Source organism: Phytopseudomonas argentinensis (genome assembly GCF_900113905.1).
GTDB classification, from domain to species: domain Bacteria; phylum Pseudomonadota; class Gammaproteobacteria; order Pseudomonadales; family Pseudomonadaceae; genus Aquipseudomonas; species Aquipseudomonas argentinensis.
This window is the reverse complement of sequence record NZ_FORC01000001.1, coordinates 731,473-786,270: the sequence shown is the minus strand read 5'-3', so window position 1 is coordinate 786,270 and position 54,798 is coordinate 731,473. Positions and strand designations below refer to the sequence as shown.

General features: G+C 62.7%; 56 protein-coding genes (2 of these 56 cut by a window edge). 26 read left to right on the top strand and 30 right to left on the bottom strand.

The features are described 5' to 3' along the window. The 5 genes from BM154_RS03620 to BM154_RS03600 all read right to left on the bottom strand — a co-directional run. Positions 1-967: the 5' portion of an AbrB family transcriptional regulator gene (locus BM154_RS03620; protein WP_074881024.1), read on the bottom strand. The gene continues 89 nt to the left of window position 1, outside the view; only the first 967 of its 1,056 coding nucleotides appear in the window; it begins with the start codon at positions 965-967; the stop codon falls past the left edge of the window. Further along, entirely contained in the window at positions 960-2,474 is a 1,515-nt protein-coding gene (locus BM154_RS03615; protein ID WP_074881023.1) for a tripartite tricarboxylate transporter permease, read from the bottom strand. The genes BM154_RS03620 and BM154_RS03615 overlap by 8 nt, the downstream gene beginning before the upstream one ends. Before the next feature lie 3 nt (positions 2,475-2,477). Then, positions 2,478-2,936 (bottom strand): tripartite tricarboxylate transporter TctB family protein, encoded by a 459-nt coding sequence (locus BM154_RS03610; protein ID WP_074881022.1) that lies wholly within the window; start codon positions 2,934-2,936, stop codon positions 2,478-2,480. Between the two features lie 90 nt (positions 2,937-3,026). Next, complete coding sequence (locus BM154_RS03605) at positions 3,027-4,010, bottom strand: Bug family tripartite tricarboxylate transporter substrate binding protein (protein ID WP_074881021.1); 984 nt, start codon at positions 4,008-4,010, stop codon at positions 3,027-3,029. 30 nt (positions 4,011-4,040) lie between these two features. Then, positions 4,041-5,324, bottom strand: a complete 1,284-nt coding sequence (locus BM154_RS03600; protein WP_074881020.1) for an OprD family porin — start codon at positions 5,322-5,324, stop codon at positions 4,041-4,043. A gap of 239 nt (positions 5,325-5,563) precedes the next feature. On the opposite strand from BM154_RS03600, the gene BM154_RS03595 reads away from it, so the two are divergent. Both BM154_RS03595 and BM154_RS03590 read left to right on the top strand, forming a co-directional pair. Further along, positions 5,564-6,235, top strand: coding sequence for a response regulator (locus tag BM154_RS03595; protein ID WP_074881019.1), 672 nt, complete (start codon positions 5,564-5,566; stop codon positions 6,233-6,235). Then, positions 6,228-7,619: a sensor histidine kinase gene (locus tag BM154_RS03590; protein ID WP_074881018.1), complete on the top strand. Its 1,392-nt coding sequence runs from the start codon at positions 6,228-6,230 to the stop codon at positions 7,617-7,619. The genes BM154_RS03595 and BM154_RS03590 overlap by 8 nt, the downstream gene beginning before the upstream one ends. Positions 7,620-7,652: 33 nt before the next feature. Here the strand turns inward: BM154_RS03590 and BM154_RS03585 are convergent, their stop codons facing one another. After that, complete coding sequence (locus BM154_RS03585; RefSeq protein WP_074881017.1) at positions 7,653-8,489, bottom strand: HDOD domain-containing protein; 837 nt, start codon at positions 8,487-8,489, stop codon at positions 7,653-7,655. Positions 8,490-8,538: 49 nt separating this feature from the next. Next, the gene (ygfZ, locus tag BM154_RS03580; RefSeq protein ID WP_074881016.1) at positions 8,539-9,480 is read right to left on the bottom strand and encodes a CAF17-like 4Fe-4S cluster assembly/insertion protein YgfZ; all 942 of its coding nucleotides are present in this window, start codon (positions 9,478-9,480) and stop codon (positions 8,539-8,541) included. 158 nt (positions 9,481-9,638) lie between these two features. On the opposite strand from ygfZ, the gene BM154_RS03575 reads away from it, so the two are divergent. Both BM154_RS03575 and BM154_RS03570 read left to right on the top strand, forming a co-directional pair. After that, positions 9,639-9,893, top strand: coding sequence for an FAD assembly factor SdhE (locus BM154_RS03575; protein WP_074881015.1), 255 nt, complete (start codon positions 9,639-9,641; stop codon positions 9,891-9,893). Then, entirely contained in the window at positions 9,877-10,329 is a 453-nt protein-coding gene (locus BM154_RS03570; RefSeq protein ID WP_074881014.1) for a protein YgfX, read from the top strand. Before BM154_RS03575 ends, BM154_RS03570 begins: the two co-directional genes overlap by 17 nt. On the opposite strand, the gene nadB is transcribed toward BM154_RS03570, so the two are convergent. Beyond that, complete coding sequence (gene nadB / locus BM154_RS03565) at positions 10,298-11,914, bottom strand: L-aspartate oxidase (RefSeq protein ID WP_074881013.1); 1,617 nt, start codon at positions 11,912-11,914, stop codon at positions 10,298-10,300. The genes BM154_RS03570 and nadB overlap by 32 nt on opposite strands. 606 nt (positions 11,915-12,520) lie before the next feature. Here nadB and rpoE point away from each other — a divergent pair. From rpoE to pdxJ, 11 genes are all read left to right on the top strand, one after another. Next, positions 12,521-13,102, top strand: coding sequence for an RNA polymerase sigma factor RpoE/AlgU (gene rpoE, locus BM154_RS03560; RefSeq protein ID WP_013792331.1), 582 nt, complete (start codon positions 12,521-12,523; stop codon positions 13,100-13,102). A gap of 31 nt (positions 13,103-13,133) precedes the next feature. Further along, complete coding sequence (locus BM154_RS03555; RefSeq protein WP_074881012.1) at positions 13,134-13,721, top strand: sigma-E factor negative regulatory protein; 588 nt, start codon at positions 13,134-13,136, stop codon at positions 13,719-13,721. 11 nt (positions 13,722-13,732) lie between these two features. Continuing rightward, on the top strand, positions 13,733-14,686 hold the full coding sequence (locus tag BM154_RS03550) for a MucB/RseB C-terminal domain-containing protein (protein WP_074881011.1): 954 nt from the start codon (positions 13,733-13,735) through the stop codon (positions 14,684-14,686). Between the two features lie 105 nt (positions 14,687-14,791). Continuing rightward, complete coding sequence (locus BM154_RS03545; RefSeq protein ID WP_074881010.1) at positions 14,792-16,231, top strand: DegQ family serine endoprotease; 1,440 nt, start codon at positions 14,792-14,794, stop codon at positions 16,229-16,231. 279 nt (positions 16,232-16,510) lie between these two features. Next, positions 16,511-18,310 (top strand): translation elongation factor 4, encoded by a 1,800-nt coding sequence (gene lepA / locus BM154_RS03540; RefSeq protein ID WP_074881009.1) that lies wholly within the window; start codon positions 16,511-16,513, stop codon positions 18,308-18,310. Between the two features lie 5 nt (positions 18,311-18,315). Beyond that, positions 18,316-19,170 (top strand): signal peptidase I, encoded by an 855-nt coding sequence (lepB, locus tag BM154_RS03535; protein WP_074881008.1) that lies wholly within the window; start codon positions 18,316-18,318, stop codon positions 19,168-19,170. Between the two features lie 104 nt (positions 19,171-19,274). Beyond that, a complete protein-coding gene (locus tag BM154_RS03530; protein WP_074882342.1) occupies positions 19,275-19,652 on the top strand; it encodes a DUF4845 domain-containing protein in 378 nt (125 codons plus the stop codon). Beyond that, the gene (gene rnc, locus BM154_RS03525; RefSeq protein ID WP_073263990.1) at positions 19,649-20,338 is read left to right on the top strand and encodes a ribonuclease III; all 690 of its coding nucleotides are present in this window, start codon (positions 19,649-19,651) and stop codon (positions 20,336-20,338) included. Before BM154_RS03530 ends, rnc begins: the two co-directional genes overlap by 4 nt. After that, positions 20,331-21,233, top strand: coding sequence for a GTPase Era (era, locus tag BM154_RS03520; RefSeq protein ID WP_074881007.1), 903 nt, complete (start codon positions 20,331-20,333; stop codon positions 21,231-21,233). Before rnc ends, era begins: the two co-directional genes overlap by 8 nt. Before the next feature lie 49 nt (positions 21,234-21,282). Continuing rightward, a complete protein-coding gene (recO, locus tag BM154_RS03515; protein ID WP_074881006.1) occupies positions 21,283-21,981 on the top strand; it encodes a DNA repair protein RecO in 699 nt (232 codons plus the stop codon). Further along, positions 21,974-22,717 (top strand): pyridoxine 5'-phosphate synthase, encoded by a 744-nt coding sequence (gene pdxJ, locus BM154_RS03510; protein ID WP_074881005.1) that lies wholly within the window; start codon positions 21,974-21,976, stop codon positions 22,715-22,717. Before recO ends, pdxJ begins: the two co-directional genes overlap by 8 nt. Here the strand turns inward: pdxJ and BM154_RS03505 are convergent. Then, positions 22,714-23,613, bottom strand: coding sequence for a LysR substrate-binding domain-containing protein (locus BM154_RS03505; protein WP_074881004.1), 900 nt, complete (start codon positions 23,611-23,613; stop codon positions 22,714-22,716). The two genes, pdxJ and BM154_RS03505, sit on opposite strands and share 4 nt — an antisense overlap. A 253-nt stretch (positions 23,614-23,866) precedes the next feature. On the opposite strand from BM154_RS03505, the gene BM154_RS24110 reads away from it, so the two are divergent. Further along, positions 23,867-24,013 (top strand): hypothetical protein, encoded by a 147-nt coding sequence (locus BM154_RS24110; RefSeq protein WP_167364647.1) that lies wholly within the window; start codon positions 23,867-23,869, stop codon positions 24,011-24,013. 7 nt (positions 24,014-24,020) lie between these two features. Here the strand turns inward: BM154_RS24110 and cmoB are convergent, their stop codons facing one another. From cmoB to metR, 5 genes are all read right to left on the bottom strand, one after another. Then, on the bottom strand, positions 24,021-24,989 hold the full coding sequence (cmoB, locus tag BM154_RS03495; protein ID WP_074881002.1) for a tRNA 5-methoxyuridine(34)/uridine 5-oxyacetic acid(34) synthase CmoB: 969 nt from the start codon (positions 24,987-24,989) through the stop codon (positions 24,021-24,023). Next, positions 24,986-25,762 carry a carboxy-S-adenosyl-L-methionine synthase CmoA gene (gene cmoA, locus BM154_RS03490; RefSeq protein WP_074881001.1) on the bottom strand — a complete coding sequence of 259 codons (777 nt, stop codon included), beginning with the start codon at positions 25,760-25,762 and terminating at the stop codon, positions 24,986-24,988. The genes cmoB and cmoA overlap by 4 nt, the downstream gene beginning before the upstream one ends. Positions 25,763-25,845: 83 nt before the next feature. After that, positions 25,846-26,238 carry a protease inhibitor I42 family protein gene (locus BM154_RS03485; protein WP_074881000.1) on the bottom strand — a complete coding sequence of 131 codons (393 nt, stop codon included), beginning with the start codon at positions 26,236-26,238 and terminating at the stop codon, positions 25,846-25,848. Positions 26,239-26,314: 76 nt separating this feature from the next. Then, the gene (locus BM154_RS03480) at positions 26,315-26,644 is read right to left on the bottom strand and encodes a DHCW motif cupin fold protein (RefSeq protein WP_074880999.1); all 330 of its coding nucleotides are present in this window, start codon (positions 26,642-26,644) and stop codon (positions 26,315-26,317) included. A gap of 30 nt (positions 26,645-26,674) precedes the next feature. Continuing rightward, positions 26,675-27,595 (bottom strand): transcriptional regulator MetR, encoded by a 921-nt coding sequence (gene metR, locus BM154_RS03475; RefSeq protein ID WP_074880998.1) that lies wholly within the window; start codon positions 27,593-27,595, stop codon positions 26,675-26,677. 190 nt (positions 27,596-27,785) lie between these two features. Between metR and BM154_RS03470 the strand changes: the two genes are divergently transcribed. Next, complete coding sequence (locus BM154_RS03470) at positions 27,786-28,775, top strand: alpha/beta fold hydrolase (protein WP_074880997.1); 990 nt, start codon at positions 27,786-27,788, stop codon at positions 28,773-28,775. Here BM154_RS03470 and glpD read toward each other — a convergent pair. The 4 genes from glpD to BM154_RS03450 all read right to left on the bottom strand — a co-directional run bounded on the left by glpD (position 28,699) and on the right by BM154_RS03450 (position 33,808). Beyond that, positions 28,699-30,285, bottom strand: coding sequence for a glycerol-3-phosphate dehydrogenase (gene glpD, locus BM154_RS03465; RefSeq protein WP_074880996.1), 1,587 nt, complete (start codon positions 30,283-30,285; stop codon positions 28,699-28,701). The two genes, BM154_RS03470 and glpD, sit on opposite strands and share 77 nt — an antisense overlap. A 262-nt stretch (positions 30,286-30,547) precedes the next feature. Continuing rightward, positions 30,548-31,303: a DeoR/GlpR family transcriptional regulator gene (locus BM154_RS03460; RefSeq protein ID WP_074880995.1), complete on the bottom strand. Its 756-nt coding sequence runs from the start codon at positions 31,301-31,303 to the stop codon at positions 30,548-30,550. 95 nt (positions 31,304-31,398) lie between these two features. Then, positions 31,399-32,895: a glycerol kinase GlpK gene (gene glpK, locus BM154_RS03455; protein ID WP_074880993.1), complete on the bottom strand. Its 1,497-nt coding sequence runs from the start codon at positions 32,893-32,895 to the stop codon at positions 31,399-31,401. Positions 32,896-32,959: 64 nt separating this feature from the next. Beyond that, positions 32,960-33,808 carry an MIP/aquaporin family protein gene (locus tag BM154_RS03450; RefSeq protein WP_074880990.1) on the bottom strand — a complete coding sequence of 283 codons (849 nt, stop codon included), beginning with the start codon at positions 33,806-33,808 and terminating at the stop codon, positions 32,960-32,962. Positions 33,809-34,150: 342 nt separating this feature from the next. Between BM154_RS03450 and ybaK the strand changes: the two genes are divergently transcribed. From ybaK to BM154_RS03435, 3 genes are all read left to right on the top strand, one after another. Further along, complete coding sequence (gene ybaK, locus BM154_RS03445) at positions 34,151-34,618, top strand: Cys-tRNA(Pro) deacylase (RefSeq protein ID WP_074880989.1); 468 nt, start codon at positions 34,151-34,153, stop codon at positions 34,616-34,618. A gap of 164 nt (positions 34,619-34,782) precedes the next feature. Continuing rightward, a complete protein-coding gene (locus tag BM154_RS03440; RefSeq protein ID WP_244157050.1) occupies positions 34,783-35,568 on the top strand; it encodes a substrate-binding periplasmic protein in 786 nt (261 codons plus the stop codon). Between the two features lie 97 nt (positions 35,569-35,665). Then, on the top strand, positions 35,666-36,445 hold the full coding sequence (locus BM154_RS03435) for a PhzF family phenazine biosynthesis protein (protein ID WP_074880985.1): 780 nt from the start codon (positions 35,666-35,668) through the stop codon (positions 36,443-36,445). Here the strand turns inward: BM154_RS03435 and BM154_RS03430 are convergent. Next, positions 36,442-37,527 carry an ABC transporter ATP-binding protein gene (locus BM154_RS03430; RefSeq protein ID WP_074880983.1) on the bottom strand — a complete coding sequence of 362 codons (1,086 nt, stop codon included), beginning with the start codon at positions 37,525-37,527 and terminating at the stop codon, positions 36,442-36,444. The genes BM154_RS03435 and BM154_RS03430 overlap by 4 nt on opposite strands. Then, positions 37,524-38,444: an ornithine carbamoyltransferase gene (gene argF / locus BM154_RS03425; RefSeq protein ID WP_074880982.1), complete on the bottom strand. Its 921-nt coding sequence runs from the start codon at positions 38,442-38,444 to the stop codon at positions 37,524-37,526. The genes BM154_RS03430 and argF overlap by 4 nt, the downstream gene beginning before the upstream one ends. 287 nt (positions 38,445-38,731) lie before the next feature. Here argF and BM154_RS03420 point away from each other — a divergent pair, with 287 nt between their 5' ends. Next, the gene (locus BM154_RS03420) at positions 38,732-40,840 is read left to right on the top strand and encodes a molybdopterin oxidoreductase family protein (protein ID WP_074880980.1); all 2,109 of its coding nucleotides are present in this window, start codon (positions 38,732-38,734) and stop codon (positions 40,838-40,840) included. A gap of 107 nt (positions 40,841-40,947) precedes the next feature. Then, entirely contained in the window at positions 40,948-41,274 is a 327-nt protein-coding gene (gene grxD, locus BM154_RS03415; protein ID WP_070886621.1) for a Grx4 family monothiol glutaredoxin, read from the top strand. 253 nt (positions 41,275-41,527) lie between these two features. Here the strand turns inward: grxD and tsaA are convergent, their stop codons facing one another. The 3 genes from tsaA to BM154_RS03400 all read right to left on the bottom strand — a co-directional run bounded on the left by tsaA (position 41,528) and on the right by BM154_RS03400 (position 43,487). After that, positions 41,528-42,220 carry a tRNA (N6-threonylcarbamoyladenosine(37)-N6)-methyltransferase TrmO gene (tsaA, locus tag BM154_RS03410; protein WP_074880979.1) on the bottom strand — a complete coding sequence of 231 codons (693 nt, stop codon included), beginning with the start codon at positions 42,218-42,220 and terminating at the stop codon, positions 41,528-41,530. A 7-nt stretch (positions 42,221-42,227) separates the two neighbouring features. Further along, positions 42,228-42,689: a YehS family protein gene (locus tag BM154_RS03405; RefSeq protein WP_074880977.1), complete on the bottom strand. Its 462-nt coding sequence runs from the start codon at positions 42,687-42,689 to the stop codon at positions 42,228-42,230. Positions 42,690-42,776: 87 nt separating this feature from the next. Then, the gene (locus BM154_RS03400) at positions 42,777-43,487 is read right to left on the bottom strand and encodes an rRNA pseudouridine synthase (RefSeq protein ID WP_074880975.1); all 711 of its coding nucleotides are present in this window, start codon (positions 43,485-43,487) and stop codon (positions 42,777-42,779) included. A gap of 63 nt (positions 43,488-43,550) precedes the next feature. Between BM154_RS03400 and BM154_RS24105 the strand changes: the two genes are divergently transcribed. Beyond that, a complete protein-coding gene (locus tag BM154_RS24105) occupies positions 43,551-43,766 on the top strand; it encodes a hypothetical protein (RefSeq protein WP_167364646.1) in 216 nt (71 codons plus the stop codon). 189 nt (positions 43,767-43,955) lie between these two features. Here BM154_RS24105 and BM154_RS03395 read toward each other — a convergent pair whose 3' ends face one another. The 5 genes from BM154_RS03395 to BM154_RS03375 all read right to left on the bottom strand — a co-directional run bounded on the left by BM154_RS03395 (position 43,956) and on the right by BM154_RS03375 (position 48,980). Next, positions 43,956-44,657 (bottom strand): ABC transporter ATP-binding protein, encoded by a 702-nt coding sequence (locus BM154_RS03395; RefSeq protein WP_042556484.1) that lies wholly within the window; start codon positions 44,655-44,657, stop codon positions 43,956-43,958. Further along, positions 44,657-45,424 carry a high-affinity branched-chain amino acid ABC transporter ATP-binding protein LivG gene (livG, locus tag BM154_RS03390; protein ID WP_074880972.1) on the bottom strand — a complete coding sequence of 256 codons (768 nt, stop codon included), beginning with the start codon at positions 45,422-45,424 and terminating at the stop codon, positions 44,657-44,659. Before livG ends, BM154_RS03395 begins: the two co-directional genes overlap by 1 nt. After that, positions 45,421-46,680 carry a high-affinity branched-chain amino acid ABC transporter permease LivM gene (locus BM154_RS03385; protein ID WP_074880971.1) on the bottom strand — a complete coding sequence of 420 codons (1,260 nt, stop codon included), beginning with the start codon at positions 46,678-46,680 and terminating at the stop codon, positions 45,421-45,423. Before BM154_RS03385 ends, livG begins: the two co-directional genes overlap by 4 nt. Then, positions 46,677-47,600 (bottom strand): high-affinity branched-chain amino acid ABC transporter permease LivH, encoded by a 924-nt coding sequence (gene livH / locus BM154_RS03380; RefSeq protein ID WP_070886628.1) that lies wholly within the window; start codon positions 47,598-47,600, stop codon positions 46,677-46,679. Before livH ends, BM154_RS03385 begins: the two co-directional genes overlap by 4 nt. A gap of 258 nt (positions 47,601-47,858) precedes the next feature. Beyond that, positions 47,859-48,980 (bottom strand): branched-chain amino acid ABC transporter substrate-binding protein, encoded by a 1,122-nt coding sequence (locus BM154_RS03375; RefSeq protein ID WP_074880969.1) that lies wholly within the window; start codon positions 48,978-48,980, stop codon positions 47,859-47,861. 290 nt (positions 48,981-49,270) lie between these two features. Between BM154_RS03375 and BM154_RS03370 the strand changes: the two genes are divergently transcribed. The 3 genes from BM154_RS03370 (at position 49,271) to BM154_RS03360 (ending at position 51,127) form a co-directional block, all read left to right on the top strand. Further along, positions 49,271-49,582, top strand: coding sequence for a DUF2288 domain-containing protein (locus BM154_RS03370; protein ID WP_074880968.1), 312 nt, complete (start codon positions 49,271-49,273; stop codon positions 49,580-49,582). A 199-nt stretch (positions 49,583-49,781) separates the two neighbouring features. Then, entirely contained in the window at positions 49,782-50,150 is a 369-nt protein-coding gene (locus tag BM154_RS03365) for a DUF5064 family protein (protein ID WP_074880966.1), read from the top strand. 185 nt (positions 50,151-50,335) lie between these two features. Continuing rightward, positions 50,336-51,127 (top strand): hydroxypyruvate isomerase family protein, encoded by a 792-nt coding sequence (locus tag BM154_RS03360; protein WP_074880965.1) that lies wholly within the window; start codon positions 50,336-50,338, stop codon positions 51,125-51,127. Here the strand turns inward: BM154_RS03360 and mdoH are convergent. Both mdoH and BM154_RS03350 read right to left on the bottom strand, forming a co-directional pair. After that, positions 51,110-53,683, bottom strand: a complete 2,574-nt coding sequence (gene mdoH, locus BM154_RS03355; RefSeq protein ID WP_074880963.1) for a glucans biosynthesis glucosyltransferase MdoH — start codon at positions 53,681-53,683, stop codon at positions 51,110-51,112. The two genes, BM154_RS03360 and mdoH, sit on opposite strands and share 18 nt — an antisense overlap. After that, on the bottom strand, positions 53,680-54,798 hold the 3' portion of the coding sequence (locus BM154_RS03350) for a glucan biosynthesis protein G (RefSeq protein WP_074882340.1). The gene runs 426 nt beyond the window's last position; the window shows 1,119 of its 1,545 coding nt (coding positions 427-1,545); its start codon lies off the right edge, out of view; it ends in the stop codon at positions 53,680-53,682. Before BM154_RS03350 ends, mdoH begins: the two co-directional genes overlap by 4 nt.

Sequence of the window (54,798 nt, the reverse complement as noted above, 5' to 3'; positions counted from 1 at the left end):
TGACCAACGCTACTGACAATTGCAGCGCTTCTGCGGTCAGGCACAGTTCGGTAATGCCGCCGGGCATCATGCCGAGCATCAGCGATACGGATTCGATACCGCTCATCCAGCCGATGGCAGAGCCAAGCAGTGCGGTGACGATCATCGCCAGCAGGGTGAACAGTATTACGCGCAGCAGAAAGCCCGGCGCACTGCGAAAGAACGCCCGGTCGAAATGACAGCCCAGGGCGCAGCCGATCAACCATTGGCCGAGCTGGCCCAGCCAGGTGGGCATGCCGATATGCAGATCGAAGGTCACGCTGGCCGCGGCGCACAGCGTCAGCGGGCCGAGCATCCACGGGTTGGGTTGCCCGAGCCTCCGCCACAGCAGAGCCAGCAGGGCACCTGCAGGTAGCAGGATGGCCAGCCAGAACCAGTCCACCGGCATGGGCGGCGCCGATTCGACGGGCGGCAGCCCCCAGGTGAACAGTGCTGGAATCAGCAGGATGACCATCAGCAGACGCACGCTGTGTGCGGCGGCGATGCGTGCCGGCTGTGCGCCGTGGCGACGGGACAGATTGACCATCTCGCTGGCCCCGCCCGGCATGCTGGCGAAGAACGCCGTGGCGCGGTCCACACCGAAGCGGCGCAAACCGGCAATGCCAATGGCGCTGAGGGCGAGGGTAGCGAATGCGCCGAGCAGAATGATTGTCAGGTTGCCAAGCACCTGCTCGAGCACCTCACTGGTGAAGTGCAGGCCGATACCGGCGGCGACCAGCCATTGGCCAACCTGCCGCCCGCCTGGCATTTCCTGGCTGAGCACGCCGGCGCAGCGCAGCACAATGACCGCCAGCAGTGAGCCGATGACCCAAGGCAAAGGCCAGCCGATAAGGCTGGCCAGGTAACCACCCCCTGCGCCAACCAGTGGCGTGAGCCACCAGCTGCGCAGGTGCCTGGGATTATCGTGCGGGTTGTCGCTATCAGGCATTGGCCGCTTCGGCCCTGCGCTGACTACGCTTGCGCCAGGTGCGGTAGAACGGCAGGGCGATCATTGCCACGATCAGCGTCCACACGCCCCAGGTAATCGGGCTGGCAAACAGGATGCCCAGCTCACCGTTGGAGATCGACAACGCGCGACGCAGGTTCTGCTCCATCAAACCGCCGAGAATGAAGCCCAGCAGAATCGCCGACAGCGGGAAGTCCATCTTGCGCAGGATGTACCCGGCGACACCGATACCAATCATCAGGTACAGGTCGAACGCGGTGGCGTGCACGGCGTAGACGCCGATGGAGGTGATGATGGCGATGGCCGGTACCAGGGCCCAGTAGGGCACGGCAAGGATCTTGGTGAAGATCTTGATCATCGGCACGTTCATCACGATGAGCATGATGTTGGCCACGAACAGCGAGGCGATCAGGCCCCAGACGATGTCCGGCTGGTTCTGAAACAGCAGTGGGCCCGGGGTGATGTTGTACAGCGTCAGGGCGCCAAGCATCACCGCGGTAGTGCCGGAACCGGGCACGCCGAGGGTCAGCATCGGCACCATGGAACCGCAGGCCGAGGCGCTGTTGGCGGTTTCCGGGGCGGCCAGGCCACGCAGATCGCCTTCACCGAACTTGTTGTCCTTGGTAGCCAGGCGCTTTTCGCTCATATACGCCACGGCGCTGGCCAGGGTTGCACCGGCGCCCGGCAGGATGCCCAGGCCGAAGCCGACCGCGCCGCTGCGCAGGTTGGTGGCCAGCACCGAGAGGCCTTCCTTGAGGTTGAACAGCATGCGGCCCTTGGCTTCGATGGCCTTCTGGCCATGGTGGGTGCGCTCGAGCAGCACGAGGATCTCGCTGACCGAGAACAGGCCCAGTACCAGCACCACGAACTGGATGCCGTCGGCCAGGCCCAGGCTGCCGAAGGTGAAGCGGTACACGCCGCTGTTGGAATCGATGCCGACGCAGGACAGGAACAGGCCTATACAGGCGGCAATCGCGGTTTTCATCGGTTTGTTGCCAGCCATGCCGGCCAGGCAGACGATGGCGAACACCATCAGCACGAAGTATTCGGCCGGGCCGAAGGCGACTGCCCAACTGGCCAGTAGCGGGGCAAAGATCACCACCCCGCAGGTGGCCATAAGGCCGCCGACGAACGAGCTCCAGGCAGAGATCGACAGGGCCACGCCCGCCTTGCCCTGACGCGCCAGCGGGTAGCCGTCCAGGGTGGTCATCACCGCCGAAGCTTCGCCGGGGATGTTCAGCAGAATCGAGGAAATACGCCCGCCATATTCGCAGCCCAGGTATACGGCGGCGAGCAGGATCAGCGCGGTTTCCGGCGGCAGGCCGAGGGCGAACGCGATCGGGATCAGCAGCGCCACGCCGTTGATCGGGCCGAGGCCCGGCAGCAGGCCGACGATGGTGCCGATCAGGGTGCCGCACAGCGCAGTGAACAGGTTATAAGGGCTCAGGGCAACGCCGAAGCCCTGGCCCAGGTAGCTAAAAGTATCCATGGATCAGATCTCCAGGCCAGAAAGGATGCCGAGCGGCAGTGGTACGTCGAGGATCTTGTCGAAAAGCAGATACAGCCCAATGGCCAACACCACGCCGGACACCACACTGGCAAGCCAGGTACCTTCGTAAAGGCGGGCCATGGCGACACCGAAGATCAGGCTGGCCGGCACGAAGCCCAGCGGCTCGAAGAGGGCGGCGTAGATGGTGAGAATCGCCACACAACCGACCACCTTGCCGATCACGTGCTTGTCCAGTGGTGGCTCGTCGCTGTGCGAGGTACTGCTGGACGGCTTCTTGACCAGCAGGTAGATGGCGCCCAGGCCCATGAGCGTCAGCAGCAGCATCGGATAGGCGCGCGGGCCGACCGGTTCGTAGGAGAAGGGCGCGTGATAGCCCCAGGCGACGATGCCCAGCCCGACACAGGCGAGTAGCAGCACCACGCCGAAAATGCGTTGTGACATGAGGGAGTCCTCGTTTTTGACAATGGCAAACGCACCCTCTGGGCCAGGCCCAGAGGATGACAGTGAGTCGCAGGTGTGTAGGCGCCGGCGTTACTGCTGGATCAGGCCGAATTCCTGGGCCAGTTCCTTGTACTGGGCGACCTGCTTCTTCACGTAGCCGTCCAGTTCCTCGCCGGTCATGGCGAACGGATAGAGTTCGCGGTCTTCACGCAGCTTGGCGAAGTCGTCGGAGGCCAGCAGCTGGTCGAAGGAGTTCTTCCACCAGGCGTAGGCTTCGTCGCTGACCTTCGGGCCGAGGTAGAAGCCGCGGATTACCGGCCATACCACATCAAAGCCCTGTTCCTTGGCGGTCGGGATGTTGGCCACCACGCTGCCTGGCAGACGCTCTTCGGAGAACACGGCGAGGATGCGCATGTCACCGCTTTCGATGTGCGGTACGGAGTCGGAGATATCGGTACTGGCAACCTGAATGTGGCCACCGAGCAGGGCGGTGGCCAGCTCGCCGCCGCCTTCCATTGCCACGTAGCGCAGTTCGCGCGGGTCGATGCCGGCAGCACGGGCAATCAGTGCGGTCTGCATCCAGTCCTGGCTGCCAACGGTGCCGCCGGAACCGATGACCACCTTGCCCGGGTTTTCCTTGAGGGCCTTGACCAGGTCTTCGAGGGTCTTGAACGGCGAGTCCTTGCGTACCGCCAGGGCACCGTAGCTGGTGCCGACGCCGGCCAGCCACTTCACGGCGTTCTCATCGAAACGACCGAACTTGCCTTGGGCCAGGTTGAGCAGCGAGCCACTGGAAAACGCGGTGATGGTGCCCGCGTCGGCAGGGCGCTGAGCAACCACTGCGTTGTAAGCCACCGCACCGACGCCGCCTGGCATGTAGGTGACGCGCATCGGCGACTTCAGCAGTTTGCTTTCCACCAGCGCGCTTTGCGCCAGTTTGCAGGTCAGGTCGAAACCACCACCAGGGGCCGCCGGGGCAATGCACTCCGGGCGGCGCGGCTCATCGGCCAGCAACGGGCCCGCAAACGCCATGCAGGCAGCGGTCAGGGCAATACGGCTAAAGGTTGTTTTCATAAAAAGATCCCTCTGGATTTTTATTTTGATTTACCAAATTGGCAGTGTGTAACCTACGATGATTCGGTTCTCATCGGCATCGCGAGCGAAATCGGAGCGGAAGCTGGCGTTGCGCAGGCGTACGTAGACGTCTTTCAGGGCGCCGCTTTGCACCACGTACTTGATTTCCACGTCGCGCTCCCACTCACCACCGGTCTGGTCGGTACCTGCAACCCTGGCGTCGTCGCCGCGGATGTAGCGAGTCATGAAACTCAGGCCAGGAACACCTACCTTGGCGAAGTCGAAGTCGTAGCGGGCCTGCCAGGAGCGCTCGTCGGCGTTGGCGAAGTCATTGATCTGCACGAAGTTGACCAGAAATGGATCGCTGCCATCGATGTAAGCGAAGCCGGTGTCGCCGCTCATGTCCTGGTAGCCAAGGCCGAACTTGTGGCCGCTGATGGCGTAACTGACCATACCGTTGAGGGCGCGGTTATCGACCTTGCCAGCCTTGGAGGCGCCGCTGTCCTTGCTGATGCTCAGGCGCAGGTCGCTGGAGAGCACGCCGGCGCCCAGGGCGTGTTTGGTCTGCAGCCCGAAGAAGTGCTGGCGGTAGATATCGTCGAGGTCGGCGAAGTAATAACGGCCCGTCACGTTCTTGCTGAAAGCGTAATCGAGGCCCGCCAGGTCGAGATGGTCGGCAGTGATGCCGCCGGCATAACGGCCGTTCTTGCTGTTGAGCACGATGTCTTCGGAGTTGGTGGAGGCACGGTCGATGACCTTGTCCAGGCGACCACCAGTGAAGGTCAGGCCGTCCAGTTCGGACGAGGTCAGCAGGCCGCCTTCGAATACCTGCGGCAGCAGACGGCTGTCGCTGGCTTTGACCACCGGCAATTCGGGAATGTGCGAGCCGTAGCGCAGTTCGGTTTCGGAAACCCTGAGTTTGGCGGTCAGGCCCAGGCGGGAGAATTCATCCGGCGTACCGCCATCATCCTGAACCGGCAGCAGGTCGGTGCCGGTGCGGCCGCCGCCCGAATCCAGCTTGACCCCCAGCATGCCCAAAGCGTCGAGGCCGACCCCGACGGTGCCTTCGGTGAAGCCGGAACGCAGGTCGAGCAGGAAGCCCTGACCCCATTCTTCACGCTTGTTCTGTACCCTGCGTGATCCCTGGCTGTTGCCTTCGCGGAAATCACGATTCAGGTAGATATTGGTGGTGGTCAGGCTGGCAGAGCTGTCTTCGACGAAAGCAGCGTGAGCCATTGGGGTGAGCAGCGCGGCTGGCAGTGCGAGGCTGAACAAGCTCAACGGCGAGATGGCCTGGCGCAAGGCTGTTGGCATGTGGGGTAACTCCATTGTTGTTATTGTTTTCACGACCGCGCGGCACTGCACAGATCGTTTTGTGAGCGGATCGAGCCGCCCTGGAGCGATCCTAGAAGTGCAACCTTTCATCAACCTTTCAATGGGACAAGTTGTTGCATATGTGCCGTCGTTGCACGCCGTAACTGCCAACTCCTCGCGCTAGCGGTAAACTCTCGCCACACATGGCGGTCAAGTCCATGGTTCGGTTGGAGGTTGCAGTGCGAATTCTGCTGGTCGAGGATCATCCGCAGTTGGCGGCAAGCGTCACCCAGGCGCTCAAGAGCGCTGGTTGGACGGTGGATGTTCTGCATGATGGCGTGGCGGCGGATCTTGCCCTCGGCAGCGAGGAGTACGCCCTGGCGATTCTCGATGTCGGCCTGCCACGCATGGACGGCTTCGAGGTCCTGGCCCGTTTGCGCGCCCGCGGCAAGACCGTGCCGGTGCTGATGCTCACGGCCCGCGGCGAGGTCAAGGACCGTGTGCATGGGCTCAATCTGGGCGCCGACGACTACCTGGCCAAGCCGTTCGAACTGAGCGAGCTGGAGGCGCGGGTCAAGGCATTGCTGCGCCGCAGCATGCTCGGTGGCGAGCAGCAACTGCGCTGTGGTGACCTGGTCTACGACCTGGATACCCGGCGCTTCACCCTGGTGGAGGAAAGCCTCAACCTGACTTCCCGTGAGCAGGCGGTGCTCGAGGCGATGATTTCCCGGCCTGGGCGGGTCATGAGCAAGGAGCAACTGGCGTCCCAGGTGTTTGGTCTGGACGAGGAGGCGAGCGCCGACTCCATCGAGATCTATGTCCATCGTCTGCGCAAGAAGCTCGAGGGCGGTGCGGTGCGCATCGTCACCTTCCGGGGCCTCGGTTATCTGCTGGAAGCCACGGGTGGATAGGCCCGGCAGCCTGCGTGGCCGGCTGATTCGGCGGCTGGCTGTGCTGTTCACGGTGATTCTGCTGGTCAGCAGCCTGACCGCCTACTGGAGCGCCCGGCACGCCGCCGATACCGCCTATGACCGTACCCTGCTGGCATCGGCCCGGGCGATCTCCGACGGGCTCTATGCCGTCGAGGGCATGCTCAGTGCCAACGTGCCCTATATCGCCCTGGATACCTTCGCCTACGACAGTGCCGGGCGTATCTACTACCAGGTGCTGGGGCCCAAGGGCGAGTTGGTGTCGGGCTATGAAGACCTGCCCGCGGCACCACCGCACACGCCGCGAACCAATGACTACCCGGCTCTGGCCAAGTTCTATGACGGCACCTACCGTGGCCAGGGCGTGCGGGTGGTGAGCTTCCTGCAGCCGGTCAGTGAGCCTGGTTACAGCGGGGTTGCCGAGATTCGTGTAGCCGAGACCCAGGGCGCCCGGGAACGCATGACCCGGGACCTGCTGTTGGGCACGCTGTGGCGCATGGGCTTGCTGTCGCTCAGTGCGCTGCTGCTTGTCTGGTTGGCGGTGAGCGCCGGGTTGCGCCCGCTCGAGAGCCTGCGCCGGACGGTAGCGGGGCGCAACAGCGATGATCTGCGCCCGCTACCGGACGAGGACATGCCCAGGGAACTGCGGCCTCTGGTCAATGCGCTGAATCAGTTCAACGACAGGCTGCGCGGTCTGTTCGAGCGGCAGTCGCAGTTTATCGCCGATGCCTCCCACGAACTGCGCACGCCCCTGGCGGCGCTCAAGGCGCGGGTCGAACTGGGCCTGCGTGATCAGGATCCGCAGGTCTGGCACGCGACCCTGGAGGACGCAGCGTTGAACGCCGATCGCCTGACCCATCTGGCCAACCAGCTGTTGTCATTGGCGCGGATCGAAAGCGGGGCGCGCGCGATTGCCGAGGGGGGCGCGTTGCGGCTGGATCTCAGCCAGCTGGCCCGCGAGCTGGGCATGGCGTTGGCACCGCTGGCGCATTCGCGTGGCGTGGCCCTGGCACTGGAAGCCGAGCATCCGGTGTGGATTCGCGGCGAGCCGACATTGCTCAATGAGCTGCTGTGCAATCTGGTCGACAATGCCATGGCCTACACCGAGGCAGGTGGCAACGTCATCCTGCGGGTGAAGGAGCCCGCTGTACTGGAGGTCGAGGATGATGGTCCCGGTATCCCCGAGGAAGATCGAGGGCGGGTATTCGAGCGCTTCTACCGCCGTCAGGCTCAGGGGCTGGGCGCCGGCCTGGGCTTGGCCATCGTTGGGGAGATCTGCCGTGCCCACCGCGCCGATATCAGCCTGCATCAGGCCAGCCCCCATGGGCTGCTGGTGCGTGTGGTGTTCCGCGGCGAAGCAAGCTGAGAGCGGGGCGAAGCAGGCTTCGCCCCGGGGTAATTACTGCAACATGGTCATGGCGGCATCCATGGCTGCCGACAGATCCTCGTCGGCGTGGATGTCCAGGTCCGGCTTGATGCCGAGCTTGTCGAATGCCGGGATCTGACTCCAGTCCAGCTGGGTATAGGGGTGCGGCGTGCCGAGGTGGCTCTGCAGCGTGGCCACCTGGACGATATCGACGTAGTCGACCTTGCTGCTGTTGCGGCTGAAGTTCAGGTACTGGCCCGGCACGCTGGCGATCATTTCCGGGAATTCCCAGGTGCGCAGGATCTTGTCGCCAATGATCGGGTGGATCTGCTCGATCACGTGGTTGAGGCTGATCGAGTCGGCCAGCAGCTCGCTGTGCTCCTCGGCGTAGGTAAGGATCGGCAGTACGCCAATCTGGTGAACCAGGCCGGCAAGGGTGGCCTGGTCGGGCATCAGGCGGGTGTAGTGGCGGCAGAGTACGTGGCAGATGCCGGCGATCTCGGTGCTCTTGGTCCATACCTCACGCATCTTGCGGTCGACCACATCGGTGGTGGCCTGGAACATCTGCTCCATGGCCAGGCCCGTGGCCAGGTTGCAGGTGTAGTTGATGCCCAGACGACCGATGGCCATCTGCAGGTCGGTGATTTCACGGTTGGTACGCAGCAGCGGGCTGTTCACCACCTTGATGATGCGCGCGGTGAGCGCCGCGTCGTTACCGATGACCTTGGTCATCTCGGGAATGCCGACGTTGGGGTCTTCCGCTGCCTCGCGAACTTTCAGGGCGACCTCGGGCAGGGTCGGCAGCACCAGCTCATCGTTGTCGATGGCCCTGGTCAGGTCCAGCAGGACTTTCTCGGCGAGTTTGCTCATGTAATTCTCGTTGTCAGCGTGTGTTGGCGGGGCGTAGCGGCAGTGTACGTCAGCGTTGGATCTCGCGCTTACTGTCCAGCGTGTACGGCAGGTCGAGCAGGTCGAGCGGCAGGCCTTCGAGGCTGCCCAGGTGAATATGGCCGTCGAGCGCCGCGTCTTCCTGCAGCACCGCCAGCAGCTCGACGCCAGCGCTGCTCGAAGCCGCCAGCACCACTTCGCCCACCGCGCTGCGGTGCACGGGGGAGAACAGCTCGGTACCAGGGGCGGGCGGCTGATCGGCAGCGACGCTCAGCCGGTAGAGGCGGCGCTTGAGCTTGCCCAGGTACTGCATGCGGGCAACGATTTCCTGGCCGGTATAACAGCCCTTCTTGAAGCTTACCCCGCCAACGGCCTGCAGGTTGATCATCTGCGGGATGAACAGCTCCCGGGTGGTACCTGTAACCTGGCCAACACCGGCGCGAATCTGCGCGAGCAACCAGTCATTGAGGCCAGCTTCGGGCAGTTGCGCGCGCAGGTGCGTGTGCAGCCTCTCGGCTTGCTCGGCCGGCGCCCACAGCTCGGCGCGGCCATCGCTGAGGCGGATGGCCAGCAGTGACTCCGTACTGCTCACGCTGTCCGCCTCGGAGGCCAGGTCGAGGCCCAGGGCCTGCAAGGCGGCATCCGCGCCGCTGAGGCCGTAACGCACCCAGGCAGCACTCTCGTCGCCCAGCTTGGCCTTGGAGAATACGGCGTATTTCTGCAGCTCGGCGAGTTGCGGTTCCAGCAGTTCGCGGCTCATGGCCAGCAGGAAGCCGTCGGCCACGCTGACGATGCGAAAGCTCGAGAGCATGCGGCCTTTGGGCGTACAGCGAGCACCGAGGCTGGAGCCGCTGGCGCCAAGGTAGTTGATGTTGCAGGTGATCTGGCCCTGAAGGAACTTACCCGCATCGGGGCCGCGTACGGCGAGGATGCCTTCGTGGGTGAGCGAGCAAAAGAAAGCGCTGTCGGCCATGGTCGAGACAATCGTGGGCAAGGAATGAGTTGCCATGATAAGAGCAGCGGCAACTGTCTCGCTACAGGTAAGAGCCGCCGCCGGGCGATTCGGGTCGTGACGCTGATGCCGGCAGCGGCTGTTGGTATACTGCCGGCCTTTTCCCGAGGAGCACCCCCATGGTCGAAGCCACTGAACTCAATCGTCTTTTCTGGCACAGCCGGCGTGGCATGCTCGAACTGGACGTGTTGCTGGTGCCCTTCGTACGAGAGGTCTACCCCTCTCTTGGCGAAGAGGATCGCGCCCGCTACCGCAAGCTGCTCGAGTGCGAGGATCAGGACATGTTCGGTTGGTTCATGCAGCGTGGCGAGCCCGAGGATGCCGATCTGCGCCACATCGTTCGCATGATTCTGGATCGTGTCCAGCCCAAGTAAACGATTCGAATGCAACTGGCGGCCGTCACGGCGGCTGCTGGAAATCTACCTGTGTGCCCAGGCCCTGGCGCTGCTGACACTGCTCTTGGTGGATATCCCACTGTGGGCGCGACTGCTCGCTCTGCTGGCGTGTGGCTGCCATGCCGCCTGGGTAGTGCCCAGGCACGTGCTGCTGACCCATCCGGGAATTTTTCGCAGCTTGCGTCATGACGACGAGGGCTGGCAGGTAGCTGGGCTCGATGGGCAATGGCGGCCCGTCACCCTGCACCCGGACAGCATGGCGCTACCCTGGCTGGTCATCGTGCGCTTTCGGCTGCCGGGCCGCTCATTCACTCACAGCCTGTGCATCCCTGCCGATGCCATGCCCCGGGATATGCACCGGAGGCTGAGGGTGCGCCTGAAATTCAGTCGTCAGCGTTGGCGGGTTGCAGGATAGTGTCGCCCGCTACGGGAAGCAGGCCCGGGTAATCCAGGGTGTAATGCAGGCCCCGCGATTCCTTGCGCTGCATGGCCGAGCGAATCATCAGTTCGGCCACCTGGGCCAGGTTGCGCAGCTCGATCAGATCCCGGCTGACCTTGTAGTTGCTGTAGAACTCGTCGATCTCATCGAGCAGCAGGCGCACACGGTGCTGGGCACGCTGCAGGCGCTTGTTGGTGCGCACAATGCCCACGTAGTCCCACATGAAGCGCCGTAACTCGTCCCAGTTGTGGGCGATGATCACGTCCTCGTCCGAGTCGGTGACCTGGCTGGCATCCCAGGAGGGCAGGTCGGTCGGCATCGCCACCCGGTTCAGGTTGGCGATGATGTCGGCGGCGGCCGAGCGCGCATAGACGAAGCACTCGAGCAACGAGTTGCTGGCCATGCGGTTGGCGCCATGCAAACCGGTGAAACTGGTTTCGCCGATGGCATAAAGACCTTCCACATCGCTGCGCCCAGCCTGATCGACGAGCACGCCGCCGCAGGTGTAGTGAGCGGCAGGCACCACCGGAATGGGCTGGGTGGTGATGTCGATGCCGAAAGCCAGGCAGCGCTGGTAAACGGTAGGGAAGTGGCTTTTGATGAACTCAGCCGGCTTGTGGCTGATATCCAGATAGACGCAGTCGATGCCCAGGCGTTTCATCTCATGGTCGATGGCGCGGGCCACGATATCGCGCGGGGCGAGTTCTTCACGCGGGTCGAAGCGCGGCATGAAGCGTTCGCCACTGGGCAGGCGCAGCAGTGCACCTTCGCCGCGCAGGGCTTCGGTAACCAGAAAGCTCTTGGCCTGCGGATGGTACAGGCAGGTAGGGTGGAACTGATTGAACTCCAAGTTGCCAACCCGGCAACCGGCGCGCCACGCCATGGCAATGCCATCGCCGCAGGCGCCATCGGGGTTGCTGGTATAAAGGTAGACCTTGGCTGCACCGCCGGTGGCAAGAACCACGAAGCGCGCGTGGTGGGTGTCTACCTCGCCGGTACCCCGGTTCAGCACATAGGCGCCCAGGCAGCGTTGCCCCTCGCGGCCCAGCTTGTGCTCGGTGATCAGATCCACCGCAACCCGTTGTTCGAGCAGCACCACGTTGTCGCGCTGGCGCGTGCGTTCGAGCAGCGTATTGAAAATCGCCGCACCGGTTGCGTCGGCTGCGTGAATGATACGGCGGTGGCTGTGGCCGCCCTCGCGGGTCAGATGAAACTCGAACCCGCCATCTTCACGGTCATTGCCTTCATCGCGAGTGAAGGGTACCCCTTGCTCGATCAGCCATTCGATCGCTTCGCGGCTGTGCTCAACCGTGAAGCGCACGGCGGCTTCGCGGCATAGCCCGGCGCCTGCGTCGAGGGTGTCAGCCACGTGCGAGTCGACGGTGTCGCTGTGATCCAGTACCGCCGCCACGCCTCCTTGGGCCCAGTAGGTCGAGCCATTGGTCAATTCACCCTTGCTCAGCACGGCGATACTCAGATTGTCGGGAAGCGTGAGCGCCAGGGTAAGGCCGGCGGCACCGCTGCCGATAACCAGAACATCGTGCTGAAAGTGTTGGCTCATTGTTATGGATTCCGCTGGGTGGCGTGCAGCTGAAAAAGGATGCCCTATTGATCGCGTCACATGCTCTTCGTTGACAGGGCCATGGCCTTCAACTTTTTGTATCCAAGGATCACGCAAATGGCCGTCATGTGCCTGCGACGGGGCTTCGAGAACCATGGCAGCGATTTGATGGCCCCTAGTATATCGAGGGGGGCAACGGCACAATAGCCGACCTGGTAGGTTGTCCGGTGCAGAACGTGTATCGTGTTGGGATGGCGATATGCCTGCGTGGCTGGCCGCCATCTTGGAGCTGCATCTCATCCGCTGAAACCTGTCTGAACTTTGTCATGGGGCAGGGTTCTATAGCGGAGTCGCCCCGGAGAGGGAATGTGTCTGGCGAGTTGAGTGAACGAAGCGATCACGCGATTCGTTTCTGCCCGTCAGGCGATCTAAAGACAATTCGCGCAGCAGGCGTTGGTTCTGGTGCGTGGTTTCGTGCAAAACCAAAAAATGTTTTGTGGGAAGCTTGTTCGTAGGGGGAGAACTTTTGCATATGGCTCGAGTCTATTTCGGCAGATCGATCTTCTGGCGGGTGCAGACCTCCTACGGGCTCAACGAGGAGTATTCATGCTAACCCAGGAAGAAGATCAGCAGCTGGTCGAGCGCGTTCAGCGCGGCGACAAGCGAGCATTCGATCTGTTGGTGCTGAAGTATCAGCACAAGATTCTCGGGTTGATCGTGCGTTTCGTGCACGACACCCATGAAGCTCAGGATGTCGCCCAGGAGGCTTTTGTAAAAGCTTATCGGGCACTGGGAAACTTTCGCGGCGACAGTGCGTTCTATACATGGCTGTACCGCATCGCCATCAACACGGCGAAGAATCACCTGGTATCTCGCGGTCGTAGGCCGCCAGATAACGATGTAAGTGCAGAGGATGCCGAGTTCTACGATGGTGATCATGCCCTCAAGGACATCGAATCGCCCGAGCGAGCTCTGCTAAGGGATGAAATCGAAGCGACCGTGCATCGGAGCATCCAGCAATTGCCAGAAGATTTACGAACGGCGCTAACGTTACGCGAATTTGATGGTCTTAGTTATGAAGACATTGCGAGCGTCATGCAATGTCCAGTTGGTACCGTGCGTTCGCGAATCTTTCGGGCGCGTGAAGCCATCGACAAGTCCCTGCAACCTTTGTTGCAGGAAGCCTGAGACAGCGGCGACAGCCAAGAGAGGAACCGCTATGAGTCGTGAAGCCCTGCAGGAATCGCTGTCCGCGGTGATGGATAACGAAGCGGATGAACTTGAACTTCGGCGTGTGCTCGGTGCGAGCAACGACGCTGAACTGCGTGCTACCTGGTCCCGTTATCAGGTTGCTCGCGCCGTGATGCACAAGGATCTGCTCGTGCCCAAACTGGACATCGCTGCAGCCGTTTCCGCGGCTCTGGAAAACGATGCCACTCCAGTTGTGCAGGAGAAGGTCGTGCGTGGTCCATGGCGCAGTCTGGGGCGCGTGGCAGTTGCTGCAACCGTAACGGTTGCCGTGTTGGCCGGCGTGCGTTTCTACAATCAGGATGACGTTTCTGGTGCCCAGTTGGCGCAACAGGATCAGCCGTCCATCGCGCTGCCGCAAGCTCAGGGGCCGGCCATTCTGGCAGGCTTCAAGACTTCGGATGAGCAGCCGGCTGTAGAGACCGTATCTGCCGAAGGTGAAGGCTGGCATGAACAGCGTCTGCCTGAGTACCTGCGTCAGCATGGTCAGCAATCCGCCCCTGGCACTGCTGAAAATGCACTGCCGTTTGCACGATCTGCGAGTGTAGAAGAGCGTTAAGCACAACGCGTATGCGCTGCATTCTCGTCACGTCTCTGATGCTCGGCGGTCTTTTGGCAACCCCTGCCATAGCCGCCGATGCACAGGGATGGTTGCAACGGCTGAGTCAGGCCGAAAGCAAGCAAAGCTTCCAAGGCACCTTCGTTTACGAACGTAACGGCAATCTTTCCACTCACAGCATCTGGCGTCAGGTCGAGCCGGGAGGGTCTGTGCGTGAGCGTTTATTGCAGCTCGATGGTACGCCGCAGGAATTATTGCGAGTCAACGGCCGGGCGCAATGTGTCAACGGCCCTATTGCGTCCGCGGTCGTGGACGATCAGGTATCGCCTGCCCACGGCGTCGACGTCAAACAGATAGAGCAATGGTACGACTTGCGCCTGAATGGCGAGTCACGGGTGGCCGGTCGCGCGGCGGTAATTCTCGCCTTGCTGCCACGTGACCAGCACCGTTACGGTGTTGAGTTGTATGTGGACAAGGAAACCGGGCTGCCACTCAAGTCGCTATTGGTCAACGATCGCGGCATGCTGCTCGAACGTTTCCAGTTTACCCAGTTGGATACCGCCAATGTACAACCTGCGGCGGTGTTGCAACCTTCTACAGATTGCACGCCGGTGCGGGTCGTCCAGACGCGTACGCCTTCTGTGGAGTCCTGGCGCTCCGGCTGGTTACCGCCAGGCTTCAATCTCAGTGCCGTGACCCAGCAGCGCAGCCCGGTATCGACCGATAGCGTCGACTGTCTGGTCTACGATGACGGATTGGCGCGTTTTTCCGTATTTCTCGAGCCTTTGCATGATGTGGCGGTGGCTGATGCCCGTAATCAGCTCGGCCCCACAGTGGCGGTGTCTCGACGCCTGACAACCGACGACGGAGATGTCATGGTGACCGTGGTGGGAGAGATTCCGCCGGGAACCGCCGAGCGTGTCGCCATGTCGATGCGCGCCGACGATGTGCATGCCACGCCGTAAATATCGACAATAACGATCGAGGTCGATGCGCCGTAGTATCGTCATGTTTGTTGTACCAATGGCCCCTACGGGGGTTCGTTTGTTCTGGATGGGGAAGAAACTGCAATGTCGATGCCTAGCCTGAAAAATTACGCTGCCGCGTTGTTCGCGGTGTTCCTGATGGGGCAGTCAGTAATCGCACACGCGCAGCTGCCGGACTTCACGCCGTTGGTCGAGGCGGCTTCGCCTGCCGTGGTCAATATCAGTACCCGGCAAAAAGTGCCGAATGCCGTCGCTAGCAGCGGCGGCCTCTCCGTTCCAGACCTGGAAGGCCTGCCGCCGATGTTCCGCGAGTTTTTCGAGCGCAGCATTCCTCAGCAGCCACGCGCGCCAGGTGGCGGTGGTCGCCAGCGTGAAGCGCAGTCGCTTGGCTCGGGCTTCATCATTTCCAAAGACGGTTACATCCTGACCAACAACCATGTGGTGGCCGATGCCGATGAAATCATCGTGCGTTTGTCTGATCGCAGTGAGCTGGAAGCCAAACTGATCGGTACCGACCCGCGCAGTGACGTGGCGCTGCTCAAGGTTGAGGCGAACGACCTGCCGACCGTCAAGCTGGGCAATTCCGACAACCTCAAGGTGGGTGAGTGGGTACTGGCCATCGGCTCGCCCTTCGGCTTCGATCATTCGGTCACCGCCGGTATCGTCAGTGCCAAAGGGCGCAGCCTGCCGAACGAAAGCTACGTGCCTTTCATTCAGACCGATGTGGCGATCAACCCGGGTAACTCGGGCGGGCCGCTGTTCAATCTGGACGGCGAAGTGGTCGGCATCAACTCGCAGATTTTCACCCGTTCCGGTGGGTTCATGGGGCTGTCCTTTGCCATCCCGATGAGTGTGGCGATGGACGTGGCCGACCAGCTCAAGGCCAGCGGCAAGGTCAGCCGCGGCTGGCTGGGCGTGGTGATTCAGGAAGTGAACAAGGATCTCGCCGAATCCTTTGGTCTGGAGAAGCCGGCCGGTGCCCTGGTCGCCCAGGTGCTTGAAGATGGGCCGGCCGCCAAGGGTGGTCTGCAGGTCGGTGACGTAATCCTCAGCCTCGACGGCAAGCCGATCATCATGTCCGCCGACCTGCCGCATCTGGTCGGCGCTCTGAAGCCGGGCACCAAGGCCAATCTGGAAATCGTTCGCGAGGGCGCGCGCAAGAACCTGAAACTGGCAGTCGGCACCATGCCTGCCGATGATGGCGATGAAACCACCGAAGGCGCTACGCCGGGTGCCGAGCGCAGCAGCAATCGTCTGGGGGTTAGTGTCGCCGAACTGACCGATGAGCAGAAAAAAGCCCTGGATCTGCGTGGCGGTGTGGTCATTCGTGAAGTGCAGGACGGCCCGGCGGCGCTGATCGGCCTGCGCCCGGGCGACGTGATCACTCACCTGAACAACCAGGCCATTGCCTCGGCGAAGAACTTCACCGAGGTGGCGCAGTCGCTGCCGAAGAACCGTTCGGTGTCGATGCGTGTACTGCGCCAGGGGCGCGCCAGTTTCATCACTTTCAAGCTCGCCGAGTAGGTCTCGACCAGTAGGCCTGGCCGGGTAGCTCCGAGCCGGAATGCTTGCCGGTGATCAGCTGTGCAACGCAAGAGGGCGACGCAAGTCGCCCTTTTTTGTGCCTGCCTGCTGGCATCGATCCACCTGCCGGCTTGGCGGTTTGCGCATGGCATGACGGGCCAGCGTTCAATTACCCCGGCCGCTCGGTTGTCCTGACGTGACGTGGGGGCAACCACTCGGGTAAACTTTGCGGCTATTTTCGGCAGGCAGTCGCCTGCGGCCATTTTCGAGTGTTGTCCTGTGAGTGACCTGAGTCATATCCGCAATTTTTCCATCATTGCCCACATTGACCACGGCAAGTCGACGCTGGCTGACCGTTTCATCCAGATGTGCGGTGGCCTGACCGCTCGCGAGATGGAGGCTCAGGTTCTCGATTCCATGGATCTGGAGCGCGAGCGCGGCATCACCATCAAGGCCCACAGCGTCACCCTGTACTACAAGGCGCAGGACGGCATCACCTACCAGTTGAACTTCATCGACACCCCTGGTCACGTCGACTTCACCTACGAGGTGAGCCGCTCGCTGGCGGCCTGTGAAGGCGCGCTGCTGGTCGTCGATGCAGGGCAGGGGGTGGAGGCGCAGTCGGTCGCCAACTGCTACACCGCCATCGAGCAGGGCCTGGAAGTCATGCCCGTGCTGAACAAGATGGACCTGCCGCAAGCCGACCCCGATCGCGTCAAGGACGAAATCGAGAAGATCATCGGTATCGATGCCACCGACGCCGTTGCCTGCAGTGCCAAGAGCGGCATGGGCGTCGACGAAGTGCTCGAGCGCCTGGTACAGACCATTCCGGCACCGACCGGCGAGATCGATGCGCCGTTGCAGGCGCTGATCATCGACTCCTGGTTCGACAATTACCTGGGCGTCGTGTCCCTGGTGCGGGTGCGTCATGGCCGGGTGAAGAAGGGCGACAAGATTCTGGTCAAGTCCACCGGCAAGATTCACCTGGTCGACAGCGTGGGCGTGTTCAACCCCAAGCACACCGCTACCGCTGACCTCAAGGCCGGCGAAGTGGGCTTTATCATCGCCAGTATCAAGGATATTCACGGTGCGCCGGTGGGCGATACCCTGACCCTCAGTTCGACGCCAGACGTCGAGGTGCTCTCGGGCTTCAAGAAAATCCAGCCGCAGGTCTACGCTGGCCTGTTCCCGGTCAGCTCCGACGATTTCGAAGATTTCCGCGATGCCCTGCAGAAGCTGACCCTCAACGACTCGTCGCTGCAGTACCTGCCGGAAAGCTCCGACGCCCTGGGCTTCGGCTTCCGTTGCGGCTTCCTCGGCATGCTGCACATGGAGATCATCCAGGAGCGCCTGGAGCGCGAGTATGATCTGGATCTGATCACCACCGCGCCGAGCGTGATTTTCGAGGTCGTGCTCAAGACCGGTGAAACGATTTACGTCGACAACCCGTCCAAGCTGCCGGACGTGTCGTCGGTCGAGGATTTCCGCGAGCCGATCGTCGCGGCGACCATCCTGGTTCCGCAGGAGCACCTGGGCAACGTCATTACCCTGTGTATCGAGAAACGCGGCGTGCAGCGCGACATGCAGTTCCTCGGCACCCAGGTGCAGGTGCGCTACGACCTGCCGATGAACGAAGTGGTGCTCGACTTCTTTGATCGTCTGAAGTCCACCAGTCGCGGCTACGCTTCGCTGGATTACCATTTCGACCGCTACCAGTCGGCCAATCTGGTCAAGCTGGACGTGTTGATCAACGGCGACAAGGTCGATGCCCTGGCGCTGATCGTGCACCGTGACAACGCCCATTTCAAAGGGCGGCAGTTGACCGAGAAAATGAAAGAGCTGATCCCTCGGCAGATGTTCGACGTGGCGATTCAGGCGGCCATCGGCGGCCAGATCGTGGCGCGAACCACTGTCAAGGCATTGAGAAAGAACGTTCTGGCCAAGTGCTACGGCGGCGACGTGAGCCGTAAGCGCAAGCTGTTGGAGAAGCAGAAGGCCGGTAAGAAGCGCATGAAGCAGGTGGGGAACGTGGAGATTCCACAGGAAGCCTTCCTTGCTGTACTCAAGTTGGATAGCTAGGGCCTATGTCATTCAATTTTCCGCTGTTGCTGGTCATTGCCGTCGCCGTGTGCGGCGCCCTGGCCCTGTTCGATCTGGTATTCCTGGCGCCGCGGCGTCGTGCAGCGATCGCCAGCTACCAGGGCAAGGTCGAGCAAGTCGACGATGCAGTGGTCGAGAAGCTCAACAAGGAACCCTTGCTGGTTGAATATGGCAAGTCGTTCTTTCCGGTGCTCGCCATCGTGCTGGTGCTGCGCTCCTTTCTGGTCGAGCCGTTCCAGATTCCGTCCGGTTCGATGATCCCGACCCTGGAAGTGGGCGACTTCATCCTGGTCAACAAGTTTGCCTACGGCATTCGCCTGCCGGTGCTGGACACCAAGGTGATCGAAGTGGGTGATCCGCAGCGCGGCGACGTCATGGTGTTCCGCTACCCGAGCGACCCCAACGTCAACTACATCAAGCGGGTGATCGGCCTGCCGGGCGACCATGTGCGCTACAGCAGCGACAAGCGCCTGTTCGTCAACGGCAAGCCGGTGGCCGAGCAGCTGATCGGCGAGGAGCCGGGCAGCCTGGGCAGCGCCACGCTGTACAGCGAACGTCTGGGCGATGTGGAGCATCGCATCCGCAAGGAAATGTCCCGCTACCGTGCCGAGCCAGGCAGGGAGTGGACCATTCCCGAGGGCCACTACTTCATGATGGGCGACAACCGCGACAACTCCAACGACAGCCGTTACTGGAACGACCCGAATATCCCCAAAGACGTATTGGGCATGGTTCCGGATCGCAACATCGTCGGCAAGGCGTTCGCCATCTGGATGAGCTGGCCGGATCCGAAGTTCAAGACCCTGCCGAACTTCAGCCGCGTCGGGCTGATTCACTGATCTGATGAAAATTTGCGGCGCCGTTCAATACGGCGCTGCCTGCTATCTATAGTCTTGTAATGCGCAAGGCGCGCATCGGACTGTCTGGATATTTGGGGATGAACATGAAATTCGCACGCTCGCAGCAAGGCTTGTCGATCGTCAGCTGGCTGGTGGTACTGGCTGTCGTGGCGTTTCTGGCCAGCACGGCGTTCAAGGTGGTGCCGCATTACCTCGACTATATGTCGATGGAAAAGATCATCACCTCGGTGGAAATCGACCGCATCCAGGAAGTCAGGACCGTGGGGGATTTCTACAACCATGTGAGCCGTGGCATGACGGTCAACAGCATCCGCGACCTGAACATGCAGGATGCGCTTAAAGTGACCCAGGATGGCAACGAGTTTCTTGCCCACCTCAAGTATGAAAAACGTGAGCACCTGATCGAGAACATCGATCTGGTGGTTAATTTCGATAAAGAATTTCGTGTGCGTATGCCGTGAGTGTTTCGTTGACCCGCCTCGAGCGCCAGCTCGGGCACAGTTTCAAAGACCAGGATCTGATGATCCTGGCGCTGACCCATCGCAGTTTTGCCGGGCGCAACAATGAGCGTCTGGAGTTCCTCGGTGATGCCATCCTCAATTTCGTTGCCGGTGAGGCGCTCTACGAGCGCTTCCCCCAGGCACGCGAGGGGCAGCTTTCCAGATTGCGCGCACGCCTGGTCAAGGGCGAAACCCTGGCCATCCTGGCGCGCGGTTTCGATCTGGGCGAATACCTGCGTCTGGGCTCTGGCGAGCTGAAGAGCGGCGGCTTTCGTCGCGACTCGATCCTCGCTGATGCACTGGAAGCGCTGATCGGCGCCATCTATCTGGATGCCGGCATGGACACTGCCCGCGAGCGCGTGCTGGCCTGGCTGACCAACGAGCTGGACGGCCTGACCCTGGTCGACACCAACAAGGATCCCAAGACCCGCCTGCAGGAGTTTCTGCAGTCGCGCGCCTGTGAGCTGCCGCGTTACGAAGTGGTCGACATTCAGGGCGAGCCCCATTGCCGGACATTCGTGGTCGAGTGTCAGGTCAATCTACTCAATGACAAGACCCTGGGCCAAGGCGCCAGCCGCCGCATTGCCGAACAGGTAGCGGCGACGGCAGCGCTGATCGCTCTGGGTGTGGAGAACGGCAATGACTGATTCGCCTGTAACGCGCTGTGGCTATGTCGCCATCGTTGGCCGGCCCAACGTGGGCAAGTCGACCTTGCTCAACCACATCCTCGGCCAGAAGCTGGCGATCACCTCGCGCAAGCCGCAGACCACGCGCCACAACATGCTCGGCATCAAGACCGAGGGCGACGTGCAGGCCATCTACGTCGATACGCCCGGCCTGCACAAGAACAACGACAAGGCGATCAACCGCTACATGAACAAGAACGCCTCGTCGGCCCTCAAGGATGTCGACGTGGTGATCTTCGTGGTCGATCGCACTCGCTGGACCGACGAGGACCAGATGGTGCTCGAACGCGTCCAGTACGTGCAGGGTCCGGTGATCCTGGCGGTCAACAAGACCGACCGCCTGGAAGACAAGGCCGACCTGATGCCGCACCTGAAGTGGCTGGCCGAGCAGCTGCCCAATGCCGAGATCGTGCCGGTGTCAGCGCAGCATGGCCACAACCTCGATGCCCTGGAAAAGCTGGTCGGCGAGCGCCTGCCCGAGGGCGTGCACTTCTTTCCCGAAGACCAGATCACTGACCGCTCCGGGCGCTTTTTCGCCGCCGAGCTGGTGCGCGAGAAGATCATGCGCCAGCTCGGTGCCGAGCTGCCGTACCAGATCACCGTGGAGATCGAGGAGTTCAAGCGCGAAGGGCGGATCATGCACATCCACGCGCTGATCCTGGTCGAGCGGGACGGGCAGAAGAAGATCATCATCGGCGAGAAGGGCGAGCGCCTCAAACGCATTGGCCAGGAAGCGCGCAAGGACATGGAGTCGATGTTCGACACCAAGGTCATGCTCAACCTCTGGGTCAAGGTGAAGAGTGGCTGGTCCGACGACGAGCGCGCCCTGCGTTCGCTCGGTTACGACGATATCTGACCTCGGCATCCGCCGCGCCGCGGCTGGCTAACTCAGCGAGTTTTCTCCCATGCTTGCGCCCAGCCAGCCCGCCTATGTCCTGCACAGCCGTGCGTACCGCGAGAGCAGTGCGCTGGTGGATTTTCTCACCCCGCAAGGTCGCTTGCGCGCCGTGCTGCGCGGGGCTCGCGGCAAGGCTGGCAGCCTTGCTCGGCCATTTATCCCGCTCGAACTGGAAACCCGCGGGCGTGGCGAGCTGAAGAATGTCGGCCGCCTGGAAGCCGCCGGCATTCCCAACCTGCTCAATGGCGAGGCGCTGTTCAGCGGCCTGTACCTCAACGAATTGCTGATTCGCGTGCTGCCCGCCGAAGACCCGCACCCGGTGATTTTCGAGCACTACGCCATGAGCATCCTGGCGCTGGCCCAGGGGCGGCCGCTGGAGCCGATCTTGCGCGCGTTCGAATGGCGGCTGCTCGATGAACTCGGCTATGGTTTTGTCCTCGACAGCGACGTGCAGGGCAATGCCGTGGTCAGCGACGGTTTGTACCGGCTCGAGGCCGACAGCGGCTTTCTGCCCATCGGCCACTGGCAGCCCGGTGCCTTTCTCGGTAGTGAACTGCTGGCCATGGCCGAAGCGGATTGGAGTACGCCCGGCGCGCTGGCCGCTGCCAAACGCCTGATGCGCCAAGCACTCGCCCCCCATCTGGGCGGCCGACCCCTGGTCAGCCGCGAATTGTTCATGACGCTCAAGGAGCCGACCCGTGACTGAAGCCAAGCGTGTTTTGCTGGGTGTGAATATCGACCACGTCGCCACGCTGCGCCAGGCCCGCGGTACCCGCTATCCCGACCCGGTCAAGGCCGCGCTGGATGCCGAAGAAGCGGGCGCCGACGGCATCACCGTGCACCTGCGTGAAGATCGCCGGCATATCCAAGAACGCGACGTGCGCGTGCTCAAGGAAGTCATGCAGACGCGCATGAACTTCGAGATGGGGGTGACCGACTTCATGCTCGCTTTCGCCGAGGAGATTCGCCCCGAGCACGTGTGCCTGGTACCGGAAACCCGCCAGGAACTGACTACCGAAGGCGGCTTGGACGTGGCTGGCCAGGAGGCGCGCATTGCCGCTGCCGTGCAGCGCCTGGCGGCCGTTGGCAGCGAGGTTTCGCTGTTCATCGATGCCGACCCGCGGCAGATCGAGGCGAGCAAGCGCGTCGGCGCGCCGGCCATAGAGCTGCACACCGGGCGTTATGCCGATGCGCATACGCCGCAAGAGGCTGAGGCCGAACTGCAGCGGATCCGTGAAGGGGTCGCCCTGGGTGTTTCCCTGGGGCTGATCGTCAATGCCGGCCACGGCCTGCACTACCACAACGTCGAGCCGGTGGCGGCGATCCCAGGTATCAACGAGCTGAACATCGGCCATGCGCTGGTCAGCCATGCGCTGTTCGTTGGCTTCAAGGAAGCCGTGCGCGAGATGAAGCAGTTGATCCAGGGCGCCGCGCCGCGCTAACGCTTGCCGTAAGCCACCGCCACCTGCGCCGCCAGTGCTTCGGCGGCTGCGCCACGGTTGCTGCCGCGTAGTAGCTTGATATGGTAGTCGCCCAGTGGCGGTAGGTCGTGCTCCTGCAGGGAAAGGCGGCGTAGCGGCGGTTTGACCAGGCTCGCGGGGAAGGCCGCAATGGCCAGGTCGGCCAGCAGCGCGGCTTCCTGGCCGGCGCACTGCTCGCTGGAGTAGGCGATGCGGTAGCGGCGTCCCTGGCGATCCAGACCGTCCAGGGCAGCACGACGCCAGGCACAGCCGGTATTGGCCAGTGCAAGCGGCAACGGCTCGCGCTTGACCGCCAGACCGCCTTCGCGACCGGCCCACACCAATGACTCGCTGCAAATCACTTCGCCACGGGCGTCATCGGCATCCGCATCGCCGGTATTGAGCAATGTCAGGTCGAGTTCGCCGGCGTCCACCCGTTCGATCAGCTCGCAGCTGCGGCCCACCGAGACATCGACCTGTACGGCCGGATGGCTGAGGGCGAACTGCGACAGCAGATCCGGCAGCGAGCCGACACCGATATCGAATGGCGTGCCAAAACGCACGGTGCCGGCCAGATCGGGCACCCGGAAATGCGCCACCGCTTCCTCGTTGAGCTTGAGCAAGCGGCGGGCATAGCCGAGCAGGATTTCGCCATCCGGTGTGAGACGCACGCGGCGACTCTCGCGTAGAAAAAGCGTGCGCCCAAGGGTTTCCTCCAGACGCTTGATCTGCTGGCTGACCGCCGCCGTGGTGCGAAACACCTGTGCAGCGGTGCGGGTGAAGCTGCCGCTTTCGGCAATGCCGACGAAAGTCCTCAGCACATCGCTTTCCAATAAAGGCAATGCGGCGGGTACATCGGTTGGCAATGGACTGTCCATTTTATGGTTAATAATTTCTTAATCGGCTGTTAGGTATTTGTCGATTTTATTAACGATAAGCGCGGCTCAAGCTGTCGGCAAGCAATCACCGATAACCGGTGAGCATTGGCTGCCGAGGAGAGTTGTCATGAGGGCGAACGAACAGCATGCCGAAAATAACGGGGGCGCCAACCAGGCAGGGTCGCCGGCTATCCACCCGCACGAGCTGACGCGGTGGGGCGATTGGTATTTCGCCTGGTGCTGGAGGCGCAAGATGCGCCGGCTGCTGATGCTCGATCGCGCTGGCCAGATTCGCCTGGGAAGCGCCCGCACGCGGGTCAGTGCCGGGGCGCAGATGCCCCTCGCACTGATCGCGGCGCGGCAGGCCGAATGGCGCCGCCAGGGTGATGCCGCCAGCTAGGCCGTAATCAAGGCTTGCGTGCCACCAGTACGGCGCGGCGCGGAGCGGGCAGGCCTTCGATGGTGCGACGGTGATCGAGCGGGTCGAGAAACTCGGGTAGCGACTGGTAGCGCATCCAGTCGGTGCTGCGTTGCTCTTCGACCGACGTGACGCTGACGTCCACGCAGCGTACGTCGACGAAGCCGGCGCGGCGCAGCCACAGCTCCAGCGCGGGCACCGATGGCAGGAACCAGACGTTGCGCATCTGCGCGTAGCGGTCTTCGGGTACCAGCACCTGTTGGGCGTCGCCTTCCACCACCAGGGTTTCGAGAACCAGTTCACCTCCCTTGCGCAGGCAGTCCTTGAGTTCGAGCAGGTGGTCGATGGGCGAGCGGCGGTGGTAGAGCACGCCCATGGAAAACACCGTGTCGAAGCCCAGCAGCTTCGGTGGAAGCTCTTCGATACCGAGCGGCAGGTGCCAGGCGGGCATATCCGGCAGGTAGTTCTTCATCGCCAGGAACTGGCAGAGGAACAGCCAGTTCGGGTCGATGCCCACTGCGCTACGGGCGCCGGCACCGAGCATGCGCCACATGTAGTAGCCATTGCCGCAGCCCACATCGAGTATGCGTTTGCCGGTGAGATCCAGGTGTGGGGCGACCCGTTGCCATTTCCAGTCTGAGCGCCATTCGGTGTCCACATGCACGCCGAACGGATGGAACGGGCCTTTGCGCCAGGGGATCAGCCCGCGCAACGCACTGTCCAGCGCCGCGCGGGTAGCGTCATCGCAGGGGCCGTCGAGTCGGAAATCCTGTTGCAGGTCGATCTGCTCGGCCTGCAGCGGCGGCAATGCTTCGACGGCGGCGTACCAGCGCTGCAGGTCGCCGTGACCGATGGCCAGCTTGGCATCGATCTGTCCTGGCAGGTCGGCGCTCCAGTCCTGCAGGGGCGTGCCGGCCAGCTCGGCCTGCAGGGCGTCGAGATCCATGCGGCGCATCATGGCAGGGCCACCAGCGAGGCGAAGTTCAGGCACTGGAACCAGGGCACTACTTTGCTGAAGCCGGCGGCGTGCAGGCGTTCGCGGTGCTGCTCGAGGCTGTCGGGCAACATGACGTTTTCGATGGCGCTGCGTTTCTGGGCAATTTCCAGTTCGCTGTAGCCGTTGGCGCGTTTGAAGGCAACGTGCAGGTCGGTGAGCAGGGCATGTTGCTGCTCGTCTTCGAAACGCAGTTTTTCCGAGAGGATCAAGGCGCCGCCCGGCAGCAGCGTGCGATGAATACGGCTCAGCAACTCCAGGCGGTTTTCCGGGGCGATGAACTGCAGGGTGAAGTTCATCGCTACCAGCGAGGCAGGCTGCCAGTGCATGTTGAGGATGTCCGCCTCGATCACCTCGACCGGCAGCAGCTCCTGGAACATGGCGTCCTGGGCGTGCAGGTATTCGCGGCAGCGCTCGACCATTGCCGCGGAGTTGTCCACGGCGATCACCCGGCAACCCTCTACCTGTACATGTCGGCGCAGCGCCTGGGTGACGGCGCCCAACGAGCAGCCCAGGTCATACAGCAGGCTGCCGGGCTGGGCGAACTGGTTAGCCAGCACGCCAATGTTCTCGACAATGGTGGGGTAGCCCGGAACCGAGCGCTTGATCATGTCCGGGAATACCCGGGCGACGTCTTCGTTGAAGACGAAATCCGGGACCTGATCCAGTGGCTGGGCGAAGAGTTGGTCGGGCTGTCTGTTCACGGTCGGTCTGCATGGCGCTGGAAAGGCGCGCATTTTAGCCAAGTCCGGCGATTAGCCAAACCTCACCGCAAGCCTGATTCGATGGTCGGCCTGTGTGGGGCGATGCAGGCGACTGGTCAGTGCACGCGGATCTGGCAGTCGAAGGTGTCGGCGGGGGCCGCGCTGGTGTCCCAGGGCTGGGCGTAGGTCAGCAGCAATTGGGCCTCTCCCGGCGCCGTAGCCTGGAAGCGCCAGGTGGAATTGCCATCGCCGCCGACCAGGTCGGAGTCTTCGGCGGCGCTGTAGACTTCCGGGCCCAGGGCCTTTAGCACCGCGGCCGCACCTTCCTGCACTGTCCAGCGATAGCCCGTGGTCGGGTTGCTCGGCAGGCTGAGAATCAGCTGCTGGCCCGCGGTCAGGCTGATCGGGCACTGGCTCTGCTTCTGCACCTGCAGGCTCTTGGAAGGGTTGGCGCAGGCACCTAGCAGAACCAGACCGGCGAGAAGAGGCAGACGATAGGCATTGATCATGACGGGCTCCAGGCGCAGAAATCGACCGTCAGCATAACGGCAGAAGCCCTGGGCTGTAACCCGCCTGCGGGCTGATTCAATCGACGATGAACAAGCGCGCGCCGGTGCTCGTCGAGCTGCGATGCGCCTCGGCCCCGTCAGCCACCTGATAGCTCATGCCCGGCGTCATCACGAAGCGGCGGCCATCATCGAGCTCGGTGTGCAGTTCGCCTTCCAGGCACAGCAGGATATGGCCCTTCTCGCACCAGTGGTCGGCCAGGTATCCCGCCGTGTACTCGACCATGCGCACGCGCAGCGCGCCGAACTGGCAGGTCCGCCAGTAGGCCACGCCGGTTTCGCCGGCATGTTCGCTAGCTTCGATCTTGCTCCAGTCGGTAACGCCAAAGGGGATATCGCTGATGTTCATTGGGATGGCTCCGAAATGGGAAGAGAAGCGTTACTGCCGGGCAACGCTCACGCCTTCGAGGTTGGCGAACGAGGTGTCCTTGGCGGTGAGCAGGAAGTCGCGCATGAAGGGCGCGTCGAGCATGTCGGTGCGCACGCCTGCGTAGAGCGTGGCGAACAGGCCCTTGTCGCCCAGTCGCTTGGCGGTCACGTAACCGCGCGAGCTGTACTCGTGCAGCGCCCAGTTGGGCAGGCCGCAGACGCCGCGGCCGCTGGCCACCAGTTGCATCATCATCACCGTCAGTTCGGAGGTGCGCACCTGGGCCGGCTCGATATCGGCGGGCTCCAGGAAGCGGGTGAAGATGTCCAGGCGATCGCGCTCCACCGGGTAGGTGATCAGGGTCTCGCGGCTCAGGTCCTCGGGGCGGATATAGGGGCGGTTGGCCAGGGCGTGCTGGTTGGCCACCGCCAGCATGGCTTCGTAAGTGAACAGCGGCACGTAGGTAATGCCCGAGAGTTCAACTGGATCGGAGGTCACCACCAGATCCAGATCGCCCCGGGCCAGGGCGGGCAGGGGGGCGAAGGAAAAGCCCGAGGCCAGGTCGAGCTCGACCTCCGGCCAGGCATCGCGGAACTGATCGATGGTCGGCATCAGCCACTGGAAACAGCTGTGGCATTCGATGGCCATGTGCAGGCGGCCTGCGGTGCCACCCGCCAGGCGCGACAGATCGCGCTCGGCGCTGCGCAGCAGCGGCAACACGCTGTCGCACAGCTGCAGCAAACGTAGGCCAGCGCTGGTGAAACGTACCGGTTTGGTCTTGCGTACGAACAGTTGCATGCCCAGGCGCTCTTCGAGCTCCTTGAACTGATGCGACAAGGCGGACTGGGTCAGGTGCAAGCGGTCGGCCGCCTCGACCAGGCTATCGGTTTCACGCAGGGCGTGGAGGGTTTTCAGGTGGCGTATTTCAAGCATCTTGGGACCTGCGGGAATTTCAATCAATTGCTCATTAAGATGAGCAATATTCATTGTCCAGTGTCGCCTAGCCAGTCCCTTGTTGTCCACTGGGCAGGTTTCATCAAACTGTCACCGTTCTGTGGCAGCGCGCACCGGTGCATGGCTGCAGACTTGCCTGCTATCCGGCTTATCGCTTGTGGAATTCATGATGCGCGTGGTTATTTTTCTGGCTGCCCTGTTGTGCAGCCTGCCGTCCCTGGCGAGTGAAGTATGCAAGGTCGGTACGGACGTCGAGCGCGTCTCGCTGGGCGAGGTGAGCCTGGCGTACCAGAGCATCGGGCGCAGCAGCGATCCGGCGCTGTTGCTGGTCATGGGCCTGGGTGGGCAACTGATCCACTGGCCGGACGACGTGGTCGAGCAACTCTGCGAACAGGGCTTTCGAGTCATCCGCTTCGACAATCGCGACGTTGGGTTGAGCCGCTGGAACGGCGAAGCCCCCACCGCCAACCTTGCCTATGAGGTGCTGCGCTACCGCCTTGGTTTGGCGGTCGGTGCGCCCTATAGCCTGCGCAATATGGCCGGCGATTCGCTGGGCCTGATGGACGCGTTGGGCATTGACCAGTTTCACCTGCTGGGGGCCAGCATGGGCGGCATGATCGCCCAGCACATCGCTGACATGGCGCCGCAGCGGGTACGCAGCCTGACGTTGGTGATGACCAGTTCAGGCGCTCAGGGGCTGCCGGCACCGAGTCCGGCGTTGTTGCAGCTGTTGGCACGTCGCGAGGCGCCGAGCCGGGAGGTGGCCCTGGAGCAGCAGGCCGATCTGCTGGCCGCGCTGGGTAGCCCCAGTGTGGTGGATGATCGTGCGATGCTGCTGCATCAGGCCGAAATCGCCTATGACCGTGCCTTCAATCCGGCGGGCGTGGAGCGACAATTGCTGGCAATACTTGCCGAGGGCAGTAGGGTCGATCTGCTCAATCGTCTGCAGGTGCCGACATTGGTGGTGCATGGTACTGCCGACCCGCTGCTGCCGGTGATGCACGGCGTGCATGTCGCCGCGCATATCCGCGGCAGTGAGCTACGCCTGATTCCAGGCCTCGCCCACCGCTTTCAGGAGCGCTTCAAGGGGCCGTTGCTGGCTGCGGTACTGCCACACCTGCAAGCGCATCGCCAGGATGTGCAACTGGTGCAGATGTAGACATCCCAGGCGCCAGGTAAGCCTCCAGGTTGCTGCGCTCGGCGTCGGACAGGAACAGCCCGAGCTTGCTGCGGCGCCAGAGAATGTCGTCGACCTCGGTGGCCCACTCCTGTTCACGCAGGTAATCCACCTCGCGAGCGTACAGACCATGGCCGAAGTGCTCGCCCAGGTCGGCTTCGTTCTGCACCTTGTCGAGTAGCTGCCAGGTACGGCTGCCATAGGTGGTTGCCCAGCGGTTTGCCAGCTCGGTAGTCAGCCAGCCATGGCGGGCGCGCAGCGCCTCTACCAGGCTTTCGCGGCTCTGCATGTTCTCGCCGCCCGGCAGCGGTGCGTCGGCCGTCCAGCGCGCCTTCATGGTCGGGAAGAACGGCGCCAACTGGGCCAGCGCCGACTCCGCCAGCTTGCGGTAGGTGGTCAGCTTGCCGCCAAACACCGATAGCAGCGGCGGCTCGTTACCCGGGGCCGACAGCGACAGGGTGTAATCGCGGGTGATCGCCGAGGGCTCGTCGGATTCATCGTCGCACAGTGGGCGTACACCAGCGTAGGTGTGGAGGATGTCGCCGCGGCTGATCGAGGTGCGGAAGTGATCGTTTACCACCTTGAGCAGATAGCTGGTTTCTTCCTCGCTGATGCTCACGGTGGCCGGGTCGCCCTGGTACTCGCGATCCGTGGTGCCGATCAGGGTGAAGCGATCCAGGTAGGGGATGGCGAACACGATACGGCGGTCTTCGTTCTGCAGAATGTAGGCTTCCTTGCCCTCGAACAGCCGTGGCACGACGATGTGGCTGCCCCGGATCAGGCGGATGCCGTAGGGCGACTTCTGCTGCAGGTCATCACGAATGAACCGGGCCACCCAGGGGCCAGCGGCATTGACCAGCGCTTTGGCGCGGATCGAGAAGCGGCTGCCGTCGGCGCGCTCCAGATCGACATCCCAGGCGCCGTTGCTGCGCCGGGCACTGATGCAGCGCGTGTGGGTCTGTACATCGGCGCCGTGCTCGCGGGCGGCCATGGCATTGAGTACCACCAGGCGGGCGTCATCTACCCAGCAGTCGGAATATTCGAAGCCCTTGCTGATCTCGGCCTTGAGCGGACTATTGGCGCCAAAGCTCAGGCCTCGCGAGCGTGGCAGCGCCTTGCGCTTGCCCAGGTTGTCATAGAGAAACAGGCCGGCGCGGATCATCCAGGCCGGACGCAGATGCGGACGGTGCGGCAGGATGAAACGCATCGGGCTGACGATATGCGGCGCCTTGGCCAGCAGCACTTCACGTTCGGCCAGGGCTTCGCGCACCAGGCGGAATTCGTGGTGCTCCAGATAACGCAGGCCGCCATGGATCAGCTTGCTGCTCGCTGACGAGGTATGGCGGGCCAGATCGTCCTTCTCGCACAGGAACACCGACAGGCCGCGCCCCGCCGCATCACAGGCAATACCGGCACCATTGATGCCGCCGCCAATCACGGCAATATCGTAAAGCTCGGACAGCGGGCTGTTGGACAGGCTGGATGTGGGCATCGTCGTGGCCTCGTATAGCGTTTGTATTTTCAAATCGAACATTAATGTTCATTTACGAAAATACTAGCGCATGAATAGATGGGTATCCAGTGCCGTTCGATCAAAAAAGATCACGAAAAGCGGTGGAATGAAAATTCGCGAACACAATTACAGATACTTGCGAACCGAGAAGGTTCGCACGATGTTCGATTTGGAATAAAACCGACACGCCACGCCGCGATGGGTCTTTGAGGCCCAGCGCGGCGGGGGTTAAAGGAGGGCGTCAGACGACTTCGAGACGAATCTTGTGCTGGTCGAGCAACTGGCAGAGGCCGGCTACCGGCTGCTGGTCGGTCACCAGGCAGTCGATCAGGCTGATCGGACCCAGGCGGATCATCGCGTTGCGGCCGAACTTGCTGGAGTCGGCAGCCAAGATCACCTTGCGGGCGTTGGCGATGATCGCCTGGGACACGCGCACCTCCTGGTAGTCGAAATCCAGCAGGCTGCCGTCTTCGTCGATGCCGCTGATGCCCACCAGGGCGAAGTCGACCTTGAACTGATTGATGAAGTCCACGCTGGCCTGGCCTACCAGGCCGCCATCGCGACGCACGTTGCCGCCGGTGAGCAGCACGTCGAAGTCATCCTTGGTGGCGAGCATCGAGGCGACGTTGAGGTTGTTGGTGATGATTTTCAGGTGGCTGTGGTTGAGCAGGGCGCGGGCGATGGATTCCGTGGTGGTGCCGATATTGATGAACAGCGAGGCGTGGTCGGGAATCTGCGCGGCCACCGCTTCACCGATGCGTTGCTTTTCCTGGCGCATCTGGTCGGCGCGCATCGCATAGGCGGTGTTCTCGACGCTGGAATCGTAAGCCGCGCCGCCGTGATAGCGGCGCAGCAGGTTGGCATCCGCCAGTTGATTGATATCGCGGCGGATGGTTTGCGGAGTTACGACGAACTGGGTGGCCAACTCCTCGATGCTGACGTACCCGCGTTCGCGGATCAGATCGAGGATTTGCTGCTGGCGAGGGGGCAGATTCATTGAGTTTCCTTCGGGCTGCCGCACGGAATTGCCCCATGATGCCGCACGAATCTGCTCGCTGCCAGCGACAGCCGGGCCCTCGCCCGGCTGACCGCTCACTTTTGCTCTTCGTGGGGCTGCCAGTCGCGGGTGCGATCCACGGCTTTCTTCCAGCCGGCATAGAGCTTTTCCTTTTCCGGGTCGGCCAGCTGCGGCTCGAACTCACGCTCGATCACCGCCTTGCCGCGCAGCTCGTCGAGGCTGCTCCAGAAACCGGTGGCCAGGCCGGCCAGGTAAGCGGCGCCCAGGGCGGTGGTTTCACGCATTTGCGGACGCTCCACCTGAGTGCCCAGGATATCGGCCTGGAACTGCATCAGGAAGTTGTTGGCCACCGCGCCGCCGTCCACGCGCAGGGACTTGAGGCGTTCGCCGGAGTCCTGCTGCATGGCATCGAGCACGTCGCGGGTCTGGAAGGCGATGGACTCCAGTGCAGCGCGGATGATGTGATCGACCTTCACGCCGCGGGTCAGGCCGAACAGGCCACCACGGGCGTAGGGATCCCAGTAGGGGGCGCCCAGGCCGGTGAAGGCCGGGACCAGATAAACACCGTTGCTGTCCTTGACCTTGGTGGCGAAGTATTCGGTGTCGAAGGCGTCGTTGACCACCTTGAGTTCGTCACGCAACCACTGGATGGTGGAGCCGCCGTTGAAGATCGCACCTTCCAGTGCGTAGGCCACCTCGCCACGGGGGCCGCAGGCGATGGTGGTGAGCATGCCGTGCTGGGATTTCACTGCCTTGTCACCGGTATTCATCAGCAGGAAGCAACCGGTGCCATAGGTGTTCTTGGCCTGGCCCGGTTCGACGCACATCTGGCCGAACAGCGCTGCCTGCTGATCACCCGCGATGCCGGCGATGGCGATGCCGCTCTTGGTGTGGCCGTAGACTTCCGAAGAGGACTTCACTTCGGGGAGCATTTCACGCGGGATATCCAGCACCTCGAGCATCTTCGCATCCCACTCCAGGGTGTGGATGTTGAAGAGCAAGGTGCGTGCGGCGTTGGTGTAGTCGGTGATGTGCACCTTGCCGCCGGTAAATTTCCAGATCAGCCAGCTGTCGATGGTGCCGAACAGCAGTTCGCCCTTGCGGGCGCGCTCGCGGCTGCCTTCGACATGGTCGAGGATCCACTTCAGCTTGGTACCCGAGAAGTACGGGTCGGTGACCAGGCCGGTGGTTTCCTGAATGTATTGTTCCAGGCCATCACGTTTGAGCTGCTGGCAGATCTCGGTGCTGCGCCGGCACTGCCAGACCACGGCGTTGTGGATCGGGCGGCCGGTATTCTTGTCCCACACCACCGTGGTTTCGCGCTGGTTGGTGATGCCGATGGCTGCCACCTGGTCATGGTGCAGGCCGGCTTGCGCCAGGGCCTCGACCATCACCGCGCTCTGCGTGGCGAAGATTTCCATCGGGTCGTGCTCGACCCAGCCGCTTTGCGGATAGTGCTGGGTGAATTCGCGCTGGGCGATGCATACCACGTTGGCATCGCGGTCGAAGATGATCGCGCGGGAGCTGGTCGTACCCTGGTCGAGGGCAATGATGTAGTTCTTGTCGGTCATGTCGATTGCCTTGAGGTGAGCGGAAGACAAATGCGCGCGTCTCGAACGACGCGCGCTGTAGAAATCAGGAGACTTTGACGTCGCGACTCGCCGCGCGTTCTGGCTCCGGCGCTTCGATTGCGCTGGGTAGGTGGCGGGCGATCATGGTGCGATATACCGCCGCGCCAAGGCACGCGCCGAGGATCGGCGCGAAGATCGGCACCAGGAAGTAGGGGATGTCGCGGCCCCCGGTCAGCGAGATCTCGCCCCAGCCCATGATGAAGGTCATCAGTTTCGGGCCGAAGTCGCGGGCCGGATTCATTGCGAAGCCGGTCAGCGGGCCCATGGAGCTGCCGATCACGGCGATCAGCAGGCCGATCAGCAGCGGCGCCATCGGGCCACGCGGCAGGCCGTTGTTGTCGTCGGTCAGCGCCATGATCACGCCCATCAGCACCGCGGTAATGACTACCTCGACCATAAAGGCCTGGCCGGTGGACAGCACGGGATTGGGAAAGGTGGAGAAGATCGCCGCCAGCTCCAGGCTGGCCTCTGAGCCGCGGATCATCTGATTGGTCTGTTCGAACTCCAAGAACAGGCCGCTATACAGGCTGTATACCAGCAGCGCCGCGCAGAAGGCGCCAGCCACCTGGGCCAGGATGTAGAACGGCAGCTTGCGCTTTTCGAAGCCGGCGAACAGGCAGAGTGCGATGCTCACCGCCGGGTTGAGGTGCGCGCCGGAAACCCCGGCGGTCAGGTAGATGGCCATGCTGACGCCGACGCCCCAGATGATGCTGATTTCCCAGAGGCCAAAGCTGGCGCCTGCGACCTTGAGCGCAGCCACGCAGCCGGTGCCGAAAAATATCAGCAAGGCGGTGCCCAGGAACTCGGCCATACATTGGCCCGACAGAGAGGGTTGTTGCAGCGACGTTGTCATTGGGAAGCCTCGTTTTTTTGTTGTTGTGCGGCGCTGGTGTCAAGTGGAGAGGCGGCGCTATACAGCGCTCCGTTTGCACCATTGCCATTGCAGTCAGATCCATGGATGGATGTTCGCAATCGAAAAAAATATAGATGTGATGTGCGCATTGTCAAAAATCGAACTATTTCAACGGCTGAAATTTTCGATAACAACCGCGCTTACCGTTAAATAGGTCAGTTTCGCGAGTAATAGGTTCCGTTGTGAAACAAGTTTCCAGCTGTGCATGTTGACGCAGCGCATCGTCGGGCGCAGCGCTAGAATCGTCAGGCATCTGGCGCCTCATACCCCTCTGGAGCAGTCATGACCCCAGCACTGAATCTGCTGAAAAAGGTGCGTGCCGAGCACCGAATCCACAGCTACGAGCACGATCCCAAAGCCGCTTCCTATGGTTTGGAGGCTGCCGAGAAGCTAGACCTTGAGCCGGCCCGGGTGTTCAAGACGCTGCTGGTCGCCAGTGAAAAAGGCGAGTTGCTGGTGGCGGTGGTGCCGGTGATCGGCAGCCTGGACCTCAAGGCCCTGGCCCATGCCGCCGGCGTCAAGAAGGTAGACATGGCGCCCGTCGATGCCGCGCAGCGAGCGACCGGTTACCTGGTCGGCGGCATAAGCCCGCTGGGGCAGAAAAAGCGCTTGCGCACCTTTATCGACAGCACTGCCCAGGGGTTTCCCAGCCTCTATGTCAGTGCCGGGCGACGTGGCCTGGAAGTGGAGCTGAGTGCCGCTACCCTGGCCGAACACACCCAGGCGCAGTTCGCCGATATCGGTCGCTGACGAGTGCGCTGCGCACGCCTGCCGAGTTTGCATGCGCCACGCTTGATGCAAACGCCAGACACTGGCACTGTCGGCATCGCCGCTTTGCATCCCACCGGGAGCGTAGGCGCGGCATACAAGGGAGCACGGCTGGCTAGGCCAGACCGCATGAGCAGCAGGAGGCGATGCGAACAGTGAAAGGCTTTGCTTGGCTGGCAACAGGCCTATTGGCGGCATTGGCGCTGAGCAGCACCTGCGCCCGGGCCGAAACCCTGATCATGGAGGCCGATGTCTGGTGCCCGGTCAATTGCGCGCAGGATGCCGAGCGGCCGGGCATATTCGTCGAGCTGGCCACGCAGATCTTTGCCGAGGCCGGCATCCAGGTCGACTACCGCGTCACCAACTGGGCGCGGGCGGTGCAGGATGTGCGCAGCGGCAAGGCCCACGCGCTGGTGGGCGCCGGCGTGCGCGACGCGCCGGACTTCCTGTTCGGCAAATATGCGCCCGGTATTTCCCGCAACTGCTTCTACGCCCGCGCCGGCGGCAGTTGGCGCTATACCGGCCTGGAGTCGCTTGCCCAGGTACGCCTGGGGGTAATCAACGGCTATAGCTATGGTGAAGAACTCGACGACTACATCAGACGTTACCAGAAGGAGCAGGAACGGCTGCAGCTCGCAGCCGGTGAGCAAGCGCTGGCGCTGAATGTGCGCAAGGTCGAGTTGGGGCGCCTGGACGCGCTGCTCGAAAATACCTGGATCATGGCCATGTACCTGGACCGGCACGGCAACCGGGGCGAGTTGGTCGAAGTCGGTTGCCGGGTGCCGGACGTGCCGATCTATATCGCCTTTTCTCCCGTGCTGTCTTCCAGCGCTCGTTACCGCGACATATTCGATGAGGGTGTGCTTCGCTATCGACAGGATGGTCGCCTGGCGGCGCTGCTGCAGCGCTACGGCATTCACCCACAGCTTTGATCGATACTGTTGCAGTCTATTGGCGCTGCGCTGTATCGCACCCGCAGGTGGCTCTACAGGCATTCTAGGTATCCACACCCGCTACAGGAAACCGCCCATGCCCCTTGCATTCCATCAGGTCGATGCATTCAGCGACAAACCCTTTGCCGGCAACCCGGCGGCGGTATATCGCCTCGATCACTGGCTCGACGACGCCTTGCTGCAGCAGATCGCTGCCGAGCACAACCTCGCCGAGACCGCGTTCGTGGTCAGGGAGGGCGCCGCCTGGCGCATCCGCTGGTTCACCCCGGCCTGCGAGGTGCCGCTATGCGGGCATGCCACGCTGGCCAGCGCCCATGCCTTGTTCGAGTGCCATGGTGAGCCGGGTGAACGTATCGATTTCCTTTATCGGGACGGCAACCTGGCGGTCTGCCGTGACGGTGATCGGCTGGTGCTGGATTTCCCCTGCGTGCAACCGACACCGATTGCCATGCCTCAGGGTTTGGCAGAAATCCTCGGGCAGACACCGATGGCCGTGCTGGATGCCCCGCAACTGCTGGTGGTGCTCGAATCCCAGGCAGCGGTGCAGGCCTGTCGCCCCGATCTGCGAGCGCTGGCGCAGTTGCCCTGGACGGCAGTGATCGTCACGGCAAGAGGTGAGTCGGTCGATTTCGTGTCCCGCAACTTCGCGCCCGCATTGGGTATCGACGAAGACCCGGTCACCGGCTCGGCGCACTGCATCCTCACGCCTTACTGGGCGCAGCAACTGGGCAAGCCTGAACTGAGCGCCTACCAGGGTGGTAGGCGCGGCGGTTTTCTATGGTGTCGCCTGAAGGGGGAGCGGGTAGAGATCGCAGGTCATGCCCGAGTGGTCTGCCGCGGCGAACTCTTGCTCTAGTCGGCGCGCTCCAGCGTGGAGGGCGCTGCCACGCTTCCCGGGGCGGCGAAGGCCACCAGGTGGTCGGCAGCGATGCGGATGCCCACCTGTTCGCCGGGCTGGTGATCGGCGTGGCTGGGAAACAGTGCTTCCAGCTGGCTGCCGGTAGGCAGTTGCAGGCGATACAGGGTGGCAGCGCCGAGAAAGCTCTTGCCGACGATCTTGGCCTTTTGCGCACTTTGCGGGTCGTGGACGATATCGTCCGGGCGCAGCAGCACATCCACGGCGCTGCCGACCGGCCAGGCGTAGGCGCGGTTGCCGCGGATCACGCCCAGTTCGGTCTGTACCTCATCGGGGGCCAATAGCTGACCACGAATGAAGTAGCCCTGGCCGATGAAGCTGGCGACGAAAGGCGTCTGCGGCTCGTGGTAGAGATTGAAGGGCGTGTCCCACTGCTCCAGGTGGCCGGCCTTGAACACGCCGACCTGGTCGCTGACGGCAAAGGCTTCCTCCTGGTCATGGGTGACCAGGATCGCACTGGTGCCACGGGCCTTGAGAATGTCGCGCACTTCATGGCTGAGGCGCCGGCGCAATTCGCCATCGAGGTTGGAGAACGGCTCGTCGAGCAGCAGCAGCTGTGGGTTGGTGGCCAGGGCGCGGGCCAGGGCAACGCGCTGCTGCTGGCCGCCGGACAGTTCGTTCGGGTGGCGTTTGCTCAGGTGGTCGAGCTTGACCAGCTCCAGTAATTCGCGGGTCACCTGCTCGCAGTCGGCCTGCTTGCGAATGCCAAATGACACGTTCTGCGCCACGCTCAGGTGCGGGAACAGGGCATAGTCCTGAAAGACCATGCCGATGCGGCGCTTCTCCGGTGCCAGAGTGAAACCGGGCCGCGAGATCACCTCGCCGGCCAGGGCGATTTCCCCTTCCAGCACCGGCTCGAAGCCGGCAATGGCGCGCAGGGTGGTGGTCTTGCCGCAGCCGGAAGGGCCGAGCAGGCAACCGATTTCCCCCGCATTGAGGTGCAGGTTCAATTGCTGCACGATGCGCTGGTCACCGTAGCCGCAACCCAGGTTGCGCAGGCTCAACAGCATCGGCTGGCTCATGCGTGGTGATACGCCGGTTCGACCAGGAATTCGAGCAGCGCTTTCTGCGCATGCAGGCGGTTCTCCGCCTGGTCCCAGGCGGCCGAGCGTGGATCGTCGAGCAGGTCCATGCTGATTTCCTCGCCACGGTGGGCCGGCAGGCAATGCAGGAACAACACGTTTTCGTCGGCGGCGTCGAGCAGGACACGGTTCACCTGGTAGGGGGCAAACAGCATGTGACGCTCGGCGATTTCCTCTTCCTGGCCCATGGAGGCCCATACGTCGGTGGTCACCAGGTGGGCACCGGCTACCGCTTCGCGCGGATCACGGAAGATCTTCACCCGCTCGCCGGCTTCGGCCAGCAGGGCAGCGCTCGGCTCGTAACCTTCCGGGCAGGCGACATGCAATTTGAAATCGAACTGCATGGCCGCTTCTATATAGGAGTTGCACATGTTGTTGCCGTCACCGATCCAGGCGGCGGTCTTGCCGACGATGCTGCCACGGTGTTCGAGGTAGGTCTGCATGTCGGCCAGCAACTGGCAGGGGTGCAGGTCGTCCGACAGGCCGTTGATCACCGGCACCCGGGAGTTAGCGGCGAACTCGGTCAGGGTGCTGTGGGCGAAAGTGCGGATCATGATCGCATCGAGCATGCGCGACATGACGATGGCCGAGTCGGCGATCGGCTCGCCACGGCCCAGCTGGGTGTCGCGCGGCGACAGGAAGATGGCCTGGCCGCCGAGCTGGATCATGCCGGCTTCGAAGGACAGGCGCGTACGGGTCGAGGCCTTCTCGAAGATCATGCCCAGTACGCGATTGCGCAGGGGTTCGAACAGCACGCCGCTGTTGCGCAAGCCTTTCAGCTCCATGCCGCGTCGGATCAGGCCCACCAGTTCGTCCGGTGTGCAGTCCTTCAGCGAGAGAAAGTGTCTTGCGCTCATCGTTAACTACCTTTTGACATACAGGGCGCAGGTCCTTTTTTCGAGAAAAACGAGAGAACCTGCGGCTGGGGGCCGCACAGTGCGACGAAACGGGAAGCCGCCGATCTTATAAGTAAATGACGCCTAGGCGCAAATTTGCCCGGATTGCCAGATGTGACGGGCTTTTCCGGCCTGCGCACCGGCCGGATGCATGGCCCTGATGACCCGCGATTCACGGCGCTGAAGCCGCTGGTATGAAGCGCAGCAGGCGGCCATGATGGTGCTTCGACAATAAAGCGAGGCTGGCCATGACCACGACCCTCCACCACCGTGCCTGCCACCTGTGCGAAGCCATCTGCGGGTTGACCCTGGAAGTCGAGCAGGCTGCCGATGGGCAGCCGCAGGTGCGCTCCATCAAGGGCGATCGCGACGATCCGTTCAGCCGTGGCCATATCTGCCCCAAGGCGGTTGCCCTGCAGGACATCCAGAATGACCCGGATCGCCTGCGCCAGCCCATGCGCCGTACCGGCGACAACTGGGAAGCGGTCAGTTGGCAGGAGGCTTTCGAATTCGCGGCCAGTCGCCTGGCCACCGTGCAGGCGGACCACGGGCAGAATGCGGTGGCGGTCTATCAGGGTAATCCCAGCGTGCACAACTATGGGCTGATGACCCACAGCAACTACTTTCTCGGCCTGCTCAAAACCCGCAACCGCTACTCCGCGACCTCGGTCGATCAGTTGCCCCATCACCTGACGTGCCACCTGATGTACGACCACGGTTTTCTGATCCCGATCCCGGATGTCGATCACACCGACTTCATGCTGATCCTCGGTGGCAACCCGCTGGCCTCCAACGGCAGTCTGATGACCGTGCCGGACGTGGAAAAACGCCTCAAGGCCATTCAGGCCCGCGGCGGCAAGCTGGTGGTGATCGACCCGCGGCATACCGAAACCGCAGCCATCGCCGACCAGCACCTGTTCATTCGCCCAGGACAGGACGCCGCCCTGCTGCTGGGCATGCTCAACACGATATTCGAGGAGGGCCTGGGGCGCGAAAGCCATCTACCAATCTTCGGGCTGGATGACTTGCGCAATGCGGTTGCAGCGTTCAGCGCAGAGCGTATGGCCGCGCAGTGCGGCGTTGCGGCCGAAACGATCCGCCAATTGGCCCGCGATTTCGCCGCGGCCGAGCGCGCCGTCTGCTATGGCCGCATGGGCGTATCGACCCAGGTATTCGGCACCCTGTGCCAATGGCTGGTGCAGGTGATCAACCTGGTCACCGGCAATCTGGATCGCGAGGGCGGGGCTCTGTGCACCGAGCCTGCGGTCGATCTGGTCGGCGCCACCTCCGGGGGGCACTTCAACCGCTGGCAGAGCCGCGTGTCCGGCCTGCCGGAGTACGGTGGCGAGCTGCCGGTCAGCGCCCTGGCCGAGGAGATGCTCACCCCGGGCGACGGCCAGGTGCGGGCGCTGATCACCGTGGCTGGCAATCCCGTGCTGTCCACGCCCAATGGCCGTCAGCTGGAACGCGGGCTCGAGAACCTGGACTTCATGCTTAGCGTGGATCTGTACATCAACGAAAGCACCCGCCATGCCGATCTGATCCTGCCGTCCACTGCGCCGCTGGAGCATGACCACTACGACACCACCTTCAACCTGTTCGCAGTGCGCAATGTCACCCGCTTCAATCAGGCGGTGCTGCCCAAGCCCGCAGGCGCGCTGGACGACTGGGAGATTTTCGTCGGTCTGGCGCAGGCCTTTGCGGCGCACAGCGGCGCCACGCTGAAGCCGACCCAGCCGCCGGCGCAGATGATCGACATGGGGTTGCGGATGGGGCCCTATGGCGACCGTTCGCCGCTCAAACTGAGTTTGCAGACCTTGCAGGATCACCCCCACGGTCTGGATATCGGCCCGCTGAAGCCGAACCTGGCGGCGCGCCTGAAAACCGCGGATGGCCAGGTGCAGGCTGCGCCGGCCTTGTTGCTGGAGGACCTGCAGCGTTTCGCGGCGCAGCCTACGTTGCTCGAGGGCCAGCTGCTGCTGATCGGCCGCCGCCATGTGCGCAGCAACAATTCCTGGATGCACAACTATCACCGGCTGGTGAAGGGCAAGCCGCGCCATCAGTTGCTGATGCATCCGCTGGACCTGGCGCAGCGCGGGCTCAGCGATGGCCAGCGGGTCAGCGTGCGTTCGCGGGTGGGCGAGCTGGAGGTCGAAGTGCTCGGCAGTGCCGAGATGATGCCCGGGGTGGTCAGCCTGCCCCACGGCTGGGGTCATGGCCGGCCCGGTGTGCAGATGAGCATTGCCCGGGCGACACCCGGGGCGAGCGCCAACGACCTCACGGACGAACGGCTGCTCGACGCGCTGTCGGGCAACGCCGCGCTCAATGGTGTTCCCGTGGAGGTGGTCGCGGCCTGACGGCCGAGGTGCGCGTGCAGCATGGCTGAGCATTGCGCTCGGCTTTTGGTTACAATGCGCCCACCGTATCGACCCACGAGTCGGATAGTCCAGTTCTGAGGTGCCTAATGGATATCATCGAAACCATCAAAGAGCAGATCGCCAACAACACCGTTCTGCTGTACATGAAAGGCTCGCCGAATGCGCCGCAGTGCGGTTTCTCCGCCCGTGCTTCCCAGGCGCTGATGGGCTGCGGCGAGAAGTTCGCCTACGTCGACATCCTGCAGAACCCGGAAATTCGTGCCAACCTGCCCAAATACGCCAACTGGCCGACTTTCCCGCAGCTGTGGGTAGCCGGTGAGCTGGTTGGGGGCAGCGACATCCTGCTGGAAATGTACGAAAAGGGTGAGCTGCAGACCCTGATCAAGGATGCCGTGCAGAAAGCCGGCGCCTGATCCACTGAAGGTCTCGAATCCGCAGCCAGCGATGGCTGCGGATTTTTTTCGTCTGCAGGAAAGGGATGTGCTTGCATCGAGGCAGGAATGTGGCGGAAGCGGGCATCGCAGCTGCTGCTATTGTGGGAGGGGCTTTAGCCCCGATTGTGCCTGCCTAGGTATAAAGATCTCGAGGCTAAAGCCTCTCCCACGAATCATTGGATGTCTGCTCTGGCCTTGAACCGTCGGCCAAGCAGATGTCCCCTGCACGCCGTCAGGGCAGGGTGATATCCAGCACCTGGATGCAGCCAGGTTGCGGGTAGTGCCACTGCACATCCACATCCCACAGCCGCGCGCCGTAACGGCGCTCGGGCGTGGGCTGCTGATAGGCCGGGCGCGGATCCTGGGCCAGGCATTGCTCGATCAGCTCCACCAGTGGCTCGCCCAGGCGCAGGGCGTGGCGACGGGCGCTATCCAGTGCGCTTTCCTGCCAGAGCACATCGATTTGCGGCGGTGCATCGGCCGCGATGTGATTGAGAGCATCGGGCACGTTGTCGGCGTAGGGCACGTAGGGTTTGACGTCGAGCACCGGGGTGCCGTCTAGCAGATCGATGCCGGACAGCCACAGGCGATCCTTGTCGACCTTGTCCAGCTTGACTACCGATTGGCCTATGCCGTTGGGGCGATGGGTCGCCCGGGTGGCGAACACGCCGATGGCACGGTTGCCGCCTAACCGGGGTGGGCGCACCTTGAGGCGCGGCGTGTCTTCCAGCGCCTGGTGAAACAGAAACAGCAGCCATACATGGCTGACCTGCTCCAGGCCCTGCACCGCGTCGCCGTTGTCGAACGGCGCACAGAGCTCCAGCACGCCGCGCGCGGCGGGCGCCAGCTGCGGCTGGCGGGGGATGGCGAACTTCTCCTTGAAGCAGGAGCGCAGGTAACCGATGGGCGAAACCTGATGATTCATGGTGTATTCAGTCACGCAGGCGCTGGGTCAGGCCCTTGAGGAAATTGCGCAGGAACTGGTCGCCGCAGGCGCGATAGTTGCTGGTGCCAGCCTTGCGAAACAGCGCGCTCATTTCCGGCTTCGACACCACGAAATCGACACTGCGCATGATGGCGTGCACGTCGTCTTCCTTCAGCTCGAAGGCCACGCGCAGCTTCTTCAGTACCTGGTTGTTGCTGACCGGCAGCTCCAGCGCCGGAGCCGGGCGGCTTTCATCCTTGCCACGTTTGAAGTACACCAGCCCGTCGAGCGCATGGGCCAGCAGCTCGTCGCTGCACGGCTGGTAGCCGGGCTCGTCGTCCTTTTTCAGCACGGCGGCGATTTCCTGCTCGGTGACCGACTGACCGCCCAGCTGGACGATTTCGGCCAGCTGTTCGTCGCTGATGTCGAGCATGTAGCGCAGGCTGCGCAGCACATCGTTATTGATCATGGGAGTTCCTGACTGCAGGCCACGCCAGTGGGCGTGGTCGAAATGAAAAGAGGAGTGGGGCGTTCGAGCACGCCGGACGACAGCGTCCTAGAAGCGTTCCTTGGCCCCCAGGTAACGCCATTGGCCCGGCGGTACCTTGCCCATGGGCACGCCGCCGATGCGGATACGCTTGAGGCCGAGCACCTTGAGGCCGACGCTGTTGCACATGAAAACCAGCTGGCCGGGCAACGGGTTCTTGAGGGCGAAGCGCAGGCGAGTCTCGTTCTGCCAACTCACCTTGCAGGGCGCCAGCGCAGTACCGTTGAACACCAGGCCATGGTTGAGGCGCTTGAGGTCGCGCTCGGACAGCTCGCCGCTCACCTCCACCACATATTCCTGTTCGAGCTTGGCCAGGTCTTCGCGCAGCTTGCGCTCGGTACGCCAGTCCTGGGTCAGTACGTGCAGGCCATCGGCGCCTGCCTGCAGGGGCGCGCAGGACGTCAGACGAGCAAAGTGGCCCTTCAGGGTTCGCTGCTCGGCGCGGTCGTCCGCCCAGCGGCTATGCGGGCCGATCTCTTCGGCGGCGCGTTCGGGAAAGCGCCCGCTGGGGATGTGCAGCAGCAGGGTAACCGGCAGCAGCGGCTCGGCAACGGCATCCGGAAGCAGGGCGACGGTTTCGTCGGTGACCTTGCGCTGCGCCTCGTCCACCACCTCGCCATTGACCGTCACCCAGCCGCCTTCGATATACAGCTCGGCCTCGCGGCGTGAGCAGCCGGTCAGTTCGATCAGGCGTTTGGAGAGGCGCAGGGGTTCGGTCATGGCAGGGCGTCTTCAGCGAAGTGATGCCCATTGTAACGCCGTGAGCCCGGTGATGCGCGCCGCATGAAAAAAGCCGGACTGGACGTCCGGCTTGCGGGTGAGGGTGATCAGAAGATCAGCGAGAAGATACCGATCACGACCAGCAGGCCGATCAGGAAGATGATGCCGATGGTACTGCCGAGAAACTTCAGCATGGTGCGACTCCTGTATTTGTCCGTTCAGTATTGGGACTGGAGCGCGGCGGGCATCGTTCAGGGTAAATCCGACCTGTTGCCGTAGCGGTACGAAAACCCCGGGCGAGTCAGCCGGCGCAACACCGATGGTGGGCCGGCAGAAGCAGGCTAAAAAACCGAGTGTACGAGCCGTACATGGGCATTCTTAGCCTGCTTGCAAGGTTGCGATGGCCACGCGCGACTGCATGGATGCAGAAGATGGGACGACGCATGGAGCCAAACCCGCGGTGGTTTTCTAACCGCCCAGGTAGGCGTCGCGCACCTTCGGATCATTGAGCAGATCATGGCCGCTACCCTGCATGACGATCCGCCCGTTCTCCAGCACATAACCGCGGTCGGCCAGCTTGAGCGCCTGGTTGGCGTTCTGCTCGACCAGGAACACGGTCACCCCGTCCTTGCGCAGCTGTTCGATGATGTCGAAGATCTGCTGGATGATGATCGGTGCCAGGCCCAGCGACGGCTCGTCGAGCAGTAGCAGCTTGGGCTTGCTCATCAGCGCACGGCCGATGGCGAGCATCTGCTGTTCGCCACCGGACATGGTGCCGGCACGCTGCACCAGGCGTTCCTTCAGGCGCGGGAACAGGTGCAGCACCTTGTCCAGTTGCTCCTGATTATCGGCCTTGCTGCCGAAGAAGCCGCCCATGGCGAGGTTCTCCTCGACGGTCAGGCGGGCGAACACACGGCGGCCTTCCGGTACCACGGCGATGCTCTTGCGCATGATCAGCGGGGTTTCCATGCCGACCAGCTCTTCACCCTGATAACGGATGCTGCCGCTGGTGGCCTGGGGCGTACCGCAGAGGGTCATCAGCAGGGTGGATTTGCCGGCGCCGTTGGCACCGATCAGGGTGACGATCTCGCCCTGACGCACTTCCACACTGACGCCGTGCAGCGCCTGGATCTTGCCGTAGAAGGTGGAAACGTTGTCGAAATACAGCATTACGCTTCCCCCAGGTAGGCTTTGATCACGTCCGGATTGTCGCGGATCTGCTCCGGTGTGCCGTCGGCCAGGGGCGTGCCCTGGTTGATCACGAAGATATGGTCGGAAATGCTCATCACCAGCTTCATGTCGTGCTCGATCAGCAACACGGTCACGCTGTGCTCGTCACGCAGCACGCCGATCAGCGCTTTCAGGTCGTCGGTTTCCCGCGGGTTGAGGCCGGCGGCCGGCTCGTCGAGCATCAGGATGCTCGGCCGGGTCATCATGCAGCGGGCGATTTCCAGGCGGCGCTGCTGACCATAAGCCAGGGTGCCGGCCGGGCGGTTGGCGAATTCGGTCAGGTTGACCTGCTCCAGCCAATGGGCCGCGTAATCCATCGCTTCGCGTTCGCTGCGGCGAAACGCCGGGGTCTTGAACAGCCCGGAGAGGAAGTTGGTGTTGATGTGGCGGTGCTGGGCGACCAGCAGGTTTTCCACCGCGGTCATTTCCTTGAACAGGCGAACGTTCTGGAAGGTACGCACCACACCCTTGCGGGCGATCTTGTGGCCCGGCAGGCCTTCGATCTGCTCACCGTTGAGGCGGATGCTGCCCGAGGTCGGCTTGTAGAAGCCGGTCAGGCAGTTGAATACGGTGGTCTTGCCGGCGCCGTTCGGGCCGATCATCGACACCACCTGTTTTTCATTGACCGAGAGGCTGACCCCGTTGACGGCCAGCAGGCCGCCAAAACGCATGGACAGGCCGCTCACTTCTAGAATCGGGCGGCTCATCGTTGTTTCAACTCCAGGTGGGGGCGCTGCATGGGCATCAGGCCCTGCGGACGCCAGATCATCATCACGATCATGGTCAGGCCGAATATCAGCATGCGGTACTCGTTGAAGTCGCGCATCTCCTGCAGCAGGGTCATCACGATGGCGGCGAAGATGATGCCCAGCTGCGAGCCCATGCCGCCGAGCACGACGATGGCGAGGATCATCGCCGACTCGATGAAAGTGAACGACTCCGGTGTCACCAGACCCTGGCGGGCCGCGAAGAAGCTACCGGCGAAACCGGCGAAGCTGGCGCCGATGGTGAAGGCCGAAAGCTTGACCGTGGTCGGGTTCAGACCCAGGGCGCGGCAGGCGATTTCGTCCTCGCGCAACGCTTCCCAGGCGCGGCCGATCGGCATGCGCATCAGGCGGTTGATCACGAAGATGGCCAGCAGCACCAGGAGCAGGGCGATCAGATAGAGGAAGATCACCTTGTAGGTGGAGTTGTAGGCGATGCCGAGGAAATCATGCAGGGTCTGGCCGCCATCCGGCGCACGACGGTCCAGCGACAGGCCGAACAGCTCCGGCTTGGGAATCGAGCTGATGCCGTTCGGGCCACCGGTGATATCGGTGAGGTTGCGCAGCATGATGCGGATGATTTCGCCGAAGCCCAGGGTCACGATGGCCAGGTAGTCGCCGCGTAGCCTGAGCACCGGGAAGCCCAGCAAGCAGCCGAAGGTGGCGGCCATCAGCCCGGCGATCGGCAGCGCTGTCCAGAAGCCGAAACCGGCGTACTCGGCGAGCAGCGCGTAGGTGTAGGCACCCACGGCGTAGAAGCCGACGTAACCCAGGTCGAGCAGACCGGCGAGGCCGACCACGATGTTCAGGCCGATGCCCAGCATCACGTAGATGAGGATCAACGTGGCGATGTCCACCGCCGCGCGGGAGCCGAAGAACGGCCAGGCCAGGGCGACCACGAACAGCGCCAGCATGATCCAGCGCTGCACGCTGGGCAGGGTCAGGGTGTCCTTGAGGTTCGCCGGAATGCTCGGCAGCGCGCCCTTGAGCTTGTCCCCGCCGAGCAGGCGATCACGCAGCACCAGGTGCCAGACGAACAGCAGCGCAGCGGCGATGCCAATGGTCCACAGGGTTTGCGCGCTGGCGCCCTGTACCTGCAGGCTGATGCCGACGACGCTGAGCTTGAGGCCGAGAATCGGGTAGGAGATCAGCAGCAGGAGAATGCTGCTGAACAGGGCGGTCTTGAGGTTCTTGCTCATACCTTTTCAACCTCCGGACGGCCGAGAATACCGGTCGGGCGGAACAGCAGCACCAGTACCAGCAGGCTGAAGGCCACGACGTCCTTGTACTGGTCACCGAAGATGTCGGCGCCGAAGGCTTCGGCCACGCCGAGTACCAGGCCGCCAAGCACGGCGCCCGGAATGCTGCCGATGCCACCGAGTACCGCCGCGGTGAACGCCTTGATACCGGCCAGAAAGCCCAGGTGCGGGTTGATCACGCCGTATTGCATGCCCAGCAGCACGGCCGCCACGGCCGCCAGGGCGGCGCCGATGACGAAAGTCAGGGCGATGATGTTGTTGGTGTTGATGCCCAGCAGGTTGGCCATCTTCAGGTCTTCGGCGCAGGCGCGGCAGGCGCGGCCCAGGCGAGAGCGAGAGATGAACAGGGTCAGGCCGATCATGGTCAGGAAGGTGACCACGAAGATCAGCACCTGCATGTAGGAGATCACCACGCCGTTCATGGCGCTTTCCCCGAACACGAAGTTGCCGGGCAGCGGGTTGCTGATGGCCTTGTCCTTGGAATCCTGGGAAAGCATTACGGCGTTCTGCAGGAAGATCGACATGCCGATCGCCGAAATCAGCGGGATCAGCCGGTTGCCGCCGCGTAGCGGCCGGTAGGCGACCCGTTCGATGCTGTAACCGAAAGCACTGGTGACAATGATGCTCGCCGCGAAGGCGCAGATCATGATCAACGGCAGGCTGTCGAGGCCCATCATCGCCAGTAGGGTGATGGCGATGAACGCGACGTAGGAACCGATCATGTACACCTCGCCGTGGGCGAAGTTGATCATGCCGATGATGCCGTAAACCATGGTGTAGCCAATGGCGATTAGGGCATAGGTACTGCCCACGGTCAGGCCGTTGAGCAGCTGTTGCAGGTAGTGATAAAGATCAGGCATTGCCTAACTCCTGGGTTTGCGCGCACGACAGCGCTTGTGGCGCAGCACGAAACCGGGATTCTTGCTAATAAACAAAGCCCACCGCAGCAGTGGGCTCTTGGTTCAGAACCTGTTCATGATCTGCTGCGCGTCAGCCCTGCCGCGTTGAGAACAGGGTCGGAATGCTCATGTACAAAAGTACACTGCGCTTCCTCGCCTGTTCTCGCCTTGCAGGGCGCTAGCTCGCTAGCTCATGAATCAGCTTCTTCGGCGGGGGACTTACTTGGCTTCGGACTTGGTGCCGTCCTGGTGCCATTCGTAGACCACGAAGTTGAAGTTCTTCAGGTCGCCTTTCTCGTCGAAACCGAGGGTGCCGGTCGGGGTTTCGAAAGTGTTGGCGCGCAGGGCTGCGGCTACCTCGGCGGTATCGGTGCTGCCGGCTTTTTCGATGCCACCAGCGATGACCTGCACGGCGGCGTAGGCCGGGAACACGAATGGACCGCTCGGGTCTTCGTTCTTGGCCTTGAAGGCCTCCACCAGCGCCTTGTTCTTCGGATCTTGGTCGAAGGATTGCGGCAGGGTCACCAGCAGGCCTTCGGAAGCCGGGCCGGCGATGGCCGAGATTTCCTTGTTGCCTACGCCCTCAGGGCCCATGAAGCGAACGTCCAGGCCTTTTTCCTTGGACTGGCGCAGCAGCAGACCCAGTTCCGGGTGGTAGCCACCGTAGTAGACGAAGTCGATGCCCTGCTGCTTGAGCTTGGCGATCAGCGAGGAGAAGTCCTTGTCGCCGGCGTTGATACCTTCGAACACGCCGACTTTCACGCCCTTGGATTCCAGGGTTTGCTTGACGGCGCTGGCGATGCCCTCACCGTACTGCTGCTTGTCGTGGATGACGGCGACGTTCTTCGGATTGATGTGGTCGGCGATGAAGTTGCCGGCGGTCGGGCCCTGCAGGCTGTCCAGACCGATGGTGCGGAAGATCAGCTCGTAGCCGCGAGCGGTGATTTCCGGGCTGGTGGCAGCCGGGGTGATCATCAGGATGCCTTCGTCTTCGTAGATGTCCGAAGCCGGCTGGGTGGAGCTGGAGCACAGGTGACCAACAACGAACTTGGCGCCATCGTTGACGATCTTGTTGGCTACGGCCACGGCCTGCTTGGGATCGCACGCGTCGTCGTAGACCACGCCTTCGAGCTGAGCACCGTTCACACCACCGGCCTTGTTGATCTGCTCGATGGCCATCTTGGCACCGACGAACTGCATTTCACCGTACTGCGCGACGGCACCGGTCACCGGGCCGGCCATGGCGATCTTGATGGTGTCGGCGGCGACCGAGTAGCTGGCACAACCAGCCAGGGCCATAGCGGCGAACAGCTTGGAAATCTGCTTAGTAGCGTTGTTCATAGTGCTCCACTCGTTGCGTTTTGTTGTAGTTCTGGTAGCCAAAGCAGCAGAACCGGAGTCGACTTCCGGCCATATCCCCGGCAACTGTACCGATACAGTGTAGAGCGCAGATTTGCGCCTTGGAAAGTCGGCAGTCGAAAGAGATCGGTAAGAATGTCGCGTAATTGCAAGAAATGTATAGAAAAACGGCTAGTTCCTGACCGCCGGGCGGTTGACAGTCCCTTGCCTGTCAGCCATCCGTCGTTATCATGGCCGCCGTCAAAAAACGGCCATTGCCATATGGAACTGCCATGAACAGAGAACCAAGCACCCTCTATGCCAAATTGCTCGGCGAAACCGCACCCATCACCTGGCAGGAGCTGCAGCCGTTCTTCGCCCGCGGCTCTTTACTATGGGTCGAAAGTGATCAGGACCTGATCGAGGTAGCCGAAGCGGTCGCTGAAAACCGTCAGGAGGTAGTTGCCGCCTGGCTGGAAGCGGGGCGTATCGCCGTGTTGAACGATTCCCGTGCCGAGGATCTGCTCCACCGTGATCCCGCGTTATGGGCGGTGGTCGTTGCGCCTTGGGTGCTGGTGCAGGAGCGCGCCGAAAAGAAGCACTGACTTCAAACGATCGTATCAAGCCCTCTGCGTTGGGTATTTGCAGCAGCCGGCGTGTTTCGAAAATGCTCACTATTGGTGCTTTCAGTGCTCTTTTGTGGTGCGGCGGTGTTTTCGCATCATCCTTTACCGCAACTGTCTATGGTGGTGAGTCCATAGTCGACTGACACTTGGGTCGACTCTTCAGCACAGGAGGCAACATATGTTCGAGCCCGGCCATTTCCATCGCAGCAACAGCGTGGCAGCCCCTTGCATCCCCAGCTACGCCATCGACCTGCATTACGATATTCGCCAGGATGCGGCCGAGGGACCGATGCTGCACATGAACTTGAAGGGCGTGGTCGACGGTGAGGCCTTCGAAGAGTCCTTCGAGCTGCACCGCGACACCGCCTTCAACTTCGCCAGTGTGGTCAGCCGCCTGGCACACAAGCATGGCCTGCCGACGAAGGTGGTGCTGATCAGCCACGAGCATGAGGAATTCGACCAGATGTTCGAGGACATTCGTCACCGCCTCGATGCCCATAGTGGCGACCCGGTCGACCTCGATCATCTGCAAAAGGATGGTCTGTAAGAAGCTGTTCACGTTCCTTATGCGCATAAAGCGGCAATTACAAGGCAGAAGCGGTCGCCCGGCGATTGCTTGGGAGCGGCTTTAGCCGCGAGCCCTTTACGCTTAGCTAGCTAGGCAAAATCGAGGCGAAAGCCTCTCTTATCACCCGTGCCGAGCTATCGAGCGGGCAGCCCAGGGAGTCGTACATGAAGCTATCCGCCAACCTGACCATGCTGTTTACCGAGCGGCCTTTGCTCGAACGCATCGTCGCTGCAGCGGCAGCGGATTTCGACGGTGTGGAAATCCAGTTCCCCTATGAAGTGCCGGCGTTGCGCCTGAAGGACGAGCTGGAGCGGGCAGGGCTGCCGCTGGCGCTGATGAATTTTCCGGGCGGCGATTTTCTCGAGGGCGGCCCGGGCCTGGCCGCGGTGCCGCAGCGTCAGGATGCATTCGATAAGGCGCTGCAGGAAGCGCTGACCTACGCGGCCATGGTAAGGCCGAGCGTGATCAATGTGCTGCCCGGGCGGCTGGCCGAAGGCCTTGCGCGCGAGCAGGCACTGGACACCTTGGCCGGCAATATCCGTAAGGCGGCCGAGGCGTTCGGACTACTCGGCATTGGCGTGGTCAGCGAGGCGATCAATCCCCTCGACATGCCGGGCTTTCTGGTCAACACGCCGCAGCACCTGCAGTCGCTGCTGGCTGCCGTTGACCACGGCAATTTCCAGGCGCAGCTGGATATCTACCATATGGCCCGGCAGGGCATCGACCCGGTGGCTGCTATCGACATGCTGGCCGGGCGAATCGGCCATGTGCAGTTCGCCGATTGTCCGGGGCGTGGTGCGCCTGGCAGTGGCGGTATCGATTTTGGTTCAGTGCGTGAGGCGCTGGAGAAGGCCGCTTACCGCGGCTGGCTGGGCGCCGAGTACCGCCCTGGAGAGGGCGATACCCGTGCCAGCCTGGATTGGATGACCGTGTGGCGGTCAGTTGACCAGGGGTGAGGGGGTGCCGGTCGGTGCCAGCTTGAGCGCCTGGTTGTCATGTTTTGGCTGGGCCGGCGCGCTCTGCTGGTAAGCATGGCGCCACAGCGGGTGCTGCTCGGCCTGCTGCCATAGCTGCGCATGCAGGCGTGCCAGTAGAACCGGGTCGCTGAGTAGCGCCAGCTTGCGCTTGCCATCGAGCTTCTTGGGGCCCAGCTCCAACGCTTCGCCCAGGGCGCGTTGGCGAGCTTTTTCAAGCAAGGGCGCCTGACCGTGACGTGCCGTTGCCATGGCGCAGGCCAGGGCATTGGGGAAGGGCCGCAGCACCGCCTCGATAAAGCCGTTTTCCATGGCGTGCTCACGGTTGTGCCGCGTGTAGGCGTAGGTAGACAGTAGCTCCTGGGGCGGGTCGGACTCCTCGGGAATCAGGAACAGCTTGGCCTTCTTGCTGGCCAGCCCCAGGCTCAGGCGGCTGGAGAACACCGACACCGGGATCGACAGCATCAGCGACACCACGATCGGCGACAGCCACCACAGGAAGTTCGGATCCAGCCAGGCCACGCCTGCCGTCCAGACGATGCCCAGCAGCGCCTGCCAGCCGTGGCGGCGCGTGGCGTCGCCCCAGGTGGTGATGCCGTTGTCGCGCTGCGGCGAGTTCCAGGTGGCGGACCAACCGAGGAACGCAGCGGTGACGAACATGGTGTGGAACAGCATGCGCACCGGTGCCAGCAGCACCGAGAAGAGCATTTCCAGCAGCATGCTCAGCGTGGCCTTGAAGGCCCCGCCGTAGGCTTTGGCGCCTTTGATCCAGATCAGGATCACGGCGAGCAGCTTGGGCAGGAACAGCAGCGTCAGGGTGGTGGAGAACAGCGCGATGGCTTTTTCCGGGTTCCAGCGTGGCCATACCGGGAACAGTTGGCCGGGCACCAGGAAGTACTGCGGCTCCATCAACGTGTGAATCGCCAGCAGGGCAGTGGAGAGCAGCAGGAACATGAACCACAGCGGCGCCGACAGGTAGGACATCACGCCGGTCAGGAACACCGCGCGGTGCACCGGGTGCATGCCCTTGACCAGAAACAGGCGAAAGTTCATCAGGTTGCCGTGGCACCAGCGACGGTCACGCTGCAGCTCGTCGATCAGGTTGGGCGGCAATTCCTCGTAGCTGCCCGGCAGGTCGTAGGCGATCCATACGCCCCAGCCGGCGCGGCGCATCAGCGAGGCCTCGACGAAATCGTGGGACATGATCGCGCCAGCGAACGAGCCTTTGCCCGGCAATGGCGCCAGGGCACAGTGCTCGATGAACGGCTGCATGCGGATGATCGCGTTGTGGCCCCAGTAATGGGACTCGCCGAGCTGCCAGTAATGCAGGCCGGCGGTGAACAGCGGGCCGTAGGCGCGGGTGGCGAACTGCTGCAGGCGTGCGTACAGGGTGTTCATGCCCGCAGCTTTCGGCGAGGTCTGGATGATGCCGGCCTGGGGGTTGGCTTCCATCAGCCGTACCAGCTTGGTCAGGCATTCGCCGCTCATCACGCTGTCGGCGTCGAGTACCACCATGTAGCGGTAGTCGCCGCCCCAGCGACGGCAGAAGTCGTCGATGTTGCCGCTCTTGCGCTTCACGCGGCGACGGCGGCGGCGGTAGAAGATGTTGCCGAAGCCCTTGGTCTCCTGGCACAGCTCCAGCCAGGCGCGCTGCTCGGCGACGGCGATGTCGGCGTCGCCGGTATCGCTGAGGATGAAGAAGTCGAACCGATCGAGCTCGCCAGACGCTTTGACGGACTCATAGGTGGCACGCAGGCCGGCGATAACCCGCGGTACGTCCTCGTTGCAGATCGGCATGATGATCGCGGTACGGGCCTGCGGATCGATCGGCTCGTCGCCGGCGCTGCTGCCGGAGATACCGTAGCGGTCGTAGCCGCGCATCAGCTCCCAGAAGCCCATCAAGGCTGTCCAGAAACCGGCCGATACCCAACAGAACAACAGGGAAAACAGTGCCAGGATGCTGCCTTGCACGACATAGGGCAGAACCTGGAAGAAGCTGTCCTGCCAGTCCTGCTCCATCACTTCCTGCAGGTTGATCAGCCCCCAGCCCTGATAGGGCAGGATGCTGTTCATGTACCAGGTGGCGACCGCGGTCTGGCCGAGCATCAGCAACAGCAACACGTGCCGGCGCAGCGAGCCGACCCGGCGCCAGCGCGCTGGCTCCAGTTCGCGCTTGGGCGGGCGTGGCGGGTTGCGCTTGCCGAACAGCGAGCGCAGGCCACGGCTCAGCAGGTTGGTGTGCCAGGGCTCGGGGGTCATCTTGGTGCGGTTGAGCGGCGGCGCGGCGCGCAGCACCGGCCGGCCGGCCGAGTCCAGCGACAGCAGGCCGGTGTCTTGCAGCGATTCACCTGCACCCAGCTCGATACGTCGGGCGGCGGATTTGTGCACGGCCTCTTCGGCCTCTGCCGTCTGCACGCCGCCAAGGCGGCTGTGCAGTTCGCCGAAGTCGCGGCAATCGGCCAGCGCCTCACGCTCGGTGGCACTCAGCGGCAGGCTGTCCAGGTACTCGTCCAGGGCGGACTGCTCGGAGGTTTTCATTGGGGGGCGACCGTGTTGGGCGGGAGTTGATAGCTCCAGGTCTCGCTGAGGGTCTTGTCACCCTCGACCAGAGCCGCGCGCATTTCCACCGCTTGCTTGGGATCCTTGACCTTGAAACGCACCGTCATGCGCCAGCCTTTGGTGGCCTTGTTGTACTGCAGGTGGTTGTCCAGCACCTCGGCGTTGTCGTTGATGCTGAAGTTGCTGGCTACCGCGGCATCGGGCTTGAGCGCCTCGAGGCTCGGGCCTTCGAAGTCCACCAGCAGGGCGATGCTGCCATCGAGCTTGCGGGTCAGGTTGGGCTGCTTGACCTCACCGGCGCTGCGCATGGTCTGCTTGACCCAGGCGATGTCCTGGCCCAGCTGGGCACGCTCGTCCTTGGTCCAGTGCATGCGGTAGTCGAACTGCATCGGCTCGCCAGGCTTGGGCTGCTCGTCTGGCGTCCAGAAGGCGACGATGTTGTCGTTGGTCTCGTCCGGGGTGGGAATCTCCACCAGCTCGACCTTGCCCTTGCCCCATTCGCCCTTGGGCTCGATCCACACGCTGGGGCGTTCTTCATAGTGATCGTCAAGGTCTTGGTACTGGGCGAAGTCGCGGCCACGCTGCAGCAGGCCGAAACCTTTCGGGTTCTCGACCTGGAAGGTGCTCACCGCCAGGTTCTGTGGGTTGTTCAACGGGCGCCAGATATGCTCGTCGCTACCGGTGTGGATCGCCAGGCCGTTGGCGTCATGCAGGGCCGGACGGTAGTTGGCCTTGGCCGAGCGCTGGTTGCTGCCGTACAGGAACATGCTGGTCAGCGGGGCGATACCCAGCTTGTTGACGTTGTCGCGCAGGAATACCCGCGATTGCACATCGACCACTGCGTCCTTGCCTGGGCGCAGGATGAAGCGATAAGCGCCGGTGGCGCGGGGCGAATCGAGCAGGGCGAAGATCACCAGGTGCTTGTCGCCAGCTTTCGGGCGCTCGATCCAGAACTCGCGGAAATAGGGGAATTCCTCACCGCTGGGCAGTGCGGTGTCGATGGCCAGGCCACGGGCCGAAGTGCCGTACACCTGATCCTTGCCGACCACCCGGAAGTAGCTGGCGCCAAGCAGGCTCATGATCTCGTCGAGCTT

What these genes read in the sequence shown, in the direction of transcription:
- cmoA (WP_074881001.1), bottom strand. Translation starts at nt 25,762, where the DNA reads ATGCGCGCCTTTCCAGCGCCATGCAGACCGACCGTGAACAGACAGCCC.
- BM154_RS03400 (WP_074880975.1), bottom strand. Translation starts at nt 43,487, where the DNA reads ATGACCGAACCCCTGCGCCTCTCCAAACGCCTGATCGAACTGACCGGC.
- livH (WP_070886628.1), bottom strand. Translation starts at nt 47,600, where the DNA reads ATGCCTGATCTTTATCACTACCTGCAACAGCTGCTCAACGGCCTGACC.
- era (WP_074881007.1), top strand. Translation starts at nt 20,331, where the DNA reads ATGACTGATTCGCCTGTAACGCGCTGTGGCTATGTCGCCATCGTTGGC.
- BM154_RS03470 (WP_074880997.1), top strand. Translation starts at nt 27,786, where the DNA reads ATGCGCGTGGTTATTTTTCTGGCTGCCCTGTTGTGCAGCCTGCCGTCC.
- ygfZ (WP_074881016.1), bottom strand. Translation starts at nt 9,480, where the DNA reads ATGGCCGACAGCGCTTTCTTTTGCTCGCTCACCCACGAAGGCATCCTC.
- BM154_RS03405 (WP_074880977.1), bottom strand. Translation starts at nt 42,689, where the DNA reads ATGATCAATAACGATGTGCTGCGCAGCCTGCGCTACATGCTCGACATC.
- BM154_RS03450 (WP_074880990.1), bottom strand. Translation starts at nt 33,808, where the DNA reads ATGACAACGTCGCTGCAACAACCCTCTCTGTCGGGCCAATGTATGGCC.
- BM154_RS03575 (WP_074881015.1), top strand. Translation starts at nt 9,639, where the DNA reads ATGGTCGAAGCCACTGAACTCAATCGTCTTTTCTGGCACAGCCGGCGT.
- BM154_RS03360 (WP_074880965.1), top strand. Translation starts at nt 50,336, where the DNA reads ATGAAGCTATCCGCCAACCTGACCATGCTGTTTACCGAGCGGCCTTTG.
- BM154_RS03505 (WP_074881004.1), bottom strand. Translation starts at nt 23,613, where the DNA reads ATGGACAGTCCATTGCCAACCGATGTACCCGCCGCATTGCCTTTATTG.
- BM154_RS03440 (WP_244157050.1), top strand. Translation starts at nt 34,783, where the DNA reads ATGCGAACAGTGAAAGGCTTTGCTTGGCTGGCAACAGGCCTATTGGCG.
- BM154_RS03365 (WP_074880966.1), top strand. Translation starts at nt 49,782, where the DNA reads ATGTTCGAGCCCGGCCATTTCCATCGCAGCAACAGCGTGGCAGCCCCT.
- BM154_RS03430 (WP_074880983.1), bottom strand. Translation starts at nt 37,527, where the DNA reads ATGAGCCAGCCGATGCTGTTGAGCCTGCGCAACCTGGGTTGCGGCTAC.
- BM154_RS03550 (WP_074881011.1), top strand. Translation starts at nt 13,733, where the DNA reads ATGCGCTGCATTCTCGTCACGTCTCTGATGCTCGGCGGTCTTTTGGCA.
- rpoE (WP_013792331.1), top strand. Translation starts at nt 12,521, where the DNA reads ATGCTAACCCAGGAAGAAGATCAGCAGCTGGTCGAGCGCGTTCAGCGC.
- BM154_RS03435 (WP_074880985.1), top strand. Translation starts at nt 35,666, where the DNA reads ATGCCCCTTGCATTCCATCAGGTCGATGCATTCAGCGACAAACCCTTT.
- ybaK (WP_074880989.1), top strand. Translation starts at nt 34,151, where the DNA reads ATGACCCCAGCACTGAATCTGCTGAAAAAGGTGCGTGCCGAGCACCGA.
- BM154_RS03610 (WP_074881022.1), bottom strand. Translation starts at nt 2,936, where the DNA reads ATGTCACAACGCATTTTCGGCGTGGTGCTGCTACTCGCCTGTGTCGGG.
- BM154_RS03480 (WP_074880999.1), bottom strand. Translation starts at nt 26,644, where the DNA reads ATGAACATCAGCGATATCCCCTTTGGCGTTACCGACTGGAGCAAGATC.
- BM154_RS03530 (WP_074882342.1), top strand. Translation starts at nt 19,275, where the DNA reads ATGAAATTCGCACGCTCGCAGCAAGGCTTGTCGATCGTCAGCTGGCTG.
- BM154_RS03605 (WP_074881021.1), bottom strand. Translation starts at nt 4,010, where the DNA reads ATGAAAACAACCTTTAGCCGTATTGCCCTGACCGCTGCCTGCATGGCG.
- lepB (WP_074881008.1), top strand. Translation starts at nt 18,316, where the DNA reads ATGTCATTCAATTTTCCGCTGTTGCTGGTCATTGCCGTCGCCGTGTGC.
- BM154_RS03385 (WP_074880971.1), bottom strand. Translation starts at nt 46,680, where the DNA reads ATGAGCAAGAACCTCAAGACCGCCCTGTTCAGCAGCATTCTCCTGCTG.
- BM154_RS03545 (WP_074881010.1), top strand. Translation starts at nt 14,792, where the DNA reads ATGTCGATGCCTAGCCTGAAAAATTACGCTGCCGCGTTGTTCGCGGTG.
- glpD (WP_074880996.1), bottom strand. Translation starts at nt 30,285, where the DNA reads ATGCCCACATCCAGCCTGTCCAACAGCCCGCTGTCCGAGCTTTACGAT.
- livG (WP_074880972.1), bottom strand. Translation starts at nt 45,424, where the DNA reads ATGAGCCGCCCGATTCTAGAAGTGAGCGGCCTGTCCATGCGTTTTGGC.
- mdoH (WP_074880963.1), bottom strand. Translation starts at nt 53,683, where the DNA reads ATGAAAACCTCCGAGCAGTCCGCCCTGGACGAGTACCTGGACAGCCTG.
- BM154_RS03460 (WP_074880995.1), bottom strand. Translation starts at nt 31,303, where the DNA reads ATGAATCTGCCCCCTCGCCAGCAGCAAATCCTCGATCTGATCCGCGAA.
- BM154_RS03615 (WP_074881023.1), bottom strand. Translation starts at nt 2,474, where the DNA reads ATGGATACTTTTAGCTACCTGGGCCAGGGCTTCGGCGTTGCCCTGAGC.
- BM154_RS03555 (WP_074881012.1), top strand. Translation starts at nt 13,134, where the DNA reads ATGAGTCGTGAAGCCCTGCAGGAATCGCTGTCCGCGGTGATGGATAAC.
- nadB (WP_074881013.1), bottom strand. Translation starts at nt 11,914, where the DNA reads ATGAGCCAACACTTTCAGCACGATGTTCTGGTTATCGGCAGCGGTGCC.
- cmoB (WP_074881002.1), bottom strand. Translation starts at nt 24,989, where the DNA reads ATGATGCGCCGCATGGATCTCGACGCCCTGCAGGCCGAGCTGGCCGGC.
- tsaA (WP_074880979.1), bottom strand. Translation starts at nt 42,220, where the DNA reads ATGAATCATCAGGTTTCGCCCATCGGTTACCTGCGCTCCTGCTTCAAG.
- argF (WP_074880982.1), bottom strand. Translation starts at nt 38,444, where the DNA reads ATGAGCGCAAGACACTTTCTCTCGCTGAAGGACTGCACACCGGACGAA.
- BM154_RS24105 (WP_167364646.1), top strand. Translation starts at nt 43,551, where the DNA reads ATGAAAAAAGCCGGACTGGACGTCCGGCTTGCGGGTGAGGGTGATCAG.
- recO (WP_074881006.1), top strand. Translation starts at nt 21,283, where the DNA reads ATGCTTGCGCCCAGCCAGCCCGCCTATGTCCTGCACAGCCGTGCGTAC.
- grxD (WP_070886621.1), top strand. Translation starts at nt 40,948, where the DNA reads ATGGATATCATCGAAACCATCAAAGAGCAGATCGCCAACAACACCGTT.
- BM154_RS03485 (WP_074881000.1), bottom strand. Translation starts at nt 26,238, where the DNA reads ATGATCAATGCCTATCGTCTGCCTCTTCTCGCCGGTCTGGTTCTGCTA.
- BM154_RS03585 (WP_074881017.1), bottom strand. Translation starts at nt 8,489, where the DNA reads ATGAGCAAACTCGCCGAGAAAGTCCTGCTGGACCTGACCAGGGCCATC.
- BM154_RS24110 (WP_167364647.1), top strand. Translation starts at nt 23,867, where the DNA reads ATGCGCCGGCTGCTGATGCTCGATCGCGCTGGCCAGATTCGCCTGGGA.
- BM154_RS03600 (WP_074881020.1), bottom strand. Translation starts at nt 5,324, where the DNA reads ATGCCAACAGCCTTGCGCCAGGCCATCTCGCCGTTGAGCTTGTTCAGC.
- glpK (WP_074880993.1), bottom strand. Translation starts at nt 32,895, where the DNA reads ATGACCGACAAGAACTACATCATTGCCCTCGACCAGGGTACGACCAGC.
- BM154_RS03420 (WP_074880980.1), top strand. Translation starts at nt 38,732, where the DNA reads ATGACCACGACCCTCCACCACCGTGCCTGCCACCTGTGCGAAGCCATC.
- BM154_RS03370 (WP_074880968.1), top strand. Translation starts at nt 49,271, where the DNA reads ATGAACAGAGAACCAAGCACCCTCTATGCCAAATTGCTCGGCGAAACC.
- metR (WP_074880998.1), bottom strand. Translation starts at nt 27,595, where the DNA reads ATGCTTGAAATACGCCACCTGAAAACCCTCCACGCCCTGCGTGAAACC.
- BM154_RS03395 (WP_042556484.1), bottom strand. Translation starts at nt 44,657, where the DNA reads ATGCTGTATTTCGACAACGTTTCCACCTTCTACGGCAAGATCCAGGCG.
- BM154_RS03375 (WP_074880969.1), bottom strand. Translation starts at nt 48,980, where the DNA reads ATGAACAACGCTACTAAGCAGATTTCCAAGCTGTTCGCCGCTATGGCC.